The organism is Streptomyces sp. NPDC030799, from assembly GCF_055572255.1.
This window is the reverse complement of sequence record NZ_JBVIDS010000005.1, coordinates 303,720-359,429: the sequence shown is the minus strand read 5'-3', so window position 1 is coordinate 359,429 and position 55,710 is coordinate 303,720. Positions and strand designations below refer to the sequence as shown.

Below are 55,710 nucleotides of genomic sequence, written 5' to 3'. Positions count from 1 at the left end.
AGGCGCGGATCCGGGTGCCCGCCCACTACGCGGCTCCGACACGCGACCCGGCCCCGCCCCCGACACCGGGTGGCCGTGCGACGGCATCCTCGCCGCGGCTCGACACAGCTGCCGTCGGCGCCGTGTCGGACGCTCTTCGCGGAGCCGGTCGGGTCCTGGTCATCGCCGGTGAGGATGTCGCCGCCGCCGACGCGCGTGCGGAGCTGGCCGAACTGGCCCAGCGCCTCGGGGCATGGGTGGCGGTCACGCCGGACGCCAAGGACGTCTTCGACAACCGTGATCCCCGATTCGCAGGCGTGGCCGGGGTGATGGGCCACGCCAACGTCGAAGACTGCCTGCGGCGGGCCGACCTGTGCGTGCTGGTCGGCACCCGGCTGCCGCTCCTTGCACGCGGCGGCCTCGACCGGGCCCTGGCCGCCACCGACGTCGTCTGCCTCGGCCCCGAACCGCCGTTCGTGGCAGCCACCGCACTGGGTGGGAACCTGCGGGACGCGCTGCGCGCGGTGACCGCCCCACTGCCGTCGCACCCCCGTCCCTGCCCGCCGCACTCCGGCCCCCTGCCCACACCCATGCCGGCTCCGCGCGTCCAAAGCCCGGCGCGGACCGTCCCCCATGGCCAGGCGGTCGCCGCGGTGGAGGCGGCACTCCCCCAGGACGCCCACGTCTTCGTGGACGCCGGCAACACGGGGGCCAGCGCGGTCCATCTCCTCCCGGCACCGCGCCACGGCCGCTTCGTGGTGGCGGTCGGCATGGGCGGCATGGGGTACACCTTCGGCGCCGGCATCGGCGCCGCGCTCGCCACCGGCCGACGTACCTACGTCCTCGCCGGCGACGGGGCCTTCTTCATGCACGGGATGGAAGTGCACACCGCCGTGGAATACGCGGCACCCGTGACGTTCGTGATCTTCAACAACAACGCCCACGCCATGTGCGCACTGCGGGAGGAGTTCCTCCAGGGCGGCGTCCGCAGCGACGACCTGTTCGCCCGGACCGACATCGCCGCCGGAGTGGCCGCCGCCTTCCCCTCCCTGGCGGCAACGGGAGCCACCGACGCGGCGCATCTGCGCACGGCACTGCTGCGCAGCAACGCGGGCGGCGGCCCGGCGTTCGTCTCGGTGGACTGCGACCCGTGGGAAATCCCGCCGTTCCTTCCCTTCCAGTCCTTCACCGAAATCACCGATGGCACCGAACACAAGGAGAGTTCAGATGAGCGAGCCGTCGTCCACGTTGGCTGACATTCCCGGTCTGATGCGGATCGAGAACGCCGGCAAGGAGGAACTGACCGCCCACTGCATGGAGCTCACCCACGCGGTCTACCCCCACCACCAGGTCTACGGGCAGTACTGCACCATCCACGAGTACGTCGACTGCCCCCCGGAGCAGGCCTACGACTATCTGCGCCAGGGGCACCACCTGGAGGAGTGGACCTGCAGCCTGCGGGACTTCGCACCCACCGGCACACCGGGGCTCTGGGTCGGCCACGACCGGCTGGAGGACGACACCAGGATCTACTGCAGGGTGCTCGCGAACCCCGAGGCCATGACCGTGGACTACCACTGCTCCTGGGACCAGGGCGATAAGCTGTGGATGATCTATCTGATGCGGGTCGTCCCGGCCCGACTGGTACTCGACAAGCCGGGTTCGGTGATCACCTGGACCAACTGCCGGCACCCGTACTACGACGACAATCCGCACCCCGACCTGGCGCCCCGCCCGGACCGGCCCTGGGTGGGCGACTACTGGGACCTCTTCTACGCGGGACACACCGTGGAGATGCAGAACCTCAAGGCCATCCTGGAACACCGCCACCGGGGCGGCCTGCCGGTCAGTTCCGCTCCGGCGAGGGCGGTGGCCCGGTGACCACGGTCAGCCTCACCGACGTCGCGAGCTACCTGCCCGGCGATCCGGTCCCCGCCGAGTTCTACACGGACTTCCCCGGCGCCGAGGACAAACTCCGCAACCACCCCATGTTCAAGGTCCCGCCGTTACGGCACCACGTGGCCAGGGACGAGACCAACGCGGACATGGTCGAGCGCGCGGTACAGCCCCTGATGGAACGGCACGGCGCGGCGGAGATCCGAGGTGTCGACGTGTTGTTGGTGCACAGCCAGTTGCCGGACCTGCCGTTCGTGGGCGCCGGAACCGAGGTGGCGCGTCGGCTGGGTCTGAATCCGGAGTGGCTCGTCGACGTGGCCAACGCGGGCTGCGCGTCCTTCGTGTACATGCTCAAGATGGCCCGGCAGATCCTCACCTCCACCGACGCGAGGACCGCGCTGATATGCAACGCGCAGAGCGCCGCGGGGCAGTGGTTCACTCAGTCAGAGGTGCGCAAACTCGCCCAGGCGGCGATTCCGGGCGACGGGTGCGGTGTGGGGTACGTGACGACGTCGGCACAGTCGCCGGTGCTCGATGTGGAGACCCGGCACATCGGCGAGTACGCCGGTGACATGACCGTGGCGGTCGACGACGGGCGCAAGTACTGGGAGCCGGGCGAGTCCCAGTTGCGGATCGGGTTCACCGACGCAAGCGTCGCCAAGGTCCTGGCACGCGGGAACCGCCTCGTCCCCGAGGTGGTCACGGACCTGTGCCGACGGCTCGGCATGACGACCTCCGAGATCGACGTCCTCATCACCAACCAGCCCAACCGCACCTTCCTGCGGAACTGGCGGGAGGCGCTGCAACTGCCCGCGGAACGGCACCTGAACACCTTCGACGACTACGGGAATCTCTTCGGAGCGGCGATTCCGATCACCTTGGACCGCGCGATCAGCTCGGGGCAGGTGGCGGACGGCGATCTGATGGTGCTCGGGGGATTCGCCCACGCCGGCGACTTCGCCGGTGCCGTCGCCGTTCGCTGGCAGAGCGGACGGGACTGAGCATGGACATCCCTGTGCTGCACCGGCTTGCCCTGAACGAGAGCCCCTATCCCCCGCTGCCCTCGGTGCGCGAGGCGATGCAACGGGCCGTCGCGCAGGCCCACCGCTACCCGCAGTTCCACCCCGACGACCTCACCGAGCGGATCGCCGAGTGGTGCCAGGTGACCTCCGACCGCGTCGCGGTGGGCAGCGGATCGGTCGGCGTGGCCCTGCAATTGTTCCGGGCAGTGGTCCGCCCCGGGGACACGGTGGCCTACGCCTGGCGCACGTTCGACGCCTACCCCCTCCTGGCCGCCATGGTGGGCGCTCGGCCCGTCCCCGTACCCCTGTCGCCGGACGGCCACCAGGATCTGGGCGCCCTGCTCGCGGCGCTCGACCACCGCACCCGCGTGGTGGTGCTGTGCAATCCACACAACCCCACCGGCAGCCTCGTCACCGCCGACGCCCTGTCGCCGTTCCTGCGTCACGTCCCCCCGCACGTCATCGTGCTCCTCGACGAGGCGTACGTGGAGTTCGCCCGCGACACCGGCCTGCCGGACACGCCCGCACTCCTGGACGCACACCCCAACCTGTTGGTCCTGCGCACCTTCTCCAAGGCCTACGGCCTCGCCGCCCTGCGGGTCGGCTACGGACTCGGCGCCCCCGACCTGGTGGAACGGATCCGTCGGCAACAGTTGCCCTTCGGGATCAACGCGGTGGCAACAGCGGCGGTGAAGGCCACGCTGCGGGCCGAAGGCGAGCTGCGCCTGCGCGTGGACACCGTCGTCGCCGAACGCGAACGCCTCCGGCGTGAACTCGTGTCCCTCGGCTGGCGTGTGCGCCCGGGTCACACCAATTCCGTCTGGCTCGCCGCACCCGATCCCATCGACGCGGGCGCCACGGCACTCACCGACGCCGGTGTCGAGGCGCGTCACTACCCCGGCGAAGGACTCCGGCTCACCGTCGGTGACCGGAAGGCCAACGACACGGTGCTGACCGCGCTCGCGCGGCTGCGCCCGCGGAGGTGAGTTCCCCGCCCTACGCCACTTCGCTCTCGACGGCAAGGACCAGACGAGCCAGGCCACACCGGCGCCGGCACACTGCCACATGGGCCATGCCAGCCACGCCGGCCGCAAGAGCACAGCAGCTTGGTCCGCCGCATTTCAACCGGCGGACCAAGCGCCCTGGGGACGACCGCTTGCGAAAGTTCGTCACCCGGGCCGACGTCGCCTGCTGCGCCTAGGTGGCAGAGGTGCGGCGGCCGCCTCGGCGGTCGGAACTGCGGCCGCCCGCTCCGACGGCACCGCTCTTGGGGCCGCCGGAACCCGCTCGGCGGGCAGAACCGCGAGTTCTCAGTGGTGGGCGTCCGCTCGCCGGTGGTGCGCGCGGCGACCCCTTGGCCGTCACCGCGCGCACCGCCCGCGAGCAGGCTTAGGCCTTGATGGACGCGAACGGCGACGGCGGCGTGACCTTCGACGAGTACAACGCCTGGGCCGGCGCCGCCGCCTTCGACAAAGCACCAGGGGTGATTACAGCGCATCAGTCCGCGCCCACATCACCGGGGAATCCTCCCCGGCAATGCCGACGAAGACGACAGGTTTCCGAACCCCCTGCGGACTCGTGCGGGGTCGCTTCCCCGTACCGTGAGAAGTACGGCCGATGGCCTACCAATCCATGTGTAGCTGCGTCGAAGGTTCACTGAAGCGCGCTCATCTGGCCTCGTCGGCGCTGTCGGAGATCACAATGGCGTCATGGACCCGACCCGTCAGATCATCGTCGCACTGGACTACGACAACCTTCCAGCCGCTCAAGCCGTCGTCGATCAACTCGGTGACGAGTGCCGCTTCTACAAGGTCGGCCTGGAGCTTCTCACCGCGGTCGGGCCCCAGTTCGTGGAACACCTCGTTTCCCAGGGCAATGAGGTGTTCCTGGACCTCAAACTCTTCGAGATCCCGAACTCCGTCGCCGGTGCAGTCCGCGCGGCAGCCGCACTCGGCGTCTCCATGGTGACTGTGCACAGTATGGGCGGTACCGGGATCCTGGCCGCCGCAGTCGATGCGGCCCGGGACTATCCCGACCTTCGCGTTCTTGCCCTCACCGTCGTCACCAGCATGACCGACGCCGACCTCGCCGACATCGGCGTTGCCGACCCCGCCGAGGGCCAAGTGCTGCGGTTGGCCGGCCTGGCCAAGCGGGCCGGATGCCACGGCGTGATCGCCTCACCGCGGGAAGTCTCAGCCCTGCGCAGGGCGTTGGGGAGCAATGCCCTGATCGTCACCCCTGGAGTTGCCATGCCCGGCGAGTCTGCTGCCGAGCATGCTCGTCCCGGCACACCGCGGGCCGCCGTCGCGGACGGAGCCTCACATGTGGTCGTGGGCCGCACGGTCACGCGCGCGCCGGATCCGCTGGTCGCATTTCGCCGTGTCTGCGCCAACCTGTCGTCTTCGTAGCAGAGCTCACAGGTCAGTAGTCAGGCCGCCGCGGCGAGTGGGCGTCCGCCCCAGCAGAGGACCTTCTCGCTGCGGATCCGTGCCCGTTCGCGGCGTTGGGCGGCCAGCACGTCGGGGTGGCGGCTGTTCTCGCTGACGCCGGCGCAGATAGGAGTGCGGGGCCCGGGTCTGTGCGGTGCGATTGCCGTGGTTGGAGGTGGCGACGGTGCACTGCCGCAGCGTCCGAAGTCGCCGCGATCGGGTTGGCCCCAGACACGTAGGTGGAGGGATGGTGTCGCCCTTGTGGGCGGAGAGGTTGTCCAGGATGACGTAGATCGGAGCGCCGTCCGGACGGGCCGCGCGGATCGGCTTCGGTGCGGTCAGGGTGTTCGCGGCGCCCTTCTTGCGGCGGTTGACGCCTCGCAGCTTGTCGTCGCCGATCGGGAGTAGCAGCCGTGGAAGTAGCGCACTCCGTGGGTGGGTGCGGTGGTACGTCGTGAGATGGCGCTCGGGGTGACCGGCGGGAGCCCAGCCGTGACGCCGCGACGCATGAGCAGGCACCGGACCGCCTCGCGCCCGATCCGGCTCACCCGGCCGCGAACTTTCCGCAGGTGGGCGCGAGTTTGCGGATGGACCAGCGGGTGAAGGGCTGGCCGAGTTGGGCCGGGCGGGTGGTGGCCGTCTGGGCGGCGAGATCCTCGTCGTCAGGACTGAGCAGGCGGGGACGGCCTCCCGCCCATCGAGGGTCCAGACAGACGAGACCGATCTCGTTGAACCGGTGGATCACGTCCCGGGCGGTGTCCTCATCGGCCTGTACCAGCTTCGCGATCACCGGCACCCGGTTCCCACCGGCCGAGGCCGGCAGCATCATCGCGCGCCGGGGCGCCAAAGGGGTCGGCGGCGTCAGTCCCGCTCTGCCGCGAGAACCGACGCCGCGATCCGGCGCGCCCGCAGCGCCGGCTCCACCGTGCCCTCGCGCACCGCTGTCACGATCGCGCCGTCGATCAGCAGTACCAGCTGGTCGGCCAGCGCGGCGTGCTCGGCGTACCCGGCGTCGGCCAGGAGTTGGTCCAAGTAGTCGACCACCTTGCGCTTGTGCGCCGCGGCCACTTGGTGCGCGGCGCTGTCGCGGTCGGCGGCCTCGACCATCGTGTTGATGAAGGCACAGCCCCGGAAGTCCTGGCGGGCGAACCGCTCCGCCAACGCGTCGAAGACCGCAAGCGGCCGCTGCTCGGGCGGCAGCTCACGGGCCTCCACCGATTCCCGCAGCCACTGGCGCCAGCGCATGTCCCGGCCCTGGATCACGGCCACCACCAGCTCGTCCTTGCTCGCGAAGTGCCGGTAGAAGGAGGCGCGGCCGACGCCGGAGACACTCAGGATGCGGTCGACGCCGACGGCGCGGATGCCCTCGGCGTAGAAGAGGTCCTCGGCGGCATCGAGGAGGCGGGCTCGAGCTTGGGTTGCCATAGATCGATGGTACCGATCGTTTCCGAATCCGCGGAATCCCCTTGACGCCAGATGGTACCGATCGTTACCGTCTCGGCAACGAGAACGAGAACGATCGGTACCGTTTTAACGGTGCGACCGACACAACGGAGACAGACGCCATGCCGCGCATCCCGCAACTCACCCCGGACACCGCCGAAGCCGACCAGCGTGACCTGCTGGAAGCGACCCACAGACAGCTCGGCAGAGTGCCCAACCTCTACGCCTCGCTCGCCCACGGCCCAGCCGCCCTGCGCGGCTATCTCGCGCTGCGCGACTCGCTGACCCAGGGCGTACTCACTGACCGGCTACGCGAGCAGCTCGCCCTGCTGGTGGCCCAGGAGAACGGCTGCCTCTACTGCGTCTCCGCGCACACTGTGCGCGGCGGCCGACTCCTGAAGATGACCGACCAGGAGTTGCGAGCCACCCGCCGGGCCGAGGACGCGGATCCGCATGCCCAGGCGGTGCTGCAGGTCGCCGCCGCGGTGGTGCGCAGCCATGGCCGGGTGGACGACGAGCTGCTGGCTCAGGCCCGAAAGGAGGGCGTCACGAACGCGGAGTTCGCCGAGATCGTGGCGCACGTCGCGCTCAACACGCTTTCGAACTACTTCAACCACTTGGCCGAGCCCGAACTGGACTTCCCGCCGGTCGCCTCGATGGACGTCCCGTCCACGGATGTGGAGGCGGCGCGATGAACGGGCGGCTCACCTGGCACGAGGATGCGACCGTCGAACTCACCCCGGGTTACACCCTCCTCGATGCCGACGGCGCCCCGGCTGCGCGCCTGACAGCCGTTCGGATCGCGCTGGAAGGCGGCTTCGTCCATGTGGCCGTGCCCGGCGTGAACGATGTACAGGTGCTCTCCGCGCCGGGCATCCGTCGCCTCAGCTACCCCCACCCCGGCCATGAGCTGAGCTGACAAGCATCACGCCGAGCGGCCCCGCTCCCGGCCCGCTGCCCCGCTGCGACCTCCTGGGCCACGATGCGACCTGCCTCATTGAGCTCCCTGACCGGGGGGCGCACGGCGGTACTCGTCGCGACACTGGCGACGGACACCGCGAGGGGCTCCGGGCCGGCTGCCAACTCCTCCGAAAGCGAGTCCTGCTGTCGTGACTCAGGCGGTGCAATCGGACAAGGCTCCAGGAATGTGTGCGAAATCGGGCGAGCCCCGCGTCTGTCCGTGTGCTATCCGAGCCGCGCCCTCCGCCACTCCACTTCATCGGCAGCCATAGGGGCCTGGATGCCGTACACATCGCCGACCCGTAGATTGTCCGGTGTGCTGTACTCGCCGTAGGTGCCTATGACGGAGACGGCCACCTGAGAAGCGGGCTGCCAGAAGGTACGGTAATACGGGGCGTTCGCCGGGATTTCCGGGATCTCCAACAGCGCGACGCCACGCCGCACCAGCAGACGCTGCAGCTTCTCGAACCGAAGCCTGGGAGTGAACCGCCCGTAACGGGCACGAAGCGCGTCGTTGACGAGGCTACGGTCCCGCAACGCGAGCCGGTGCACGTGCAGCGTGAAGTGGTGGCCCGACCAGGGATGGTCGGCGCAGGCGCGGTCCCAGTGGAACTCGGCGAGCCCGTAGTCACGGCACATGCTGCGCTCGCCGAAGGTGTTCTCAGCGAAGTCCGACCCAAGGACCTTGGTGACCTGGTCGGGAGAATCCGCGGGGCCAACGCCGAGCACGGTGCCGGTGGTGACGACGTCCACGTAGAACGCCAGGGAATGCGGAGTCAAAGGCTGGTCCTCGATGGGGCGTGTTCCAAGGTGATGTGAGAGACGTCCCCACGCAGAGTGCACACCTTCCGTGTCCACCTGCAGGGACACTCGGGCCCGGCCGACCCGGCGAAGACCTTACTCCACCCCGGCCACTTCACCACCCCCAGACTCCAACGCCCCACGTCGTGCGCTTCTCCTGAGCACGCATCACGTCGAGCAGTCCCGTCCGCCGCCCAAACCGATGGACAAAGCGGAAGGGGCCCGTCACATCGGGAGGGAGAACAGACGTACCGGCCCTGAAGGCCAGCGCACGTCGTCGCGCAGGGGCGTCACCATGGTCCGCAGCGGCATGGTCACCAGGCGGTTTTCGGGTTGTTCGACAAGCACCTCCTTGTCGAGGGGGTGCCATCCGAGGCGCTGGTACAGCGGCACGAGGGCAGGTCGGCAGAACAGGAGCGCGTGCTGGGACCCCATCGTGCGAGCGTGGTCAAGTGCCGCAGTGACCACGCGCCGGGCCAAGCCCTGGCCCCGCATGTCGGGGGCGACGGCCACTCCGCCGACGCCAACCACCTCTGTCTCGACATCACCGATCGCAACAGGCAGCCGTAGGAGGCCGGCGTGTGCCACAAGCCGGTCGCCGTGTCTGATACCGAAGTGCTCCTTTTTGGGCAGCCAGGTCAAACCGGCCGCGGCAACACCGAAGGGATCAACGCCGTGACCGAGGATCTCGTCCTGGTCTGCCTTCGTGTACCAAGGAAGCCGCACTACAGCCGGTCCTACAGAGGATTGGTTGTCGGACATCCCCACATGATGATCTCTCTTTCGAGGACTGGCCAAATGATCGATCTGCCGATCGCCGGGAGAGGGACTGGTGTGAGGTCAGCTGCCTCGAAGATCCGCTTGACGGTGTGCCGTTGCTCGCGCGGCTCCGGCCAGACGGACTCCATGATTGTAGGCGTCGCGGAGCTGTCGGCCGGGAGCCGGCCCGTACTCGGGGGCGCCCCGGAGCGGGTGTCGCGGGTGTTCGTATGTGCGTTCGGCTCCGTTGCCGGACGTGGCCGCCGGGACCAAAGCGCGCCGCCGGGCCCGCGCCCCAGGCCGCTCTGGTTCAGCCGAGCGTGTCCATCAGGGCGGTGACATAGGCATCCAGCCGCTCCTCGACGGCTCGCGTCGTCAGCCCTGTCCTCCCTGCCTCCCGCCATGCCCGCACCACCGACTGCACTTCTTCCGAGCACGCCAGTCCGTCGCGCACCTGCCAGTACAGCCGCTCGCTCGGGGCCGCGTCGAGCACCCCGCCGGCCTCCTCGTACGCCTCAGGGAACCGCAGACCCCAAGCTGGGCCGTGCAGCAGCGCGAGATTGGTCGAGCAGTGCGCCACATCGAGATCGGCCGGGCCCCAGGAGGTCGCTGCCCAGTCGACGACGCCGGTGATCCGGGCACCTGCCAGCCCTGAGGGCGGCATGCCGAACAGCACGTTGCCGGGTTGGAGGTCCCGGTGCAGGAATCGCCCTTCATAGGGCGGCGCGGGCTTGCGGATCACATCGATTGCCGCGGCCCATGCTGCCGCGTCGGCGCCCTTGGGGACCACGACCGTGTCGGCGGTCGTCAACGCCGCATACTCCCGGGGCCGTACAGCGGGTCGCAGCGCGTGGATCTCCACAAGTTGCCGAGCCAGCAGAGGAAGGCGCGTCTCCAATCCCTCATCGTCGAGGACCGGCCGGCCCGCCAAATGTGTCATCAGCAACGACGGATACTCGCAATGCGCGGCGGTCGGATCAACCGCGACCAGTCCAGGAGCCGGCACGCCGCTCCCCGCCAGCAGGGTCAGGGCGCCGGCCTCCCTGCTCAGCCAGTCCTCGGCGCGCTCCCCGTAGAACGGGTCGACGAAAGACCGCAGCACCAGGTCACGGGTTCCTCCGTCCCGCGTGCCGATGGTCAGCCTCCGCATTTCGGCAGTGCTTCCGCCGTACAGCACCTCAGTTCTGACGATACGTTCACCGACCTCCAGGTGCCGGCTCACCCAAGCCAGCGTCAATGGGGGGACGGCCACCGCCTCGTCCTGGTTGGTCACCGTGGCACCTCATCATCCGGGCGGCGGCACGCGCAAAAACTTTCCTTGGAGGCGATGGCGCACTTCGCATCCGGAGCGTCCGCAGAGCTGCCGTTTGATCCTCTTGATGCAGTTCACGGCGCCTTCCGTAGCGCCGGAGCTCCAGCGCAGGACGAGGCCGGCGGTCACCGCATCGACGTCTCGCAGCAGGTGCGGTGCGAAGTTGGTGAGGCTGGGCAGTGGGCCGGCGTCGACGGCGTCGATCCATGCGGGGAGCGTGGGGCCGAGTCGGTGGGTGAAGATCTCACCGAAATCGCGGACGTGTCCGGCAGCGGCCTCCAGTGCGGGACAGCGGGCCAGGACGTCCTTCGGCACGGCGCGCTCGTCCTCGGTCAGCGTCGCAGGGTGGCGGGTGAGCCGGCCGGTTGCCCGCCGTACGGTCGGCGAAGGAGGCGCCTGCGGCGGCACGGCACGCCTGCGTTGAACCGCTGGGCCCACCGGCCGTCAAGGTCCGGTCCGGCCTGTCCCGGGTCGGCATGCAACGCCTGCTGATGAGGGTTGGCGCTTACAGGCACTCGCGGTGGGCGGCGACGCAGATCTCCAGAGCCCAGCCGATACCCTGCCACAGGTCGAACCGGTCGGCGACCGGGACCGCAGCGGGCGCGCCGAGCCACTCGGCGAACGTACAGCACGGCAGTGCTCACCTTCGGCTGAGGCTCAACGGCCGCAAACGCTGTGACCAAGAAACCATCTGCCGATGCGGACCGATGTCCGGTCCTCCGTTCATCCATCAGACCGACCAGGCCGCAGTCCGGTGCTGACTCCCGAACATGGCCCGCCACTCCAGGGTGGCGGTGCCGATGCCCTGCTCGATGACGCACCTCGACGCCGCGCTCGCACAGGGCTGGCAACGTCGATGTGAATGTTGTCGCAGCAGTCGACGCTTCGCCGAGGAGCTCGACGATCTGATCGTTCGCCAACGCTCAAGGCAGACTGCCGATCAGATCAAGTCAGGCTGCCAGATGACATGATCGGGATAGACGTGCGCGGTAGGGGCCAGCTTGTACGAGCCTGCGTTGGCGTCCTCGGCAATCACCCAGCCCACTCCTTGGTAGGCGATGTAGGTTCCCTCCCGGGGAACCGTGCACTGCGCCGATTCCGTGATGACGGTCCTCCCTGCCGCGATGTCGAGGAGATGAGTACTCGGCGCCTTCGGACATTGGTGGAACTTACTGGCCTGTGCGTACTCCAGGCGGATCTTGACCGTCGTTGCCGTGCTCCCACGGTTGGTGATCTTGAGGGCGAAGGAAACACGTTCTGCTTCGACGCGTGCGCATACTCTCCACGTCACCGCGCCCGGCCCCGCGAACGGGACGCTGCACCGGCTGTCCTCCCCCAGGGTTCCCTTCTCCAGACCCGGTGACTCGGAGGGGACTCTCCCCGGTCCCCCCTGTGCGGAAGAATCCGCGCCGGCCGAAGCCGACGCCTGGGCGCCGGCCCCCTCAGACCTGCCGCCGGTCTTCTTGTCGTCATCGGCTCCCACCACTGCCGTAGCGACGACGACCACCGCGACAGCCGCAGCCACTGCTGTCACGCCCACCAGAGCCTTGATCCAGCCAGGTCGGTCACGCCATGGCCGTTGCCTCCGGCCACGACGAGGGGTACCGGGCGATTCGCCACCTGTGACCAGCGGCGGCCGGGCTGAGGCCTTCTCGCCCACCGCAGCAACGGGCGCGGTGGCCGTCGTGTGGGCAAGCGGCGCCTCGGAAACGGCAGGGGTGTCCTGGCGTTGGCTGACCGCCGACTCGGAAGACCGGGGTGCCTCGCCCGCAGAGGGGTTGGCTTCAGTTTCGGCCGAAGGGCTCGGATTGAGCGCTGCCACAGGCGAATTACGGAAGTGTGCTTGTGCGGCAACTCTCCAACCACTTGGGTACCTGCGCTCCAGCTGGGCCTGCAGGAGATCGATCCTTTCGCCGAGTTGCATCACTCGCCGGGCCTGTACCCCCTGTAACCCCAGGGCTCGAACGATGTCCTGGGACAGGCCCTTGCCTGGCAGAGCCGCACCACCACTGGTGACGATCTTCCGGCCGCTCAGCCACTTGGAGACTCGGCTCGGGTCGACACTCCCCCTCTTGCTCAGCTCGGTGAGCCTGCTTGCGAGCTGTTGCTGCTGCACAGCCGACGCACGGCAGACGTGCTTGACCTCCTTGGCCCACTCATCCAACGCATCACCGAACTCGTCGATCAGTTCTTCGTTCGTGCTACCCAACCCGGTAGATCCTTCCCTCTTGCACGTCGACACCAGATTCCGCAGGTCACAGCGGTGAAAGTTGCACTGCAACATGCACCTCCCTGCCGCGCGTGGCCTCGCTCGATTCCCCTGGGCACCCTCGATTCTGACGGTGCGTCCACCGCGCCGCCGAACTCCGCAACCATCCGTAGAACGAGAGAGGAACAAACCTTGATTCGAACGAAAGTCCGTGTGCGCGGCGCGTCGATGGCCGCTCTGGCCACCGTCGTACTGGGGGTCGCGACAGCGACCATCCCGCCTGCCGAGGCCGAGGCCGCCCCGCTCGGCCGGGCCTGCCTCTTCCTGGACAAGGAGGGTGCGCCTTTCGGCGGCAGGACCTACGGGCACGTGGCCTGGGCGATCCGCGACCCGAAAAACACCAGCCACTGGATCTGGGGCGCCACCGAGAACGCCGAAGGAGACAGCTACACCGCGCCGGGTAAGAACAACGGCAGTTGGATCCAGGGCGGAACCTGGGGGGAAATGCGCGGCGAGACCAAGGGGAAGCGCACGATCGAGCTCGCCCGCTACGACGCCTACCGGTGCATCAACACCGCCGGCGGCGACCTCACGGCCGCGCAGCGCACCTTCACGCAGATGAAGTGGAACGGCTATGCCGTGTTCACCAACAACTGTCTCACCAAGGCGATCGCGATCTTCCGCAAGTACAGCCGGGGCCTGGACAGCGACCACTTGCCCGACGGCTACTCCACGGAGCCCAAGTACTACTTCTACGCGTCGCTGAACGGCGCGCGTGGGTGGGAGAGGGCCCGCGCGTACTGAGCACCACATCTACTACCTCAACCGAACAGAAGGGACTGATCGACATGTGCCAGCGATGCAAGGGCAACGGCAAGTGCACCACCTGCGGCGGCTCCGGATCCCGGGGGCTGTTCACATGCTCCAGTTGCAAGGGCAGCGGCGACTGCAAGGCGTGTGACGGCCGAGGCTGAGAACCGCCGGACTGGGGAGGGCAGGAGCACCCGGCCCCTGCCCTCCCCTCCTGCTCGGCCGCCCACCCCGCGGCGCACGGGCGGTGGCGTGATCACCGACAAGTGATCGACGCGATTGTGTTCAAGTACCGAACCGGGACGCCGTGGATGGACCTGCCCGAACGCTTCGGCTCGTGGAAGGGCGTCCACAACCAGCTGCGGAAGTGGGCGGCCGACGATCGGTGCCTAACGCAGGCCAGCACCGGCGGCATGGCGATCCCAAGGAGAACAGACCGGTTGATGCGGCCCTAATCCCCGAAATCTCGACCACTGACAGGTGTGACTCCGACACCGTGGTGTTCGGCTAGAGAGCCTCCGCAAAACCCGTTGGCGGAACCACGGCAGCCACTGCTACGTTTCCCGAGGCCGTGCAAGACAGCGAGGAGGTGGTACCCGTGAACGTATCGACATGGGTGCTCCCCTCCGGGGTCACGGTCGGGCGATAGGTCGTCCGGGAGCGCCGTTCCATGGCACTCCTGAAAGGCACGACCATGCAATTCACTTCTGAACAGCGCCTCGACGACGCTGTCCTCGAGCGCGAATTCACCCTCGGCGAGATCCCCGGCATCCTGTGGACGCCCCAATCCGCATCCGCACCGGCGCCGCTGATCCTGCTCAGCCCCCCTCCTATCGGGCTGCGCAAGACGTACCCCCGACTGGTGGCCCGGGCCCGGCACTCCGCGGCGGACGGCTTCGCCACGGCCGTCATCGAGCTCCCCGGAAGCGGTGACCGGCCCCGTTGGCCCGCCGCCGAGCAGGCCCTCGCCGACCTGCGCCGGGCTATGGAGGCCGGCGAGCCGGTCAGCGACGAGATCATCGACGCCCTCATCCTCCCCCTGGTCGACAAGGCGGTCCCGGAATGGCAGGCCGCCCTGGACGCCCTCCTGTCGCTGCCCGAGATCGGCGGCCCGGTCGGGTACTCGGGGGGAGTGATCTCCATCGGCGTCCGGCTGGCGGTGGTCGAGCCGCGCATCTCGGCCGCTGTTCTGTTCGCCGGGAGTTTCGTCCCTCGCACCATGTTCGAGGAGGCCCGCCAGGTCACCATTCCTCTGCACGTACTGCTGCAATGGGACGACGAAGGGAACGACCGGCAGGCGGCGCTGGACCTGTTCGACGCCTTCGGCTCCAAGGAGAAGACGCTGCACGCCAATATGGGCGGGCACACCGGCGTCCCGCAGTTCGCGGGGGACGCCGCGGCCCAGTTCTTCACCCGACACCTGAAGTGACGCCGGGCCGTCAGGCCGGCAGCAGACGCTAGCCGTGTCGGCCAGCATGCTGCTCATCCAGGGACAGGTCCCGGCCCTCCTCGGCTCTCTACACCACGGGCCCCTGCCAGACTCTTGGCAGGGGCCCGTGCTGCGCGAAGCGATGAATTGCTCGACGTCTGCAGAGCTTCGAGTGCTGCCCGAACTCACGCGCTGGGCGGCACGGGCTGGGTCCCGGGAGGGCACGACCCAGTGAACCGGTCCGGTCAGCAGCCGATAGTGACCCACTTGTGGACGGGGTAGGTGCGGCTCGTGTCCTCCCTGACGCTCGACAGGATGTCGAGTTCGGCGCCGCTGGGCGGGGCGACCAGCCGGAACGTCACCCAGGCGTCACCGACGGAGTCGGTGACGCCCGACGCTCCTGAGGTGTAGCCCTTCTTGCCGGGAATCCAGTAGTCCACCCACACCGGTTGCCGCGCGAACCAGGATGAGTGGGAGAGGTCGTGCGAGATGTGCACGGTCACGTCCACCGCACGGATGGAGTACGGCCAAGTGCCGACGGTGGTGCACTGCTGGAAGGCGGTGGTGTAGGCGTCGTCGAACCACCACTCCTTGTCGACCCCGGTCGTGTTGTCCCGCGTGCAGTGGAGAAGAGTGCGGGTCAGCGTGGTGCTGTAGTAGGTGCCGTCGGCCCAGGCGACCTCGTAGCTGAGGCTCAGCGTCGCGTCGGCGGGCGGGTTGTCCACCGTGTAGGTGAAGGTGACGTTGCCCCTCGTCGGGTCGAACTGGCCGAAGAGCGTGCCGTATCTGCTGGTGCCGGGGATGGTGTAAACGGCGGTGATCTTGGAGTCGGCGGGGCCGTGTGAGACGGCTTCCAGGTTCAGGGTGACCCGGTCCACGGGTACGGCCGTGGTCGTCTTGCCGCTCCCGGTGGTGTCCATTGCGCAGTGCTGGTCCACATAGGCCGCCACCGGCCCGTCCAGACCGGCGTAGGCGGGCGATGCTCCGGCGGCGGTCAGGCCGATGAGCAGGGCCAGACTCGCGAACAGTGCGCTCAGCACTCTTCGTGTTCTCAGGGCGCTCAATGGCCTTGGCGGTCTTGGTGCTCTCCTGGTCATGTGGTGTCTCCCCCAGGGTCGATGATGTTGTTCGATGTCGGAGCCGGGTCAGCAGGCGATGGTGACCCAGCCGTGCGCGGGTACTGTGGCCAGGTCGAACCTGCCGCTCGCCAGGACGTCGAGTTCGGCACCGGCGAGCGGGGCGAGGAGCCGGAAAGTCAGCGCGGCGCGCACCCTCAGCAGGCGATGGTGGCCCAGGAGTGGCCGGGGAAGGTGCGCGAGCCCGCTTGGCCGCTGGCCAGCACGTCGAGTTCGGCGCCCGTGGTCGGAGCGATGATCACGAACGACAGCGTGGCCTTCCCGTCGGAGTCGAAGACGCCGGAGGCTCCCGACGTGTAGGTCTTCTGGCCGACGATCCAGTAGTCGGCCCAGACCGACCGGCCCGCGTACCACGAGGGCCAGTAGGACGAACCGTGCGCGACGTTCACCGTCACGATGTCCTCGCGGACATAGGCGTGCCTGCCGCCGACGCCGATGTCGACGGTCTCGCACCGCTGGGAGACGCCGGTCACGGTCACGTAGTCGTTCCACGTCGAGGCGTCGGCGTAGGTGGTGTTGTCCAGGGTGCACGGAGCCAGCGGAGCGCTCACGAAGTTGCTGTAGTAGACGCCGAAGTCGTGCCACCACACCTGGTAGGTGACGGTCAGTGTCGCGCCCGGTGGCGGGTTGGACACCGAGAAGTTGAACGTGGCGTTCTTCCTCGCGGTGTCGAACGCGCCGGTGGCGGTTCCGGTCTTGGTGCTGCCGCTGATGGTGTAGAAGGCGGTGATGGTGGAGTTGGCGGGCGCGTAACCGACGGACTCGACGTTGAGCGTGATCCGGTCGACGGGTATCGCGATCGTCATGGGACCGCTGCCGCTGTTCTGCACGGCGCAGTGCTGGTCCAGGTTGGGCGCGACCGGTCCGCCCGGGTCGGCGGAGGCGGGTGACGCCCCAATGGCGGTCAGGCCGATCAGGATGACGAGAGCGGTGGTCACCGCTCTCCAGGATCTCCAGGTCTTCCAGGTTCTTCGGGTCTTCCCGGTTCTTCGGGTCTTTCGGGCCATCGCGGATGCCCCCAGGTCGTTGGTGCCGGACGGTCCTCTCCACTTGCGGCGGCAGAGACGCCTGTACGGCAGCTGCGGTTCCTGGCCCTGTGCAAGGCCGCTCAGTTCCAGCGGAAGGACCAAGTGCGCGCGTGCAGACGAGCCGCTTGGCGTAGGAGACCATCGAGACGGCACACGCCGACTTCGCCGCCCCTCAGCAGCGCGACCGCAACGCCAGGCAATTACTCAGCGCTACACGCCGTCTGGCGGCTCTTCAGCCTGAGCTCACGGGGCCCCACCGGTCTGCTTCAGGTCGCTGCATCCGTGGGTTCGGTAGGAAAACGAGGATGCTGTGCAAGCCGAAGAGCTTCGGCGGTGACATCGGCGTCGACCTGTGCCGGTGTTCTCTCGCCGTATTCGAGGACGTCGTACTCGTCGTCCAGTTCTGCGAGCCGCTCGGCCAGTGGCAGCTCGTGCCCGAAGCGCTGGTGGATCCGGAAGGCCAGCTCGCGTGGCGTCAACTCGCCGGCCAGCATCCGGGCGGCAAGTGCTCGTGCGGCGGCTTCTTGTCCGGCAACACTGCCCACTGAGTAATAGGTGAGGCCCAGTTCGGCGAGTGCCGGGGGAAGGAGGTCGGGGACGTCGTAATCCGCCTCATCGCGTGTGCACGCCGCCAAGATCCGCAGGGCAGGACTGTCCAGTCCGGCGACGAGTGCATCACAGGCAGCAGCGACGACGTCGGTTGCGTGGATCTCGCCCATGCTCCAGAGAACGGCACGGTCCTGAAGCTCGTTCGACGGCGGTTGTGGGTGATCAGCTGGTGCTGGTTCGCGCGGTGCTGCCGGATCTCGGCGGTGCGTCCGACGGTGGTGGGAACGCCGGGATCGCTGAGGAGTGCTGCAAGAACGTCGAGGTGGAGCGGTCGCCCGGCTCGGTGGCCCGGGCACAGCCCACCCGCAGGCGCGGTCCGTCGCGGTGTTCATGTTGTCCTGGCTGTCGATCCAGCGGAGCAGGAGTTCCGCGGGCGGTTCGGGAACGGGGGACGGCGGCTCGCCGAGCGGAGAAGGGCCTGTCACACACGCTCATGAGCTGGATCACACGGGCTCAACTACAGGCAACCATGCGGCACTTGCACGCCATCACCACGGGTGATCTGTTCTCGAAGAAGGGTGTGTTCGTGTTCCGCTCCTCCCTTGATCCCCGGTTCGCCGTCCGTACAGGCGCACTCGCCCTCACCCTCGCCGCCGCCAGTGCTACGCAGGCAGGGACCGCCACGGCGGCTTCGGCGGGGTGCCCGCAGTACGCCTCCACCTTCAAGTCGGCCGCGTCGGCCAACGGAGTCTCCTGGCAACTCCTCTCCGCCATGGCGCGGGTGGAATCCGGCTGCAACCCGTCGGCCCGAGCTGCGGACGGCCGCGTTGGACTGTTCCAGCAGCGCCCAACCGCCGGTGTCGACCTGCGCAGCGCGGCGGGGCAGGCGAAGGCAGCCGCCAAGTTCCTGGCCGGAGCCAAGCGACAGGTGGGCTCCCGGCCCGATCTCCTGGCGGCGTCGTGGAACGCAGGTGTGGCGGCGGTGAAGAGGTACGGCGGAATCCCCCCGTACCGGGAGACCCGCGATTACGTGGCCCGCGTGATGACCGACTACCGAGCCCTCACCCACTAGCCTCGTGCTTTCACCCGGCAGACGTCTGGTGAGTGATCAGCAACGCGAAGAGGGGGCTGGCCGGCCGGCAAGCCGGCCAGGAGCCGGGCAGGCTCCGCGGCCTGTTCCCCGAGGAGCCGGCCGGCACGCGCCGGGCGCCGCCCCTCCTGACGGATGCGACGGAGAGGCGGCACCACCCGCCGGGTGACCGGGTCAGGCCGGGGGTGGGCTGCACAGCGGCGGTCGCCGGCCCATCCCTCCACCGTCGCGCAGTTGCACCCATCGACCTCCGGGTGTTGGGCGGTGATCGCGTCGACCGACGCCGTAGTGGACAGGGGGACGTCGATGGCCCCGGCCCGGGAGGTGTCGAAGCGGATCTCGATCGGCTGCGGGGAGCGGATCCATGTCACCCCTGGCCCCCGTTGCAGCGATCGTCATTGGCTCCGCGGCATCCTCCAAGAGCCATCAGAAACGGCCTAGCTGGTGGCCTTCTTCCAGACTGTGAGCAGGCCCGTGTACCCCGGTGGGTCGAAGGATGTCTCACCTGAGTCGACGATGCTGGTGAGCCGGAGCATGGCGAGGTTCCCCTCGGAGGTGACCGTGCACAGCACATCGCCCTTCTTGAGGGCTTTGCCCTGGTCCAGGGCACTGTTGGGAAGCTCCGAAGGCAGCGGCGCACTGTCGACGGCCTGCCGGCAGGCCTCCGGAGTGGTTCCGGGGCTCTTGGCGGTGGCGGTGCGGAAGGTCAGGTACTGGTAGATGTACTGGATCTCCGCAGCGTCGTCGCCGATCTCACCGGACGGATCCACCTTGGGTTTGTCCAGGTCGACGGTGATCGCCTCACCGGTTCCCGGCGGGCCGATCGTCAACGCACGGTCCTTGAAGAGCGGTTCGTACACCTTCGCCGCCGGGGTCTTCGTGGTGGTCGGGGAGGAAGCCTGGCTCTTGGGCCTGCCCTGCTTGCTCGGGCTGGTGATCGGCGCCCCGTGGCCCCCGGCCTTCGCCTTGCCCTGGTCGGTGTCCCCGTAGAACGACCACGCCGCGCCGACCGCGGCAGCGACCACTGCGGCGCCGACCGTGAGATACACACGGCGCCGCTTGCCGACGCCGGCCCCGGACGTGGCGGATGCGTGCTCCGAGAGCGCGGCCGCGGGCGGCGGGGTGCTGGGGCGGGGCGGGGCGGACTGGGTTGGGGCCTGGTGCAGCGGATTGTCGGACCGCGTGGGTACGTACGTGGCGGCCGAGCGGTGCTGCTCGGCAGTCTCCTGGTCCAGGAGGCGGTGTATGGCCCGGCTCCGTTCGTCGACTGCCGCAGCCAGCGGGGCCGGGAGCCAGTCTTCGAAGTCGCGGGAGGACCGGCCGGAGGCCCGCTCGCACAGCTCCGCGAGTTCAGCGGGCGTCGGACGGGCCGCAGGGGCCGCTGTCAGGCAGCGCTCCAGGAGCGGGCGGAGCACCTCTGGGTAGCTTGACAGGTCCGGCGGGCGCTGGGCGGTGTTGGCTATCTGCGTGGCGACGGTGAGCGCTCCGCCGGAACCGTAGGGATGCCGGCCAGTGGCGGCGACGGCGGCGATGAGACCCAGCGAGAACACGTCGCTCGCCGGGGTGACTTCGCCGCCCGTGCCCTGCTCGGGGGACATGAACTGCGGGGTGCCGATGAAGCCGCCACTGCGCGTCAGACGGGTGGATTCGGCGGCCCGGGCGATGCCGAAGTCGATGACCCACGGCCCGTCCGCGCCGAGGAGGATATTGCCCGGTTTGAGGTCGCGGTGCACCACTCCCGCCGCGTGCACCGCGTCCAAGGCACGGGCGACGCAGGCGACGAGTTGGAGTGTGGCGGCCATGGGCAGCGGACCATGGAGGTCGACGGCCTCGTCGAGGGAGACTCCGGGCACGTACGCGGAGGCGAGCCAGGGCTGTTCGCCATCCGTGTCATGGTCCACCACCGGCACCAGGTGGTACCCGCGGACCTGCTGAGCCGCCCGGACCTCCTGCTGGAACCGGCGCCGGAACTCGCTGTCGCTCGCGTACTCCCGCCGGATCATCTTGAGGGCGACGGGCTGGTTGCCCCGGGTGCGGGAAAGGTACACGGACCCCATGCCGCCCTCCCCGATCCGGGCCAGCAGCGGGTAACCGGCCAGTTCCCGCGGTTCCTGTGACGTCAGCGGGCGAAAGACACCTTCGGTTCCCGTCATGGAACGGAATCCACCCCCGTAATGCAGCGGTCGTCGTGCCGCACCTCTCGTGGATGCGGCCCTGTTCAAGATCAGCATCGTAGCTGCGGGCCGCAGCCGCCCGGCGACCACGCCCGCTGATACAGCAGGCTCCGCAGTCACGGCCGGGCCTGTGACAACCCAGTGGGCTCTTGTCCGCTGCCTTGGCGCCCAGCCAACGTACGACTGTCAGGGATATGCCGCATGCCCGGGCAGTTGCGACCCTCGATCAACCACCCGCTGTCCGGTGCGGCGCCTGGTCATCGGCCGCTGGCCAGCCCCTCCAGCGGTTGTAAATCATGAACCGGATAAGCGTCGCGCCCCGTTGGGCGAGTAGTCGACCATGCCCTGACCGAGGCCGGCACCACCCTGCTCATCCCGATCCGCCCCGGGGCGTCTGGGCAGCGGCTTACGGAGACGGTGTGCTGGCGGCACAGGAGTGCTTCCACCGGCGCCAACGCGTGTCGGACGGTCCAGCCGGATGACGACCCGTCGGACAGGCCCTAGTCGCGGGGTTCTGCGAGAAGGTCGTCCACCACATGACATCGAATGGTGGGGAGGTGTTCAGCGATCGCCTCGCTCATCATGGCTTCGCCTTCGGGGTCGACGTCCGGGCACCCCTCGCGAGTGGCGGCGTCCGGCCACCGCGCGTACGCCACCCAGGTGCCGTCATCGGCCTGATGCAGACGCGATCCGTAACTGCCGCAGTGCTGGTGCATCGCCTGTGTCACACGATGCCAGCCGGCTGCGAACTGCTCTTCCTTGCCTTCGCGCACACGCCACCGGTAGATCACTGCAAACATGACACGACCTCCCCCGACACCCCACGCTTCCGGAATCCGGTGGGCGTGCCCTGCACACCCCTCACATTCCAGAGGAGAACTGTACATACGAGCATGGCCGGTGGGGGCCATCTCGGTGCTATCGGGGAGCGGCGCGGTTCAGGATCAACAGTTCGGCGAAGTCGCGGGCCGTCGTCAGGCCGAGAAAACGGGTGACGGTACGGCTTGCGGCATCACCGAAGGCGAACGGGACGTCGATGCCGTGGGCGGTCCTGCATGGGCGTGGCGACACGGATGGTCGGCATCAGGACGAGCGCGTCGGACAGCATCACCGTGAAGCGTAACCATGTGGTTGCCGAGACCGATCCCCTCGGCAACCAGCCTGAGGTCCACTCCATCGGCAGGGACTGAGCCCTGGTCCCGGTACTCCTCGTGAGTGGAACCCGCAGACGAGATCGACATCGCGCCTGCGGTCCGCGTGATCGTGGCGGTGACCGTCTCGGCCTCGGTTCGGGCGCGGGCCCCGCTGGGACGCTCTGGGCGATCGCCCACCGGAACAGGTCCTGAGCTGCCGGTGCGGCCATGAGAAGGACATCGGAGGCAGCCCCGGCAGACTGGCCGAAGACGGTCACGTTGCCACTGTCGCCGCCGAACGCGGGGATGTTGTCCCGGACCCATCGAAGGGCGGCGACCTGGTCGTGCAGCCCACGGTTGTCTACCGCAGGCAACCCACGAACAGCACAAGCACCCGGAACAGCGTTACTGAGCCGGGATCGGCTGGGTAAGGTTCACCGGGTTGCCGTCGGGGTCCTGGATGTGGGCGACGCGCTGTCCCCACGGCATGTCGTTGGGGCCGCTGCGGACCGAGCCGCCCAGCGCCTCCACCCGGCCGAGCGTCTCATCGACGTCGTCGACACCGATGCTCAGCAGGATCCGCGACGCCTCCCGGTCCCCCGGGTTCGCCTTGGCCACCAGCCCGAGGTCGGTGTCGCCGATGCGCAAGCCGAGGTAGAAGACCGGGCCTTCCTCCGGCACCCGGAAGATCTCCTCCGCGCCGAACAATTTCCTATAGAAGCCGAGCAGGACGTCGTGGTGGGCAGTCAAGATCACTGGCTGGATGGTGGACATAGCACTCCTGTCGAGAACGGTCGTGTCGCTGGGTAGACCGTTCGAGGACGGTGAACTCATCGGCGAAGCCGCCTTGCCAGACAGTGCTCCAGTGACCTCGTCGGCGGCCGTGAGGGTGGCATGAGGGCCGCCTCCAACAGGGCGTGTTCCCTAAGTGTCTGCAGTGTCTGCGGTGTTGCCGGTTCGGGGTGCGCCGTCGCATCAGCCAGAAATAGTAGCCATGGATATAGTAGCCATGTACTCTATCGGCATGAGCAAGGGTTCACCGGGCCCCACGCCCGGCTTCCTGGTATGGCGACTCGCCAACAAGTGGCGCGTCGCGGTAGATCGTGCGGTGGCTCCGCTGGGCCTCACCCACGCGCAGTACTCACTGGTCGCGTCGCTGCATGGCATGCAGCGCCTCGGTGAACGGCCCAGTCAGCGCCAACTCGCCGACCACATCGGCCTGGAGGCGCTGTACGTCTCGAAGCTGGCGCGCGCCCTGGAGTCGGCCGGCCTGATCGAGCGCACCCGTGATCCCCGCGACCCGCGCGCCATGCAACTCGCCCTCACCGAGCAGGGCCAGGCCGTCACGCGGCAGGCCATCGCGGTGGTCCAGGAACTGCATCAGCAGTTGCTGGAGCCGCTCGGCGGCGTCGACGCCCCGCGCACGCGCGCGTTCACCGACGAGCTGACGACCCTGCTCGACGCACCTCTCGCTCCATCCATACCGAACGACCAGACAACTCAGGGGGCAACACCATGACCAGCACTGCATCCGCCACCGCACCCGTCGCCAACGCCCGCACCCTCGGCTTGGCCCACTACGCCGCCCGCGGGGTTCTGGAGCACGTCCTGGCCCGGCACGGCGTAACGTTCCAGCAGCAGATCGCCCTGCGCGCCGCCGTCACCGCCGACGCCCCGCAAACGCCGGACGATCTCGTCACCCAGGTGTGGGACTCCCTCAAGGCCGATCCGGCCGACATCCACGCCACTCTCGACGAGCTGCTGGCCCAGCAGCTTCTCGTTGCGGACGGCGCGCACCTTCACGCCACGGACGCAGGGCGCGAGCTGCTCGCGGCCGTCGGCGCGGAGACCGCCCCCATCTCCGACCGCATCTGGGGCGGGATACCCACCGAGGACCTGGCCGCCGCCGGCCGCGTCCTCGCCTTGGTCAGCCGGCGCGCCAACGCGGAGCTTGCGGCGCTGACCGCCTGACCACGCCCGACCGAGCCGATCAGGACCTGTTACGACCGTGCTGGTCATAGCCACTCGTTGATGGCTGCGACCAGCACGGTCGCGTGATACCGGACGGCGAGTTCCTCAGACCTCGCGGCAACCGCGCGGTGGCGTTCCAGCCGACTGATCCCGTACTCGACCGCGTGCGTGCCGCTGCGTGTAGTCGTCCTTGTCGAACGTGGGAGGGCGGCCCCCCCCGGAATCCGGGCCTCCTCCTCTGTCGGCGCGGACCTCCTGAGCCGCCCACTCGTTCAGTGTCCGGGCCGGCCCGCCAAGGGCCCGAAGACCTGGCCCGGCACACCAGCCGCACGCAAGGTAACCGGTGGCCTCGAAAGCTTCGCTTGCGGCTGGCGACACGGTTCTTACCGCCATGCTGACTGCTCTTACCGCCATGCTGACCGCGCGGCTTGTGCGGTCCGCCGCCGAGAGACGGTCTCCGGGCCCGCTCACAGACCTTGGCCCGCTCAGAAGTCGTAGCAGACGTAGACGCCCTCGGGCCCGCGGGCGATTCGGTCCGAGCCCCAGCAGTGGAGCATCGGCCCGACGCGGTACAGGGCGGCGCCACCGGCCAGCAGGGCAAGGATGGCGAGCACGGCGGTCACGATCCGCATGGCCGTCATCCGCCGTACGAGCCACCAAGACCCGGCGACCGCAAGCGCCCCCAGTCCCAGCATGACGGCCGCTACCGGGGCGGTGTTGTTCTGGATCCCGGGAAAGCGGTCCGGGTGCGCGGCCTGGTGTACGGCGGCGAAGGCGAAGAGGAACAGCAGCAGCCCCAGCAGCAACAGCCCGACGGAGCCGACCCCGCGGCCGACGGCCCGGCCCCGGCTCCGTGGGCCTCCGGGCGCTTCGGCGTCGTCCGCGCGCAGGAGCCGCCGGTCGAGGACCGCCCGGAGCCGGTCCACCTCGCCCGGGCCGTCCGCGGCCCGCTTGGGCAGGACGACGAAGCCGACGGCGGACTTGTCGGCGCTGAGAAGCACGAACAACTCCGGCGTCTCGACATAGCGCGAGTAAAGGTGCCAGTCGTGGCTGGCCGAGCTGTGAGCGCTGGTGAGCCGGATCCCGCTGTCGTCGACCGTCCCGCGCATGTCCCCCTGCCGTTCGGCGAGCCGGTGGAGGCGGCGCGCCTGCAACCACGGCACCGCAGTCATGAAGGCGACGAAGACCACCACCCCCACATACAGCGGCCAGGGGGTGTTCCGGTGGCCGGAGTTGGCCGTCGACAGCAGAGCGCCGACGGTGGTGACCGCCACTGTCCAGATCAGCGCCCCGCGCTGAAAGCGTCCCGCGCCGGTGCTCCTTGCGCGTGCCCGCAGCGCGGACGCCAATTCGCCGACGGTCGGCCGGTAGACCAGCTCCACCGGTCTCTCGGCGACCGCGTCCGTTTCCCGGCCCTCGGCCATGTGCCCTCCCCTGTTCGATGACCAACCGGATCATGGAGGCTTTCTCAGCCACTCCGGCGACCTGGCGGTGGTCGGCACCATACGTCATCGAGGTCACGTGATATTCGGAGTGCCGCGGTCGACGGTGTACGGGCACCTCGCCAAGACCGACACGGTCCCCCGCGCGCCCCTAAGAAGACCGCGGTCGCGAAGTCCTGACCACTCCGCTGCGGCTGGTGTTTGAGACAGGGCCCCGGGGCTGTCAAGGGCGCGTACGGCGGCGCTCTCGCGATGTGCTGCGCGCGCCCTGGACTGGGCTCCACAGCCCTGGTGCCGGCTGGGGAAGTTCAAGGCTCTGTGCGGAGTCCGTGATCGGAATATGCCGTGTCCCTCACCGCCTCAGTAGGCTGGCTGGGTGACTGATCACGGCGTTGAGTTCCCCGCTTTCCGTCTGCATGTTGTGCCGGCGGTTCTCGCTCTGGCGTGTCCCTCGTGGCGGCGCGACGTGTGGCTGCAGCCGGCGGAACTTGAGGACCTGGACTAAGACTGGCTCAAGTGATGGTGACCAATGACCTGCAAGCTGCGGCTCTCCTTCAGGAGCATCAGCGTCAGCGCTTCTGATGACGATGGCCGTGCTGCAGGGACATCTACGGCCGGGTGAGAATGCGTGTCCGCAGGAGCTCGAACGAGGCCCTGTCGCACATGGCTCACTTGAGCGTTCTCACCCGGTTCACATGCCCTTCGACTACGTCGGAGCTCCAGGCGGGGTGAGTCCTGCGGTGACGGCGTCGCTCCTCGCCGTCCTCCTTCGTTGCCCAACACGCGGGGCGATGCAGGGAATGTGTGCGGTCTCACGCGAGCCCGAGCCTTGCCATCGAAGATCCTGTTGCCCACTGCGATCGCTACCCAAGATCAGCATCCGAACCGCCGAACAACTGGGCAGAGCCACCTCAGCCCCAGGTCTCGCCGTTGACGAGGTCCGAACCGAAATGTCGGGTGGCGATGGACGCGAGGGGCGGAAGCGGGCCGTCCTCACTCGCGTGTTTGAACGTGTGCACCAGGCACGTACGCACAGGATGTACCGGTCCGCCAGGGCTCCAGCAGTCGTTCGTGGAGAGGGGGCGGTTCTGAGGCTGGGCCAGGGAGAAGGCTACGAGCATCGTGCGCTTGTCCTCGAACCGGAAGTAGTCGGCGATCGCCCGGTTGGTGAAGTCGAGGTGGTGGAAGACGACCGCGATGTCCTCCTTCCCGTACGGCGTCTGCTCCAGGGCCGGCAGCACGTCGAGAATGGCTTCGCCGCGGGCCAGTAGGCGGGCGCGTTCGTGCGAGTCGCCCCACGGCGGCGGATCGTTGTCCCGGAAGCCTTCGGGGCGCTCGTCGGTGCACAACACGGTGCCGAGTTCAGGCGCGTCCCAGCGTGCCTGTCCACTGACACTCCCCCAGTTCAAGCTCGCGTTGACACACAGCTCCCCCGCCAGCAGCGCCCAGGGCGTGCACACCACACGCTCGCGCGCCAGGTCAACCACGAGCTGACCGAACTCTTTCCGTGACAGCAGAGCCGGCTCGGCGGGTGCGATGAAGGCATCGGTCCATATCCCCAGGCCACGTGGTCTACAGGCAAACCACCAGAAAAGGCCAACGAGGCGTCCGCCCGGCGGTGGGAAGATCCACGGCACTGGCACCGGCTTGCGGGCGCGTCCGGGCGGAGCCAGCTGCTGACATCGACCGCGAGGACCCGGCGTCCGTCGGCAGCCTGTGGCACGGGCAGGCCGGCCAGCACCTGGCGCAGCCTCGGGGCGTCGACATTCCCGCGGTTCAGCGCGTCGTGCAGAGCGCCGTGCACACGTCGGTGCTCGGCCACCAGAGTCAGATCCACTGGTGTCCTCAGCGGCCCGTCCGCACGCAGCAACGCGTCGGTGAGCTCGGACAGTTCGTCTCCACGCGCGGTCAGGCAGTCGCACAAGTCGTCCCGGAAGCGTGACGCCACCGCGCCCGGTTCCCCTGTGGTCACGTGTGTCCTTGGTCGGAGCACATGATCAGACGGAGGCCGCCTCAGCGTCTGACGCATGCCCGGGTGAGTGACCTGGTTCGAAGCGCGTTTCGGGAACGCCCCACACACGGCCGACCTGGACGGTAGCGTGATCAACATGGCGGCTGAGGGCGAGAGGGCAGAGGGCGAAGCCCTGGTCGGCGGCATGATGAACGCGGGAACGGTCTTCCGTCACGGTGCCGTGGTGGAACGCCCAGCGCCGCGCACCGCACGCGCTCTTCATGCCCATCTCCTCGCGCTCGCAGAGCACGGGTTCGACGCGGCTCCGAGGCCGGTCGGTCTCACCTCAGACGGACGAGAACAGCTGACCTTCCTCCCCGGCGAAGTCGCTCTACCACCGTTTCCGCGCTGGGTAATGACCGAGACCGCGTTGCAATCGGTGGGAAACCTGCTGCGGCGCCTGCACGACGCGAGCGCGGCCGTCGCGGTTGACTCGGGCGTCGAGTGGCCCCGGTCCCTGGCCGACCCGGCGGGAGGAACGATGCTGTGCCACAACGATGTGTGCCCGGACAACGTCGTCTTCCGCGACGGCCGTGCCGTGGGCCTGATCGATTTCGACTTGGCGGCTCCCGGCCGAGCGGTGTGGGACGTCGCCATGACCGCTCGCTACTGGGTTCCCCTACTCGATCCCGTGTCCGCGGCGGCTCAATATCCCACGGGCCTGGATGCCCTGACGCGACTGCGGATCCTCGCCGACAGCTACGGCCTCTCCTCGCAGGAGCGCGCTGAACTGCCCGACGTCATCGAACAGGCCACCGCGACCTGTCGGGCCTTCGTCGCCGGCCGAGTGGCCGCCGGTGACCCCGTCTACATCCAGGCGCTGTCCGAGCTCGGTGGTTGGCAGCGTTGGGACCGCATCCAAAGGTGGCTGGCGGCTCACCACGAGGTGTTCACGGCTGCCCTGTCGAACTGACGGCTCGGAAGTTGAAGAACAAGCTCAACACCTGTTGCTGATGTGGGACCGGTGACGAGCTGTGGGCGACTCGTTGAGCCGACATGATCGATGATGTGACGGATCCAGCTGATCGATTCCAAGGGGTTTGGTGATCGTAGGCGGTCAGTGCGCGCATGACTGGCCGGCCGCGAATGAACCTGGCTCCCCTCATCAGACCCCTTGGAATCAATCACCTAGGCTGGCACGGTGACTGATGAGCAGGAGCGGGTGCAGCCGTCGGGAGTGTGGGCCACGGCGGTGGGGGTGGCCAGGGTGCGGGCGCTGGAGACCGAGCGGGAGAACGCACTGTTCCGCGACCCACTGGCCCAGGCCTTCGCCACCGCCGGCGGCCTGTGGCCCTCCTCGCCGCCGTTGCCCGATGACGAGGCCGCGCGACGCCGCCGACTGGCCGTGTCGTTCTCCATCGTCATCAGGACGAAGTTCCTCGACGACCTGTTGCAGCAGGCCTCCGCGTCCGGGATCCGGCAGGTCGTGCTGCTCGGCGCCGGCATGGACAGCCGGGCCTTCCGGATGGACTGGCCCGAGGGCACGCGGCTGTTCGAGGTCGACACCGCCGCGCCACTGGATTTCAAGGCTTCGGTGCTGCGTCAGGAGCGGGCCGTAGCACGCTGCGAGCGGATCACCGTCGCGGTGGATCTACGTGAGGACTGGCCAGGCGCGCTGGCCGCCGCAGGGCACGACCCGGCGGTGCCGACCGTGTGGATCGCCGAAGGACTGCTGATCTATCTGCCCGAGGACGCGGTGGAGCTGCTGCTGGCCCGGATCAGCGCGCAGTCGGCGGCAGGCAGTCGGATGGGGCTGACGTTGGGCTCGCGCGGCGTGATCGAGCGCTTCGGCGCGGACGCCGTGCCGGGATCGGCGGCGTCCATGTGGGTCTCGGAGATGCCCGACGACCCGGTGGGCTGGCTGGCCGGGCACGGCTGGGAGGCCGAGAGCCACACCCTGCGCGAGCGCGCTGCCGCCTACGGCCGCCCGGTCAGCACCCCGCCGCAGCGCGAGGAACGGCCCGGCGGACTGATCTCGGCGGTCCGCCGGTAGCGCGCCCCTCCGGTCCCCTGGTGATCTCCCCGCAACCACCTCGCCCTTCTCGGACTCGCCGCAGCCATCTGCTGCTACGAGAGGCTTGTCCGCCTCACCACGTAGGACGCGGCCCAAACCCCTTGGAATCGATCATCTAGAGGCTGACGACGAATCACCGGTTCGAAACTCTGCACTATGAACGTCCGCCAGCAGGCGATTGTTCAACGCCTGCCGAGTCCTGCTAGGCGTCGGGAGCCGACGTCGTGGCGGCGTCATAGGTGGCGCGGGCGGCGGTGATGTCGGCGCGGTGGCGTTCTGCCCAGCCGACGAGTCCGGCGAGGGTCGTGTGGAGTTCGCGGGCCATGGGCGTGAGGCTGTATTCCACCTTGGGCGGCACCGTGGGGTAGACGGTCCGGATGAGCAGGCCGTCGCGTTCCAGCTTGCGCAGATTCAAGGTGAGCATACGTCGGCTGATGCCCGTGATAGTCCGTTCCAGCTCGGTGAACCGGACTGGTCCGTGTGCGGCGGCGACGAGGATTCCGATGCTCCACTTGCCCGCGACATGATCGAGGACCTCCGTGATCGGGCACGCCTCGTTGCTGACCTGGTCGGACACATCAGTGTGACTGCGTGACATCAAAGTGCCTCCTTCCGATACGCGTCATGGTTACAGAAGATGACTGCTGTAACAAATCATGCACTGTTGGAAGGAGTTCTCGTGCAGAGAACCAACTCATCAGCAAGCACGTCGCGTTGGGCGGCATTGGCGGTGCTCTGTGCCGGGCAGTTGATGGTCATTCTCGACGGGACCATCGTGAGCGTGGCGCTGCCGTCCATCCAGCACAGCCTCGGCTTCTCCTCGTCCAGCCTGGCCTGGGTGGTCAACGCCTACCTGGTCCCCTTCGGCGGCCTGCTGCTGCTTGCTGGACGGCTCGGCGACCTCATCGGGCGCAAGCGCGTCTTCATCGCCGGCCTGGCCGTCTTCACGGCTGCCTCGTTGTTGTGCGGTGTGTCCCAGGACCCGGCGATGCTGCTCGCCTCCCGTTTCGTCCAGGGTATCGGCGGCGCGGTGACCTCCGCCGTCACCCTCGGCATGGTCGTGACCCTGTTCCCGCGGTCGAAGGAGCGGGCCAAGGCCATCGGCGTCTACAGCTTCGTCCAGTCCGCCGGCGGTTCGACGGGCCTCCTCGTCGGCGGCGCCCTGACTCAGACCATCAGCTGGCACTGGATCTTCTTCGTCAACGTCCCGATCGGTATCGTGGCCGCGCTGTTGGCTGAGCGCGTACTCGCGCCCGAACACGGTGCCGGCCTCGACAAGGGGACCGATTTCGTGGGCGGGCTCCTGGTCACATCCGCACTGATGCTCAGCGTCTACACGATCGTCGAGACCACCAACTACGGCTGGTCTTCCGCACACACGCTGAGCTTCGGCACCGCGGCCCTCACGCTGCTCATCGCATTCGTCGCCCGCCAGGCGAAGGCGCCCCACCCGCTGCTTCCGCTGCGCGTGTTCCGCTCGCTCAACGTCGCATCAGCACTGGGGATCCAGGCCCTCATGGTGGCCGGGATGTTCAGCTTCCAATTCCTGTGTGTCCTCTACCTGCAGAAGGTGCTCGGCTTCGACGAGATACACACCGGCCTCGGCATCTTCCCGGTCTCGGTCGCGATCGGAGCCCTGTCCCTCGGCCTCTCGCCCAAGCTGATTGCGCGCTTCGGTCCCCGGGCCGTACTCCTTCCGGGACTCTCGCTGATCGCTGCAGGTCTCGCCGCGCTCGGCCGCGTACCGGCGGGCGGGAGCTACGTTGTGGACGTCCTGCCAGCGCTGCTGCCGCTCGGCATCGGCTTCGGCCTCGCGATGCCGTCGCTGGCCACGCTCGCGATGTCAGCGGCCACGCCCCAGGACTCGGGCATCGCCTCCGGCATGTTCAACACCATGCAGCAGATCGGCAGCGCCTTCGGCCTCGCGGTCCTCAGCACGCTCGCCAACGCGCATACCGATGCCCTGCTGGACGACGGGGCAAGCACCGCCTCGGCACTCACGGGTGGTTACCAGCTTGCCTTCCGCATCGGCTCGTGTCTCGTCACCGTCGCTCTCCTTCTCGGCGCCACCCTGCTGCGCTCCCCCACCGGGGCGCAACGTCCAGCGGCCGAGAAGAAGCCGGTCGCCGAGAACGCCACTCGCTGACCAGGCAGCGACACCACCCCAGACCGGGGAGAACACAGTGCTCACAGGAGGAGATGTGCCTGTCGTGCCATCCTTGATCATCGCCCTTGACGCGGCCGTGGAGGTGATGACTCACGCGCTGGGTGCCGCGTTGCCCCCACTTCGACCCGTAGAGCGCGACCACGGCGCCGGCTCCCGCCTTACCGGCGACGTTCGCCTCCGGCGCGGGCAACACGGCGTCGCGGTAGCCGTCGCCGTTGAAATCGCCCGGCACCGCTCCGTGTACGGCTGCCGCGGGCGTGACCGTCAGCAGCGGAGCGACCATGACGGCGGCGATCAGGAGCGCCCCCGATCTCCAACCGGCGGGCCAGTCATGTCGGTTCACCATGAACTGGATCCCCTCCCATACGACGCAGCCGGCGTACGCCGCAGTCAGGGAATCGCATGGGGAACCCGCGAAGCGTCCGCAGCGGCCCCGGCCGGCGTCGCTGTGTGCCCGCCTGCGACCGGATGGGGCCTGCGCTGACGTACGTGTACGCCAGTTCTACCTTCCGCGAACGGGTACGGCGTGGTGAACTGGTCGTCGCTGAGTGTCTCGACGTTTTGGAGGACGTTCATGGATGCTCTCGCACTCGCCGTCGCCCAGGCTCTGACGACCGGCCTCGCCGCCGGAGTCAGTGAATCGACGAGCTCCGTGTTCTCCGAGCTGGTTGCCCGGGTCAGGGCGCGGTTCTCCGGACGATCCGAGGCGCTGACATCCGAAGCATCCACGGCCGAGGCCCTGGACGGGGAGTTCGCCCGCGACCCCGGCTTCCGCGAGGAGATCCGCGTGCTGTGGGGTCGCGCCTCGGGCGACTCGGTCGTGAACAGCTTCTCCGGACAAGCCAAGACCGTCGTACAGGCCCGGGACATCCACGGTGGTTTCACCGTCAACTGAACAGTTGATGACCGCAATGCCCGATCGGACACTGGTGGTGCCATGAGCGACGACGTCCCCGGTTCAAGGGACGACGTGCACAACGAGACGTTCGGTACGGTCCGCACGGTGGTCCAGGCGGGCTCGATCTTCGGGGGAGTTCATGTTCACGAGGGTGAACGCACGCTCCCTGTGCCGCGGCAGTTACCCAACGACATCCCGGACTTCTCCGGTCGCGCGGACGCGCTGGAGGTGCTCGACGGTCTGCGTTCCGGCAGCATGCCAAACCCGGCCACTGTCATCATCTCCGCGATCGCCGGTACGGCGGGGATCGGTAAAACCGCCCTGGCAGTGCACTGGGCCCACCAGGTCAAGGAGGAGTTTCCCGCGGGGCAGCTCTACGTGAACCTGAGGGGCTACGATCCGGCCAGGCCACCGGTCAGCCCTGGTGAGGCGCTCACGGAGTTTCTGCTCGCCCTTGAGGTTCCGGCGAGTCGGATCCCCGCGGACGTCGACGCCCAGGCCGTGCTCTACCGGTCCCTTCTGGCAGGACGGCGGTTCCTGGTCGTACTCGACAACGCCTCCTCGGCACGTCAGGTCGAACCGCTGCTGCCGGGTACCGGGCCCAGCATCGTCGTCATCACCAGCAGACAGCGGCTGACCGCGCTGGACGGAGTCGTCAACCTGCGCCTGGACGTCCTCGACCGTGCCGCTGCCGCCCAGCTGCTCGGCGCGCTGGTCGGTCACGAGAGGGTGGCGGCCGAGCCCGGAGCGGCCGGCCGCATCGTGCAGCTGTGCGGCATGCTGCCCCTGGCGATCAGGATCGCCGGAGCACGCATCGCCGCCTCTCCACACTGGACGCTCTCCCGGTTCGCACGCCGGCTCGAGGCCAAACGCCTCGATGAACTCAGGACGGAGGACCGGGAAGTGCGCGGTGCGTTCGCTCTGACCTACGACCGGCTGCCCGAACACCTGAAGGAGGCGTTCGTAGTCCTGGGGCTGCACGACACGGCCGAGTTTCCGGCGTGGAGCCTGGCTGCGATGCTGCACACCGATGTGGACACCGCCGAGGAGATGATCGACGCCCTGGTGTCCGCCCAGCTCGTCGACTTCAGTCGCACCGACAGCACCGGGACGCCCGCGTTCCGGATGCACGACCTGATCCGCGACTATGCCCGGGAGCTGCTCGCCCGGTGGTCCCGCGAGCGCATGGCCGAGACCAGGCGAAGATTGGCGGCGGGAAGCCTGTCGCTCACCCGGCACGCGTTGAGCGTCGCTCCTGGCGGCGTCAACTTCCTCCTGCTGGGAGCCAGAACGTTCGCCGCCGCTATGCCGGCCGGTGCGGAACTCGAACCCTTCGCGCCCACGGTCGAGGTGATCGAGTCCGATCCGGCGCGCTGGTTCGGGGACAACACACCGGTGCTCACGTCAGCCGTCCGCCGGTCCGCCGAGGCCGGCGACCTGGATCTGACCGCGCAGCTCGCCTTCTATCTCGCCTGGTACTTCCGCGTCGGCGGACGCTTGAGGGAATGGCAGGAGTCGCACCAGCTGGCTCTTGATGCCGTCAGAAGCAGCGGCCATCGGGGCGGCGAAGCGGCGATCACCCGCAGCCTCGGCAATCTCAGCCGCGACGCCCGGCGCTTCACCGAGGCGATCGACCACTTCGAGCGCGCGTCGGCGCTGTACCAGGAGGCCGGCGACGAGCTGGGAACGGGACAGACGCTGAATCACCTGGGCGATGTCGCGATGGAGATGAGCAGATTCGACGCGGCGCTGCGGTACTTCGCGGACTCGCTCGCGATCCTGCGCAGACACGAGGGTGCCGAGCTCATCGAGGCGTACACGCTGAACAGCGTGGGGTGTGTGCACCGTGACCGTGCCGCCTTCACCGAAGCAGCGGAGAACTTCGACCAAGCCCTGTCCATCTTCCGCCGTCGCGGCGACCGGGTCGGTGAGGCGTGGTGTCTGCGCTGCCGAGGAGAAAACCGGCTCAACCAGGGGCTGTTGACGCAGGCAAGAGCCGATTTCGAGCGTGCGGTCCCGCTGTTCGAGGACCTCGGCGACCGCGGTGGTGGCGGATGGAACCATCGCGCGCTCGCGGAACTGCACCGGTGGTGCGGTGACCATGCCGCCGCCGCGGAGCATCTGACCTCGGCGTTCGAGCTCTTTCGCGAGGTAGGCGAACTGCTCGGCGAGGCATGGACCGCCCTGGAGCAAGCCGAGTTGCTGATGGCGATCGGCGACGCCGCGGGCGCGGTGCGGTTCTGGCAGCGTGCCGCGGAGCTCTTCGCCGATCTCGACATTCCCCGTGGTGAGGCCTTCGTGCAGCTCAGCGCGGGCAGGTTGCGATCGGCGGGTGTTCAACCGCCGGGAACCGCGCCGGACGACGCCTTCGCCACGGCACGGGACATGTTCCGGCAGATGGGTGATCACAACAATGAGGGCTGGGCCCTCCTAGGCACCGGTACCGCGCTGGTCCGGGAAGGAAGGCTGGACGAGGCTGTGGACACCATCACGGTCGCGGCGGAAATCTTCTCCCGGCTCGACGCTCGCACCGGCCGGGGTGCCGCGTGGCTCGCCCTTGCGGAGGTGGCGCTGGCCCGGCATGACATCGCGGGCTGCCGGGCCGCCCTGGCGAACGCCGCCTCGGTGCTGCATCCGGAGTGCGTGTTGCAGGAGAGGCTGCGGGAAATCGAGGGTCGGACAAGAGTGTGAGGGCGGCGGCTGTCCCAGCCGGAATGCGACACCAGAACGGAGTCTGATGACGCAGTCAAGCCGCCGTGGCGGTCAGCGGGGCAGGAGTGAAGACCCGGTTCAACCAGCAGTCAGGCAGCCCGCCGGAGGGCCGGATGGCCGCTGCCTTCGAACCACCCAAGGCAAGCACACATCAGCCACATGCGGCCCCCGGGCCGTCCAACACTTCATGGAGCTCTCATGCGGCACCTGATCGGGTTCGGCGGCTCCGTTCACGACTTCGCCACCTGTGTGCTCGGCGAGGACGGCCGGATGGTGGCCATCGAGGACGAAAGACTCAGCCGGGTCCGGTATGCGTTCGGCGACCCCGAGCCGTGCCGTACGTCACTGGAGTACTGCCTGCGTGCCGTCGGCCACGCGCCGGGCGACGGACTGGAGTTCGGCGCGAACGACATGCTCCGCGGGGTGATCGGAGTGCCGGAGCGTGACATCGTCTGGATGAACCACCACCTCGCCCACGCGATGAGCGTGCTCTTCACCAGCCCGTTCCAGGAGGCGGCGATCGTGGTCGCCGACGGTGCAGGCAGCGTGGTGTCCAGCACGGCGGCCCACGATGCCCACACCCACTGCCGGGAGACCACGACGTGGGCCTGGGGACGGGGCAATGACATACGTACGCTCGGCCAGGTCATCGGCAGGAAACGCGGCGGCCCGGACAGCAACGACGTGTCCGCGCTCATGTCGAACTCCCTCGGCGACCTGTACCGGGCGGTGACCGAGGCGGTCGGGTTCGGTTTCCTGCAGGCCGGCAAGACCATGGGCCTGGCCTCGTACGGCGACGACCGCTTCGTCGACCGGCTGATGTCAGCGGTGCAGCTCCTGCCCGGCGGCCAGTTCACGATCGACGTGGCAGGGTCCGGCGGCGTGCTGCAGATCCTCAAGGGCATACGGCGCGGCTCGCTGGAGGAAGACTTCGACACCAACGCCGCCATAGCGGCTGCCGGGCAGATCGTGCTGGAGACGGTGCTCTTCCACGTCCTGGAGGAGGTGTGGGAGCAGACGCACTGTCCGAACCTGTGCCTGGCCGGTGGGGTCGCGCTCAACTGCGTGTTCAACGGCAAGATCGCGGAGCGGACACCCTTCCGGGACGTCCATGTGGTCTTCGCGCCCGGCGACAGCGGGACGGCGATCGGCTCCGCAGTCCACCGGTATCTCAGCGACGGCTCCTGCACCACTCCGTTCCGTCTCCAGACCGGGCCGTATCTCGGTCGCGACTACGGCCGGGATGCCGAGATGACCGGCCACCAAGACCGCTTACCGGACGAGGTGCTGTATCGCAAAGTGGCCTCGCTGCTGCATCAGGGCAAGGTGGTGGCCTGGTTCCAGGGCGGCGCCGAGTTCGGTCCCCGCGCCCTCGGTCACCGCAGTCTGCTGGCCGATCCCACGCGGGCGGCCATGCGGCCGCACCTGAACCGTGTCAAGTCGCGCGAGTGGTTCCGGCCCTTCGCCCCGGTGGTGATCGAAAAGCACAGGACCGACTATTTCGAGGGGGCGCACGCGTCTCCGTACATGCAGTTCTCCTATCCGGTCAAAGCCGGGATGCGCGACCGGATACCAGCCGTGTGCCACGTCGACGGCACGGCGCGCCTGCAGTCGGTCGACGACTGGAGCAGTCCCGAACTCGCCGAGTTGATAAGGGAGTTCGTACGACAGGGCGGGCCTCCCGTGCTGCTCAACACATCACTGAATCTGCGCGGCGAACCGATAGTGGAAACTCCACGTCAGGCACTCGACGCTTTCGCAGGCGCAGACATCGACGCGCTGGTGCTCTGCGGCCGGCTGCTCGTCAAGTGAGCGGTGGCCCACACTCCCCCACTCGGTGGCGGCAGTTCACAGGACGAAGTCCTCGGGGAGCACGAGACGCGGAAACCCTGTGATCGGGGCGGACCGGCGGTCGGCGGACGTGACCCGCCCGAACCGGTCGAGCCGGTCCCAGATCTCGGCAGGTGAGCGATGCAGGGTCCGCCCCAACTCTGCAAGCGGCACGTCGTCGTCGTAGGCCGTCATGAGAGTGGCATCAAGGTCAGCAGTCCATCGGTCGGTAGCGCCTGATGTCAAAGGAGCCTCCTCCCCATGGGGTCGATCACTATCGTATGGGCCGCTTCGGTCCTGCTCAATGTGCTCGGCAAGCTCAACCTCCGCAGCCTTGCGCTCAGTCCGGACGGACGGCGCTACCTCATCAAGGGATCCGGCCGGCCCGTGGCGATGCCCTTCGCCGTCCGCTGGGCGCTTCCGGCCCTTTGCCGTGACTCGCCGCTGCGGTGGCGGGTGTGCACGGACGTGCATCTCGTGGCCGTGCCCGTGCTCATGTACCTGTGGCTGGGTCCGTACGCTTCCGACGAGCGGTTACGGGTGGTGGGTGCGCTGCTTGTCTGCGGGTTGCCGGGCCTGTGGCGCATCCACATCAGGTGGCCGGTGTCCGTGGACGCGACGGCTCTGGCATGGGCTCTCGGCTCGGCTCTGCTCGTGCGGAACGGTCAGTTGGTGCCCGGAGTCCTCGCCGCTGTCTTCGCCGGTCTGGTGAAGGAGACGAGCCCGGTCTTCGCCGCCTGTTTCGCCTGGAGTCCCCTTCCCCTGGCCGGACTTCTGGCGCCCGCGGTGGTCAAGTGCTTCGCGCGCGTGGGTCCGGACCCCATGGGCCAGCCGGACGTCCTGGCCAACCCGTTTCTCGCCAGCCGGCTCTACCATGTCGGGCGCTGGTTCGACCCCAGGCTGATGGCCGCTCCGTGGGGGATCTGCCTGTTGGCCTTCGGTGTGACCGACAGAGACCTGCTCGTCATGCTGGCAGTCACAGCGGCCGTGGCCTACGGCCAGATCGTGATCGCCACCGATACGGTACGGCTCTACCAGTGGGCGGCGCCACCCGTCATCGCAGCCACCATCACGGTAGTGCCGTCCCGTTGGGCGTACGCCGCGCTTGCCGCCCACCTGCTCAATCCCTGGGCAGGCAAGGCCGAGACCTGACTCACACCGGAATCCGGCGGAGGACCGACCGCGGCAGCAGCCGCACCACGGTCATGACGGTGCGCAGCAGCGGCGGAGCCCACACGATGCCGGTGCGGCTGCGCAGAGCGGCAGCGATGGCTCGTGCGACCGCTTCCGGTGTGGTGGCGAAAGGCCGCCGGCGAAGGCCTGCGGTCATCTTTGTGGTGACGAAGCCGGGACGGACCACCATGACATGGACTCCCGAGCCGTGCAGCGCGTCACCAAGACCCTGTGCGAAGGCGTCCAGGCCTGCCTTGGCAGAGCCGTAGATGAAGTTGCTGCGACGTGCCCGCACCGCAGCGATGGACGACAGCACGATCAGAGCCCCGTGCCCCTGAGCCCGGAGCGCCTCGGCGCAGACCAGGCCGGCGGAGACCGCGCCGACATAGTTGACCTGACCGATCCGTGCCGCGACCACCGGATTGGACTCGTCGTCTCGCTGCCTGCCGAGCAGGCCGAAGGCCATCAACACGGCGTCGAACTCCTCGGCGGCGAAAAGCTCACCGAGGACCTTCTGGTGGGTCATGATGTCGAGTGCGTCGAAGTGCACGCACCGTACGTCGGCACCGAGCGCCCGCAGCGGGCCTGCGGCCTGCTCCTGCCTTGTTACGTCCCGGCCCGCGAGCACCACGCGCGTGACCCGCTTGGTGATCAGTAAGCGGGCGGTGGCGAGTGCGATGTCCGAGGTGCCTCCCAGGACAAGGAGGGACTGGGGACTGCCGAATGCGTTTCTCATAGACCAAGTCTCCGCGCCAGGTCGGACCGGAATACGCCGTGCGGATCGAGTCGGGCCCTGACATCGCGGAACTCCGAGATGCGCGGGTACATGAGTGCGGCCGCGGTGGGGGCCATGCGGCTGTCCTTGGCGAGGTAGACGCGGCCACCTGCTTCGAGCACGTGGGCGTCGAGGCGATCGAGCAGCACTTCCAGACCCGGCGCCGATGCCGGGAAGTCCAGGGCGAGGGTCCAGCCCTGCTGGGGAAAAGAGAGGTGGCCGGGCGAGCCTGGTCCCAAACGTTTGAGCACGCACAGCGTCAGCGGTGCCCTGTGACGGCGGACGGCCTGGAGGATCTTGGCCAGGGTGTCTTCCTGGCCGTCGGGGACGATGCACTGATGCTGCACCAGGCAGGCTCGGCCGTACAGCCGGTTCCAGTCGGTGACGGCGTCGAGCGGGTGAAAGAAGGCGGAAAGCGGGGTGAGCCGGCCGCGTCGGCGCCTCGGTGCCCGGCGGAAGCGGATCTCAGCGAGCGCGGCGAGCGGGGCGCGACCGAACAGGTCCATGGTGACTCCCCGGGGCACCGGCACCTGCGGTCGGGTACGCAACCGCAGCGGACAGGCGGTCCGGGCCGGGGGAAGGAGGTCGCGGGTGGCGTGCGTCCCGCGTTCCAGCACGGACCGGCCGAGCCGTCCTTCCGGGGCCAGCCAGGCCACCATGTACGGGTGGGGTGAGGGCTGCGTCATGAGGGACAGGAGTGCGTCGAGGTCGCTGCAGCGATCGGTGTCGGCACGCATCCAGGCCGTCTCGATGGGCAGCAGCCGGATCGTGGCCCTCAGCACGATGCCGGTCAGCCCCATGCCGCCGGTCGTCGCCCAGAAGGCGGACGGATCGTCGTGCGGTGTCACCGTGCGCACCGTTCCGTCGGCCTGGAGGAGGTCCAGTGCTTGGACGTGCTGTGCGAATCCACCGCCGGCCGGGTGGTTTTTGCCATGGACGTCGCAGGCGATGGCGCCTCCGACCGTCACCTGGCGGGTTCCTGGGGTCACCGGAAGGAACCAGCCGAGCGGCACCAGCACATGCATGAGTTGGTGCAGGCTGACTCCCGCTTCGCACATCACTGTGCCCGCCCGGGCATCGATGCGGAGGATGCGCGCGAGCCCGGTCATGTCGACCACGACACCGCCCGCGTTCTGCGCGGCGTCCCCGTAGCTGCGCCCCAGCCCGCGGGCGACCACGCCTCGTCCGGGCCGGCTCGACAGCACCTTCCTGAGACCGTCCAGGTCACCGGGCCGGACAACGGTGGCCGCGCTCGGTGCCGTACGCCCCCAGCCTGTGAGCAGGACCCGGTCAGACATGGAGTGCTCCGAGTGCGATGAGTGCGGCCCAGCTCAACGCGAGCATCACCATGGTCGATGACCCGAGGACCACGTCTTCCGGCTGCTCCGCCTGGCCGCGGTCCACGTGGTAGGCGTATCCGAGGACCGCCGCTGTGAAGGGTATGACGCTGAGCAGCGACCACGGTACGCCGGTCTGGGCGGACGCCGACACCTCGAAGGCCCACAGGTTGTACGACAGGAGCGCGGTCGCAGCCCCGATGATCCAGACGAAACGCAGATACGAAGGGGTGTACGCGGCGCACACCCGGCGGGACCGAGGCGCGTCCCCACCGAGTGCGACCAGCTCGGAGTATCGCTTGCCGGCCACCATGAACAGCGCTCCGAATCCGGACACCAGGAGGAACCACTGGGACAGATGGAGTCCGGTTGCCAGGCCACCCGTCATGGCCCGCAGGAGGAAGCTGGCTGAAACCAGGCACAGATCAACGATCGCGACGTGCTTGAGCCTCACGCAGTAGGCGACGTTGAGTGCAAGGTAGGCCGCTACGGCCGTCAGAGCGGCGCCTGTGGTGAACGCGGCGGCGGTCAGTGCCAGCCCGGCGGCTAGCGCGCACACCGTCCACGCGACGGGCAGCGAGAGGGCGCCTGCCGGGATCGGGCGGCTCCGCTTGGCCGGGTGGGTTTGGTCCGACGGGGCGTCAAGGATGTCGTTCAGGAAGTAAATGGACGAGGCGGCGCAGCAGAACGCGATGAACGACACCGCGGCCATGCGCAGCGACCACGGATCGAACCGGCCTGCGGCGAGCGGCGCCGCGAACACCAGCACGTTCTTCGTCCATTGCCGGACTCTCGCGGTTCGGACCAGCCCCGACAAGGTCGGGCACGACTGCGGTAACGCAGACGTCCGCAGGGGTCTGGGCGGGTGCGTACACTCCCCCGCAGCGACCGCCACGGCTGTGTACGAGGCCGGGCGCGCCATCCGGGTGGGTACCGGGGTGCCGACAACTGCCTGGAGGGACAAGGCCGTATCCACACGTGGCTCACGGCGCCGGCCCTGGCCGCGGACCACCCAGCAGATGCTGGGCGCTCTGATCAGCAGTGACAGAGCCAACCCTGCAGTGATCCAGACATTCGCGGCCCACACCAGCTCCACCCGCCGCACCACTGCCCACCTGATGAAGTGCCGCATGCCGCCATCCCCGTCCAGCGAGCCGGACAGTGCCATCCCTACGATGACATCCAACGGACGTCGTGGGTACTGCTTCTGTCAGCCTGCATACTCGGTCGGCAACGGGGCATGGGTGTCAGCCGCAGCTGCCGACGCGGCTAGGGCCTGGCCGGCGGATCACGTGACCTCTCACGCTCCGGCATGTTGGCGTGTTCATGGGCGGGGAGATCTCACGAACGAGGAATGGACCCGGCTGAAGCCGCATCTGCCCAAGTCCAGTCGGGGTGCCGTGGCGGGATCTGCCTGCGCGGTTCGGCAAGTGGAAGACGGTGTACGAGAGGCACAGATCTAAGCGGCCGTCCTGGCCGATGCGGATGCCCAGGGCCGCATCGACTGGTCCATGGTGAGCGTGGACTCCACCACCTGCCGGGCCCACCAGCACGCCGCCGGAGCACGCAAGAACCCACCACGGGCGCCGGGGAAAGACGCACGCCCCGCAGCTCATCCCCATCGTGGAACGCATCCGCGTCGGCCGGCTCGATGGCGGACGCCCGCGCACCCGTCCGGACCACCTCGGCGGCGACAAGGCCTATTCCTCCCGGCGTAACCGCCGCTACCTGCGCAGACGGCAGATCAAACACACCGCCCCCGAGCTGAAGAACCAGCGGGCCAACCGTCAACGCCGCGGCAGCAAGGAGTGACCGTCGCAGCGATCCGGCTCTGGCTCCGGAGGTAGATCCATTATCCCGGTGCGGCGAGGTGCCTGTCACCGTTCTCCGGAATGATCTTTACATCCGTTTTGCACCACTAGGCTTGCGGGCGGACACAAAGCACGGTTCTGACCTGGGAGTTGAGAGTGGCGCACGACGTTGCCGCGCTGGCGGTGGAACTCACGGACATGGCTGCGGCCGATCACCAGTTGGCAGTCCGCGCGAACAGCGACGACCCCGCCGAGCAGCTGGCGTGGCGGCGGCTGACCGCCCGGCACGGTGACCGGCTCAACGAGATCATGGAGGAATACGGCTGGCCAACGGCGGAACTGGTCGGCGAGGAGGCCGCACGCGCGGCATGGCTGATCGCTCAGCACGCTGACCGGCAGCTCGACGTTCAGCGTCGCGCCCTCCAGCTGATGCAGCACGCAGTGTCGGCAGGCTCGGCCAGCCCGCGCGAGCTGGCCTTCCTGCGCGACCGCACGCTGGTCAATGAGGGCCGCAAGCAGGTCTACGGAACTCAGATCGCCGGCGTGAAGGACGGGTCACCGGTTCCGTGGCCCTGCGAAGAGCCCGAGCGCATGGACGAACTCCGTGCGGAAGTCGGCATCGAGCCCTTCGATGAGTACGTCGCCAAGTTCTCCAAGGCATGACGCCCCCTTCCCAGTCGCGTCCGGTGGATCACTGCCCGGGCTCACCTGCCGCGGGCAATGATCCGCCGGACAGGCCCGGGGCCTGCCCGGCGAGGGGATGCCTTCGCGTCTCGGCGCGGCGGAACTTACGGTTTGTGGGTTACCCAGAGCAGTTCCGCCGGCCAGCGGTGTGCCCAGTCAGGTGGGTCGGTCTCGTTGTAGCCGTTGGGTGTTCCGAGTTCGGGCCGCGGCTCGATGAGGTCGTCGATGATGAGACCCGCGCCGCGCAGGACCTTGACCCAGTCGCCGTAGGTGAGCTGATAGCTGGTCGCGCCGTCGTCTTCGGCGATGGTGTTCAGCCCGAAGTAGTCCTTCTGCAGCGTCGTGGTCACGCGGCTGGCGGCTTCGTCGTAGCAAGCTTCGAACCATGGGCTGGCGACGTTGAACACCAGGCGCCCGCCTCGGCACAAGACGCGTGCGGCCTGCGGGACGGCCAGGTGCGGGGGCGCCCAGCTGAGCCCACCGAAGTCGCAGAACACCAGGTCGAAGCTGTCGGCGGCGAAGGGGAGTTGTTCGGCGGCGCCTTGCACTAGCGGGTAGCGGGCCGCTCCCATCGCGCGGGCCGCTGCGGCAAGTTGGGCTTCGGACAGGTCGAGCCCGACCACGGTGGCGCCCTCGGCGGCGAGCGCCCTGGACCACTGACCGGCGCCGCAGCCGAGTTCGAGGACGCGCTTGCCAGTGACGTCGCCCAGGGCGTGCAGGTGCGCGTCGGGGATGGAGTACATGCCCCACAGCCGGGGCGCGGCGCCAATTTGCGGGTCGTGCTCGTGCTGGTAGGCGCTGCTGATCTGGTTCCAGAGCCGCCGGTTGGCGGGGATGCTGTCCACCTGCCGACTCCAGCACTGCCTGCCGGGGGCGGTCAACACCATTAGGGCACTGGCCGGCCCTCGCCTCGGTCCGGCCCTGGCTCGGCCCGTGATCCGCCGGACGAGCCCTAGATGTCGGCACCGAGGGATGGATTCCGACACCTGCTCATCGGCTACGTGCGGGCTTCCACTGCCGACCGGAATCCCAGCCGTCAGATCGACGCCCTGGAGGCCGGACCATTCACGGACGTTGATTTTCGACGCGAGCCATCCAGCACTGTCCGACTGCGGGGTTCTTGATCACGACGGCACCTGTCGACAGACGTTCGGTGTCCGCGCTCAGGGGTCTCTAGGCAGGTCGTCGTTGCACGGCGTCGGCGATGACCGCTGTCACGAGTTTGTTGACGACTGCCGTGGTCGGCGGGCCGGGGTCACGGTCTGCGAAAAGGAGATGGCCGCCACCGACCAGGGAGAGGGTGAGTGAGTCGATGTCGGCGTCGGCCGCGATGCGGCCCCGTTCACGCTCGTCGGTCAGATAGGCGGAAATCGCCGTCGTGGCCTCGGCGAGGATCGCGATGCCGCCTCCGGGCCTGGCTTGCCGCAGCCGTGCGCGCAGCTCGTCCCGGAAGGTGATGAGCGGGATGATGGCCACCTGAACCGGTCCGAACAGAGTGGTCAGCGCGCCGGTGAGGTTGTCGACCACTGTGCCGGTGCCGGCGGACTCGCGCAGCGCACTCGCCTGTGCTTCGAGCTGCGCGGCCCGGTCGAGGACCAGGTCGGCCAGGAAGGCGTCGAAGTCGGAGAAGTGCCGGTGCAGGACGCCTTTGGCGCATCCCGCCTCGTCGGTGACGGCCCGGCTGGTCAGCCCGTTCGGCCCGTCCCGCAGAAGCACGCGTTCGGCGGCGTCGAACAGTTGCTGCCGCGCGTCGCGAAGGTGCACCCCAGTCGGCACTCACAGCTCCTCTCGCGTATCAACTCGCTGCACCACTTGCTGAGTGGGCATGCGCCCACTAAGGTGGGCGCATGCCCATATTACACGGAGAGCAACCGGAACAGCCCTCGGCGCAGCCGCATGGATCCCGGCGGATGGCCGAGTCATTCGGCGCGGACGCGCAACGCTACGACCGGGCCCGGCCCGGCTACCCCGATGCATTGGTGACGCGGATTGTCACCGGGAGCCCCGGGCCCGATGTGCTCGACATCGGCTGCGGCACCGGCATCGCAGCCCGCCAGTTCCAGGCGGCCGGCTGCGCCGTGCTCGGCATCGAGCCCGATGCGCGGATGGCCGACTTCGCGCGAGCCCGTGGCCTGCGGGTCGAGGTGGCGACCTTCGAAGACTGGCAGCCGGCGGGCCGGACGTTCGACGCGGTCGTCGCCGCCCAGTCGTGGCATTGGGTGGATCCGGTCGCCGGTGCCGTGAAGGCGGCACGCGTGCTGCGTCCAGGGGGACGGCTGGCGATCTTCGGACACGTGTACGAGCCGCCGACCGAGGTGGCCGAACCGTTCGCCGCCGCCTTCCGGCGGGCGGCGCCCGACTCCCCGCTCAATGGCCAACCGGCCCGACGTCCACTGCACCTCTACCAGGCGGCATACGCGAGGTTCGCCGACAAGATCCGGGAGACCGGACAGTTCAAGGATCCCGAACAGTGGCGATTCGACTGGGAGCAGTCCTACACGCGCGACCAATGGCTGGATCTGCTGCCCACCACCGGCGGTCTCACCCAACTGCGTCCCGATCAGCTGGCCGAGGTACTGCAAGCGGTCGGGGGCGCCATCGATTCCCTGGGCGGAAGCTTCACGATGAGCTACACCACCCTGGTCGCAACCGCCGTACGCGCCGACGCCTCCTGAGCTTGCCGCCAAGTAGCTGCTCGCAGCACCGCCGCGCACCGCCCTGCGGCGGCGCCTGCACGCCATGTCCGCGCTGCCACCTGAATTGTCTCCGCTTCCGGCGATTCTGGCGCACCTCGACCGGCAGGTCGCAGATCACGGAGAACGACACGATCGGCATCCACCTGCGGCCCCAGCGAGATGCCGTCGAGAAGGCTCTCGCCCGCGTCAACCGTCCGGTTCAGCCACCTGAAGGACGTCAAGTGAACAAGCGGCGGCCCACTGCCCGCCCTCGTGTGCGACTGATCCACATGCCGTCACCACCGTGCGGGCTTAGCGTTCTGAACATGAGCATGAGGTGCTGCGTCGAATGATCTGGTGTGCCTCGACCTCGCGGGGCACATCACCTACGTGAACACCGCCGCCGGGCTGCTCGGCAAAGCCCCGGAGCAGCTACTGGGCACTCAGCCGTCGCAGCCACTGTCCCGGCTCGACAACACCACGTACATGGACGCGTACCGCACTGCTTTGAGCAGCCGTGAGGAGGTTGCCCGTGAGCAGCGTAGTTGATCCCCTCGGATCGGCCCTGGCGTCGGCTGTGCGCCGCACGGGTGCCAGGTTCGGGGCTGTCTACCTGGTGGACCCGGATGAATCGACGATGTGTGCGGTCGCGCTGTGTGGTGTGCCGGTCGACGCCTTCGCTCCGTGGTGGCGGGCCGCGTTTGCCGCGCCCGGTCCGATGCAGGATTCGATACGCAACGAGCGGCTCGTCTGGGTGAGTTCCCTGGAAGAGCTGGCGAGTCTCTACCCGCGCGCCGCGGCGAACCTCCCTTATCAACTCGCCTTCGCGGTCGCCGCGTTCAGGCAGGTCCGGCACTGCCAGGGTGCACTGCTGCTCGCGTGGCCTCCCGGTCGTACGCCTGCTCTCAGCCGCAGTGAGCGCGGACGCATCGCCTTCAGCGCCCGGCGCATCGCGGGTGTACTGAACGCGGCTGCCGGCGCTCCGGCTATCCCGGAGCGGCCCCGCTTCGTCCCTCCACGCCTCGAGGAGCCAACGCCGCAGTCCGCCTCGGCGACGGCCGGCCTGATCGAACGCCTTCCCCTCGGCACCGTCGCCCTCGACCTCGCGGGGCACATCACCTGCGTGAACACCGCCGCCGCCCGGCTGCTCGGCAAACCCGCGGAGCAGCTACTGGGCACTCAGCCGTCGCAGTCACTGCCCTGGCTCGACAACATCTCGTACATGGACGCGTACCGCACTGCTTTGAGCAGCCGTGAGGAGGCTGCACTGACTGTCCTGCGCCCCCCGGACCGGTGGCTGGACCTCCGCCTCTACGCGGACGACAGCGGCACGAGCATCCTCCTCACGCCCCACCGCTCGCCGAGACCTCTCGGCACGCAGCCCTCCACCGGGGCCGCAACCTCACCGGAGAGCCGGATTCATCTTCTGATGGTTCTGGCGGCCGCATTGACCGAAACCGTCGGCGTTCAGGACGTCGTCGACCTGGTCGCCGACCAGGTCCTGCCTGCCTTCGGCGCCCATGGCATGATCATGGCCGCGACCGATCCGGACCGTGTCCGGATCATTGGTTACCGCGGGTACGAACCCGATGTCATCGAGCAGTTGGACGGCCTGCCCACGGACGCCGATCTGACCCCCGCCGGCCGCGCGATGGCAACCGGTGTGTCCTTGTTCTTCGCCAACCGGGAAGAGCTCGCCCACCTGTACCCCCAGGCGCCGCAACTCTCCGACAAACAAGCATGGGCCTTTCTGCCACTGCTCAGCTCCGGACGCCCGGTCGGCGGTCTCCTGCTCGCCTACAACGACCCCCACCACTTCACTGCCGCCGAGCGTTCCCTCCTGACGCCGCTCGCCGGTCTCATCGCCCAGGCCTTGGACCGCGCCCGCCTCTACGACGCCAAGCACGGCCTCGCTCACGCCCTTCAGCAGACCCTCCTGCCTCATGCCCTGCCCACGGTCACCGGACTGGAGGTGGCCGCCCGTTACCACCCCGCCAGCCACGGTGTGAATCTCGGCGGCGACTTCTATGACCTCATCCGCCTCACCGACACCACCGTGGCAGCCGTCATCGGAGACGTGCAGGGCCATGACATGTCGGCAGCGGCCCTCATGGGCCTGGTGCGCATGGCCGTCCACTCCCACGCCACGGCTGGAGCCACGCCCGACCAGGTTCTCACCCGCACCGACCGCGACCTCGCCGACCTGAATGCCAGCCGCTTCGTCTCATGTCTCTACGCCCACCTCGACCTCGCCCGCCACCAGGTGACCCTCGCCAGTGCAGGACACCCGCCCCCGCTCCTTCAACACCCCGACAACCCGGCACATGCCGTCGCCATCCATCCCGGCCCGCCTCTCGGCGTCGGTCTCGGCACCCACTCCTATCCGCTCACCTCGATGTCACTGGGCCCAGGGGCACTTCTGGCCCTCTACACCGACGGCCTCGTGGAAATCCCCGGCATCGACATCTCCGAGGCCATCACCGACCTCGCAGACGGCCTCGGCGAGTGGGGTGGTCTCCCTCTGCACCAACTCGTGGACAGCCTCGTCCACCGCGCTCGCCAAGCCAATCAACACACTGACGACATCGCCCTCCTCCTGCTCCGGCCCAACCACGTTGCCGAGCTGTGATCAAATCAATGACAACGCTGGTTCGGTGTGCACGGGCATTCCGCCGCACCGCTCCTGCCTGCGCAACGTCGTGTGAGGCACACAGGGGCGTCACGCCGTCCGGTCGAACTGCTGCGGCGCGGACAGCTTCGCCTCGGCCCACTCACCACGGGCCCGGTGCAAGGCGCCGGTGGCACGGCCGGCCGGGGGCTGGGACCGTCGCCCTTGAACGGCAGTCACGCAGAATCTTCCGAAGGGCGTTTCGAGGGCTTTCCCGTCGCCTACCGGGATGCCGATCTGGGCACCGTACAGCAAGTGGCTCGGTACGGCGTTTGCACGGCTGCCCATCGCCGAGCACGTCGGGCCGCATCTCAGCGCGGCCGTGCATGCCAACGGCTGGCGTGCGCGTGAGGCGGCACTCTGCGCCGCGCAGCGCGAGCTGGCCATTGCCACCAACCGGCTCCGCCTCGCCGATGAGGTGAACCCCGAGCCCCGACAGTTCTTTGCGCCTCACCCCCAGCGAGGGCGAGCCCTGATCGCTCGCGCCCCCGGGCGGAGCCGCTCTTCGCGGAGGTCCTTCAGCGCGGTTCTTCTCGGCCGGAGTGATGTCACAGAGTCTGTACGAGTCCGGTGCGATGAGCCTGCCGGAGATCGCGAAGGAGACGGGCTGAGCCGCCGCACCGCCATCGACCGCGCCCGCGACGCGGCCTGACGTCGAAGGCTGCTCACCAGCAGACCGAACGCCCTACTCGTCGAGGAACTGATACGCCCCGCTCACGGCTCCGATCACCACGATCCCGTCGCGGACCTGCCACTCGCTCATGCCATCGACCTCGTGGCTGACGATGAACAGACCAGTGATCAGGTCATTGTCGTCATCGGAGGCCGGAATCCGCGCCACGCTCCGTAGTCGCTCCAGGAACCAGTCGACGGACTGAGCACGCATTTCCGCCCCGAAGAAGGCCCAGTTGACGAAGTTGTACTGCCGTGGGGGAAAGGCCCAGCCACCGCTGTACGTCCGATCAGGATCGTCCGATTCAACGATCTCCCTGACCTGGGCGAGCTGCCGATCATCGCACTCCAGCCAACCCCTGACACTGACGAGGGCACCCATGACGATCGCTCTCCCCCACGCTCCAGGCCGCCATGCGATGGACGCCCGCTCCGATCGGCGGCACGATAGTCATGACCGGATTGATCGAGCAATGCGTTTCGGTCCTCCGCCCAGCGGCGAGGACGAGCGGTCGGTGACGATCGAGGACGCACCGTTAAACCCGCGCACCGGCGCGAGGCGGGTCGTCGGTCAGCGGAAGCGATGTCACCGCTGTGCGATCTCGTCGACTTGGGCCCTGGCCGGTGGGTTGAGCAGCACCTGCCCCGATCAAGACCGAGAGGCTCGTGCGCCGTGAGCCGGAGGCCCGGGACCGTGCGGCGGTCATCGTTGTTGCTCACGGCAGTTGATGCGGCCCTTCGCTCACCAGGTCTTCGCAGCAGCGAGCAGATGCTCACGGACGAGCGTGACGTGAGGATTGGTGGAACTGCCTGGGCGTTGGACGAGGTAGGCGGTGTTGATCGGGGGGTCCTCCGGCTGGTGCAGTAGCCGGAGGGCGCCGGAGGCGAGTTCGGTGCGGCATAGATAGCTGGGCAGAACACTCCAGCCGGCGCCGACCGTGAGGGCAGTCAGGACGCTGCGCAGATCGGGGATGGTGATCGCAGCCTGAACGTGCAGGCGGCGGTCGAAGACGTGGCGCCAGTAGCGGCGGGCGATGGGCAGGTCCTCCGCGTAGGCGATCAGTGGTTGGCTTTCCAGGGCAGTAGGCAGTTCCTGTCCTTTGAGCCGTTCGGCCCAGACGGGCGCAGCGACCAGGACGAACTCCTCGTCGGTGAGGAGTTCGGCGTGCAGCGTCCGGCCCCGGGGCCGGCGGGTGGCGACGACGAGGTCGTGGCGTCCGGCCCGCAGTTCCTCGAGCAGCGGTTCGGTCAGTCCGATGGCCACCCGCAGCCGGACGCCCTGCGCGACCAGCGGAGCCAGCGTCTGAAGGCCGAGGGTGCTCAAGAACTCTGCGGGCCCGGCCAGGTGCACCGGCGGCGTGTTGCTGCTCGGCTCCTCGCCGGTGATGTCGGCCAACTGATCCAGAGGAGCCGACAGTCGCGTGGCAAGTTCGTCCGCGTGGGGCAGCGGGGTGACACCGTGCGCCCGGCGTTCGAACAGTTCACGGCCCAGACGGTTCTCCAGCGCCCGGATCTGCGTGGTCACGGTGGACTGCGACAGGCCCAGCCGTCGTGCAGCGGCAGTGAAGGACCCCAGGCGGTGCACGGCAAGGAAGGTGCGCAACAGGTTCAGGTCCAGCGGACCGGACCCATGAGTGTGTTGATCGCTCACGGCGTCGAGCCTACGAGGTACGCACGGCAGCCACCTGCATCCGTCCTCGTACCGGGCATCGGTTCGTCGATACCTGGTATCGATGCCTTCATTGGCGCGATTACTTCAGCAGCTTTAGCTTCGAAAGCCGGAGCGCTGACGTTCTGAAGTCGGAACGCCGGCGCGTGAACCTCCCGACTTCCGGAGACCACACCATGTCGAAGATCCTTTTCGTGATGACCGGCGCCGACCACTGGACGCTGGCAGACGGCAGCAAGCGCCCGACCGGCTTCTGGGCCGAGGAGGTCGTGGTCCCGTACCAGGCGTTTACGGCCGCTGGACTCGAGATCGTCGTCGCCACACCGGGCGGCGTCGTACCGCCTCTGGACGAGGGCAGCCTGGCGCCGCAGTTCAACGGCGGCGAGGAGGGGGCGAAGAAGATGACGGACGCCCTCGCCTCGATCGGCGAGATTCAGCACCCCATCAGGCTGGAGGACGTCGACCTCGACGACTACGCCGTCGTCTTCTACCCCGGTGGCCACGGCCCGATGGAAGACCTGGCCGTCGATGCGACCTCCGGAAATCTCCTCATCGATGCCCTCGCCTCGGGCAAGCCGCTCGGCGTGGTCTGCCACGCCCCGGCCGCGCTACTGGCCGCCACCAAGGCCGACGGCAGCAATGCCTTCGCCGGCTATCGGCTCACCGGATTCAGCAACGCCGAGGAGACCCAGGCCGGCCTCGCAGCCAAGGCCAAGTGGCTGCTCCAGGACCGCCTGGTCGAGATCGGCGCGGACTACCAGGAGGGCGAGCCGTGGGCCCCGAACGTGGTCGTCGATCGCAACCTGGTCACGGGCCAGAACCCCGCCTCCGCCGGACCCGTCGCAGCCGAAATCCTCAAGAAGCTGACCTGAGGCCCGCGGCCAACCCAGAAAGGTTTGTGAGCCGGGCGGCACCGGGACCCGCCAGACTGGAGTCGAGGTCGGCAAGTAGATCTACGAGAACGGCGGCGTGGTCTCCTCGGTCTGCCATGATGCCTGCGGACTGCTGCCGGAAGTCCTGCGGTGGATCGATGGGGAGGATCCCGTCCCGCAACGGGTGAAGTGGTCATCGACGTCGGCCGCCTTGACCAGACGCCCCGGCCAGGGGTCCGTATCGGACACCTGGCCGGTCGTGTGCGCTCAGCGGGTGCTACAGCTGTGGCTGTGGCACCCGCTGCCAGCTGAACGGGCCGTAGGTTGTGTCGGTGGCGGGGTAGTTGGCATTCGGGTCGACAGTCAGTTTCAGCCATTCCAGCGGAGTGGTGCTGCCGTGCACGACGATCCGATGGAAGTTCGAGACGTTGTAGTACGGGTGCTCGTTCCACGCGTTGTCGCTCGGGTCGTGGGCGCACACGCCGGCCCCCGTGGCCGGGTCCGTCTCGCCGGTGCATGTCGCCGTCGGAGACAGCGGGTTGTCCGAGCGGTACAGGTGCGAGTCACCGTTGAGCATCAGCACGGGCCGGCCGAACTCGGTCGTCCTCGCGGCGACTTCGCTGATGATCGGCTCGTAGTTCGTCAGGTGGTCCTTGGTCTTGCCGTCGAGGTCCCACATGTCGGCCTGTGCCGTGATCACCACGCCCTTGGCGTGCTGGGCCCCCGCGACGGCGAAGGCAGCATCGAGCCAGCGGACGTCGGCGGCGGTCCGGTTGGTCCGCTCGTCGGTCTGCGTCTGAGTCGCGGTCGGCACCTTGTACCAGGGGTCGGTGTCGTTGTTCGAGCCGCCAGGCACGTTGATGGTCACGAAGACGATGTCGTTCTGTGCCCACATCACGTTCTCGACGTACTGCGCGTCGCCCGGGTGAGTCGGGTCGTGGGCGGTGGCCTGGGAGATCACGTTCAGTGTCCCGCTGCCGAGGGTGTGGCCGGGCTGGGCGAAGAAGTCGTGCCGGACTTCGGCGAGGTTGTCGAGCGGGTTACCGCAGTGGTAGCTGACGCAGTCCGCCGTGTTGGTCGACAAGCCGCTCGTGCCGATGTAGTTGATCGCACCGGAGGCTGAGTCGTAGAAGCCGCCGCCTTGACCGGGTGAGGTGAGACTTGACGCCTTGTGGCAGTCGGCCCACTCGTTGTCGCCCGGCGTGTAGACGAGCGGCTTGGTGAGGGTCTGCCACATGGACGCGATCGAGGCGTCGTAGTCCTCGGTGCAGAACTCCTTGCCCGAGTGTATGTCGCCCACGTGGATGACGTCGCTGATCGTCGGGTCACTGTTGATGGTGCCGATGAACCCAGGGGTCTTCTGGAACTGCGATGTGTCGGCGGCCTGGCCCGCTGGCGCGTACGCCGACCTGCCGTACGGCGAGTCGCCGAACACGGCGAGCGTCAGTGGGCCGTCGGCTGCAGATGCCGTGGCGGCCGACCCCACGGAAGAGGCAAGGCCGACGGCGACGAGCGTGATGAGCCCGCGTCTCAGCATGCGTCTGAACATGCGTCCCTCTTTCAGGTCCGGTGCGGGGGGGGCGCTCCAGTGAACTGGATGATCAGGGAGCGTGACATGGCGTCAATGGCGGCGCGGAGATGACGAACTGGCGAAATCTCGGCCGCGCCCACATCACGGCACCCCGTGAACCACCCATACGGAAGCTGCGCTGCGCCGTCCCGGACTCACCGGCAGCGAGTGGCGCCTCGCGCATCGCCTTGGTCTACTGCCAGGACCTCCGCGGCGGGGTGACCGGCAGCGTGCGTCGGGACGGTCAGGACAGGCCCCATGGGCGGAGCTTGTCCGGGTTGCGCACCGCCCAGATGTGCGTGATCCGGTCGTCGGCGACCTTGAACGCGAACACCGTCTCGATCCGGCCCCCGGACTCGACGACCAGGCCCGGCAGCCCGTTGACCGTGCGCTCGAGGATTGTCCGGGGCGGCGCGAGGCGGGCGATCGTCAGGTAGAGGTGGGCGATCCGCTCGGCGCCCTCGATCGGCAGCAGGTGGGCGATGACGCGGCCGCCGCCGTCGGAGATCGCGGTGGCGCCCGGGTCGAGCAGGCCGATCAGGGCCTCGATGTCCTGCGCCTCCCAGGCCGCCTTGAATCGTCGGACGACGCTCGCCTGCCGGGCCGCGTTCGGGCTCGCCTCGGCTCGCGCGAGGGCGATGCGGCGGCGGGCCGAGGACGCCAGCTGTCGGCATGCCGCGGGGCTGCGGCCGACGATCTCGGCCACCTCGGCGAACGGATAGCGGAAGACGTCGTGCAGCACGAAGGCAACGCGCTCGGCCGGGGTCATCGACTCGAACACGACCAGGAAGGCCATGGTCACCGACTCGTCGAGGGTGATCCGGTCGGCCGGGTCCACGCCGGCTCCGCCCGCCGCCCCGGCGATCCACTCGGCCGGGTCGGGCAGCGGCTCCGGGATCCATTCGCCGACGTAGGACTCCCGCCGGGCGCGCGCGGAGCCGAGCAGGTTCAGGCAGATGCGGCCGGCCACCTTCGTCAGCCAGGCGCCCGGGGACTCGATGGCCTCCTGCTCGGCCCGGGACATCGCGTACCAGCGGGTGTAGGTCTCCTGGACGACGTCCTCCGCGTCGGCCAGGGAGCCGAGCAGCCGGTAGGCGAGATTGAGCAGCTGTCGCCGCTCGCTCATGATCGTTTTCAGGCCCGGGTCCTGCTGCTCGTCTGTCTGCCGCTGTGCCTGTTCCGACGGGGTGGTCATACGCTCTCCGGCTCCCTCGTTCACGTGCCTTCTCCAGTACGACAAATCAGAGCGGCGGAATGTGAGGTCAGCGGCTCGCCTCACATTCGGCGGGGCTGCGTTGTCGGACTGGTGAAGACGAGTACACCATCCAGAGGACAGGAAGCTCAGCATGAACGACTTTCAGGAGATCGCCGATCGCGTCGAGATCGAGGCGCTGCGCGGCGAGTTCACCGACGCGGCGATGATGCGCGACCGTGCCCGCCTCGCCGCGCTGTTCACCTCCGACGGCGTTCTGCGCATGCCCAACGTCCCGGTCGAGTTCATCGGCCGGGAGGAGATCCGGACCGGAGGCGAACGCCTGCAGAGCCAGTGGGACTTCTTCGTGCAGAACAGCCACCCAGGCATGATCCGGATCGACGGCGACACCGCCACCGGTCGCACCTACATACAGGAGATCGCACGTCTGCTCGACGGCCGCTCGGGCCTGAACTTCGCCATCTACCACGACACCTACCGGCGTACGCCGGAGGGATGGAAGTTCGCCGAGCGGGTCTACGAGGTCAGGTACATCGACACCACCCCGCTGGGGGGTTCGGCGCCCAGCCCCGACGCTCAGGCGCACGAGTCCGGCAGGGCCGGGGACGCTGGTCGGGCACCGGGTACCGGTGAGACGGACGCGTCGGTCACGGGGGTGGCCGACGACTTCGCCGCACCGGCGTCCGCCGAACGGCTGGACCGGGCGATCTCGGCGCTGCGGGCGAACGGTTTCACCGCCGAACTGCTCGACGACGCCGCGGCGGCCCGCGCCCGCATCAAGGATCTGATCCCGCAGGGCGCGGGCGTGTTCACCGGGGCCAGCGAGACGCTTCGGCTCTCCGGCATCGTGGAGGACATCGAGGCGGGCGACCGCTACCAGGCCATCCGGCCGCGCGTGGGGAAGATGGACCGCGCCACCGAGTTCGACCAGATCCGCCGGCTGGTGGCCGCCCCTGACGTCTTCGTCGCCAGCGTTACGGCCGTCACGGAGACCGGCTCGCTCGTCATCGCCTCGGGCAGCGGCAGCCAGCTGCCCGCCTCCGCGGGCGGCGCCGCGAGGGCGATCTGGGTCGTCGGTGCGCAGAAGGTGGTGCCCGACCTGAGCACCGCGCTGCGCCGGGTCGAGGAGCACGCCCTCCCGTTGGAGACCGCGCGGGCCCAGGCGGTCTACGGGCAGCCGAGCGCGGTCAACCGTCTGCTCGTCCTCAACGCGGAGCCGCAGCCCGGGCGCGGCACCGTCCTGCTGCTGCGCGAGGCCATCGGATTCTGACATCCCGCGCAGTGAGGACGTGAGAACGCCGCTGGGGGGGGGGGGGGGGGGGGGGGGGGGGGGGGGAGGCCCCCCCCCCCCCCCCCCCCCCGCCCCCCCCATTTTCTTTCACGACGC

53 protein-coding genes and 4 pseudogenes (1 of these 57 cut by a window edge) are annotated in these 55,710 nt (G+C 68.5%); 27 read left to right on the top strand and 30 right to left on the bottom strand.

The window, feature by feature from the left end:
• From ACZ41I_RS15180 to pyrF, 5 genes are all read left to right on the top strand, one after another.
• On the top strand, positions 1-1,235 hold the 3' portion of the coding sequence (locus ACZ41I_RS15180; RefSeq protein WP_468514295.1) for a thiamine pyrophosphate-binding protein. 550 nt of this gene lie to the left of the window's left edge; only the last 1,235 of its 1,785 coding nucleotides appear in the window; its start codon lies beyond the left edge, outside the window; it ends in the stop codon at positions 1,233-1,235.
• Positions 1,207-1,860, top strand: coding sequence for an SRPBCC family protein (locus ACZ41I_RS15175; RefSeq protein ID WP_468514294.1), 654 nt, complete (start codon positions 1,207-1,209; stop codon positions 1,858-1,860). The genes ACZ41I_RS15180 and ACZ41I_RS15175 overlap by 29 nt, the downstream gene beginning before the upstream one ends.
• Positions 1,857-2,876: a 3-oxoacyl-ACP synthase III family protein gene (locus ACZ41I_RS15170; RefSeq protein WP_363219740.1), complete on the top strand. Its 1,020-nt coding sequence runs from the start codon at positions 1,857-1,859 to the stop codon at positions 2,874-2,876. Before ACZ41I_RS15175 ends, ACZ41I_RS15170 begins: the two co-directional genes overlap by 4 nt.
• A 2-nt stretch (positions 2,877-2,878) precedes the next feature.
• Complete coding sequence (locus tag ACZ41I_RS15165) at positions 2,879-3,883, top strand: histidinol-phosphate transaminase (protein WP_468514293.1); 1,005 nt, start codon at positions 2,879-2,881, stop codon at positions 3,881-3,883.
• A 723-nt stretch (positions 3,884-4,606) separates the two neighbouring features.
• A complete protein-coding gene (pyrF, locus tag ACZ41I_RS15160; RefSeq protein ID WP_468514292.1) occupies positions 4,607-5,305 on the top strand; it encodes an orotidine-5'-phosphate decarboxylase in 699 nt (232 codons plus the stop codon).
• 565 nt (positions 5,306-5,870) lie between these two features.
• On the opposite strand, the gene ACZ41I_RS15155 is transcribed toward pyrF, so the two are convergent.
• Complete coding sequence (locus ACZ41I_RS15155; RefSeq protein WP_468323230.1) at positions 5,871-6,116, bottom strand: helix-turn-helix domain-containing protein; 246 nt, start codon at positions 6,114-6,116, stop codon at positions 5,871-5,873.
• Positions 6,117-6,187: 71 nt separating this feature from the next.
• On the bottom strand, positions 6,188-6,751 hold the full coding sequence (locus ACZ41I_RS15150) for a TetR/AcrR family transcriptional regulator (protein ID WP_363219743.1): 564 nt from the start codon (positions 6,749-6,751) through the stop codon (positions 6,188-6,190).
• A gap of 140 nt (positions 6,752-6,891) precedes the next feature.
• Between ACZ41I_RS15150 and ACZ41I_RS15145 the strand changes: the two genes are divergently transcribed.
• Together ACZ41I_RS15145 and ACZ41I_RS15140 are read left to right on the top strand one after the other, a co-directional pair.
• The gene (locus tag ACZ41I_RS15145) at positions 6,892-7,464 is read left to right on the top strand and encodes a carboxymuconolactone decarboxylase family protein (RefSeq protein ID WP_468323233.1); all 573 of its coding nucleotides are present in this window, start codon (positions 6,892-6,894) and stop codon (positions 7,462-7,464) included.
• A complete protein-coding gene (locus tag ACZ41I_RS15140; protein ID WP_468323235.1) occupies positions 7,461-7,688 on the top strand; it encodes a hypothetical protein in 228 nt (75 codons plus the stop codon). Before ACZ41I_RS15145 ends, ACZ41I_RS15140 begins: the two co-directional genes overlap by 4 nt.
• A 266-nt stretch (positions 7,689-7,954) precedes the next feature.
• Here ACZ41I_RS15140 and ACZ41I_RS15135 read toward each other — a convergent pair whose 3' ends face one another.
• The 5 genes from ACZ41I_RS15135 to ACZ41I_RS15115 form a co-directional block, all read right to left on the bottom strand.
• Positions 7,955-8,509 (bottom strand): hypothetical protein, encoded by a 555-nt coding sequence (locus ACZ41I_RS15135; RefSeq protein WP_468514291.1) that lies wholly within the window; start codon positions 8,507-8,509, stop codon positions 7,955-7,957.
• A gap of 246 nt (positions 8,510-8,755) precedes the next feature.
• Positions 8,756-9,292, bottom strand: coding sequence for a GNAT family N-acetyltransferase (locus ACZ41I_RS15130; protein ID WP_468514290.1), 537 nt, complete (start codon positions 9,290-9,292; stop codon positions 8,756-8,758).
• A 307-nt stretch (positions 9,293-9,599) separates the two neighbouring features.
• Complete coding sequence (locus ACZ41I_RS15125) at positions 9,600-10,562, bottom strand: phosphotransferase family protein (RefSeq protein ID WP_468514289.1); 963 nt, start codon at positions 10,560-10,562, stop codon at positions 9,600-9,602.
• A 12-nt stretch (positions 10,563-10,574) separates the two neighbouring features.
• A complete protein-coding gene (locus ACZ41I_RS15120; protein ID WP_468514288.1) occupies positions 10,575-10,916 on the bottom strand; it encodes a hypothetical protein in 342 nt (113 codons plus the stop codon).
• 625 nt (positions 10,917-11,541) lie between these two features.
• The gene (locus ACZ41I_RS15115) at positions 11,542-12,810 is read right to left on the bottom strand and encodes a hypothetical protein (protein ID WP_468514287.1); all 1,269 of its coding nucleotides are present in this window, start codon (positions 12,808-12,810) and stop codon (positions 11,542-11,544) included.
• 192 nt (positions 12,811-13,002) lie between these two features.
• Here ACZ41I_RS15115 and ACZ41I_RS15110 point away from each other — a divergent pair, with 192 nt between their 5' ends.
• From ACZ41I_RS15110 to ACZ41I_RS15100, 3 genes and pseudogenes are all read left to right on the top strand, one after another.
• Positions 13,003-13,614: a Tat pathway signal protein gene (locus tag ACZ41I_RS15110; protein ID WP_399768005.1), complete on the top strand. Its 612-nt coding sequence runs from the start codon at positions 13,003-13,005 to the stop codon at positions 13,612-13,614.
• Between the two features lie 218 nt (positions 13,615-13,832).
• Positions 13,833-14,075 (top strand): annotated as a pseudogene (locus ACZ41I_RS15105) (transposase); the annotation flags it as partial.
• 239 nt (positions 14,076-14,314) lie between these two features.
• Positions 14,315-15,049: a dienelactone hydrolase family protein gene (locus tag ACZ41I_RS15100; RefSeq protein WP_468514286.1), complete on the top strand. Its 735-nt coding sequence runs from the start codon at positions 14,315-14,317 to the stop codon at positions 15,047-15,049.
• Positions 15,050-15,294: 245 nt separating this feature from the next.
• On the opposite strand, the gene ACZ41I_RS15095 is transcribed toward ACZ41I_RS15100, so the two are convergent.
• The 4 genes from ACZ41I_RS15095 to ACZ41I_RS15080 all read right to left on the bottom strand — a co-directional run bounded on the left by ACZ41I_RS15095 (position 15,295) and on the right by ACZ41I_RS15080 (position 17,932).
• Positions 15,295-16,089: a hypothetical protein gene (locus ACZ41I_RS15095; RefSeq protein WP_468514285.1), complete on the bottom strand. Its 795-nt coding sequence runs from the start codon at positions 16,087-16,089 to the stop codon at positions 15,295-15,297.
• A gap of 105 nt (positions 16,090-16,194) precedes the next feature.
• Complete coding sequence (locus tag ACZ41I_RS15090; protein WP_399767996.1) at positions 16,195-16,320, bottom strand: hypothetical protein; 126 nt, start codon at positions 16,318-16,320, stop codon at positions 16,195-16,197.
• A 2-nt stretch (positions 16,321-16,322) separates the two neighbouring features.
• Positions 16,323-17,123 carry a hypothetical protein gene (locus ACZ41I_RS15085; RefSeq protein ID WP_468514284.1) on the bottom strand — a complete coding sequence of 267 codons (801 nt, stop codon included), beginning with the start codon at positions 17,121-17,123 and terminating at the stop codon, positions 16,323-16,325.
• Between the two features lie 356 nt (positions 17,124-17,479).
• Positions 17,480-17,932, bottom strand: a complete 453-nt coding sequence (locus tag ACZ41I_RS15080) for a hypothetical protein (RefSeq protein WP_468514283.1) — start codon at positions 17,930-17,932, stop codon at positions 17,480-17,482.
• Positions 17,933-18,300: 368 nt separating this feature from the next.
• Here ACZ41I_RS15080 and ACZ41I_RS15075 point away from each other — a divergent pair, with 368 nt between their 5' ends.
• Positions 18,301-18,834, top strand: coding sequence for a transglycosylase SLT domain-containing protein (locus tag ACZ41I_RS15075; RefSeq protein ID WP_468323264.1), 534 nt, complete (start codon positions 18,301-18,303; stop codon positions 18,832-18,834).
• Between the two features lie 455 nt (positions 18,835-19,289).
• On the opposite strand, the gene ACZ41I_RS15070 is transcribed toward ACZ41I_RS15075, so the two are convergent.
• The 4 genes and pseudogenes from ACZ41I_RS15070 to ACZ41I_RS15055 all read right to left on the bottom strand — a co-directional run bounded on the left by ACZ41I_RS15070 (position 19,290) and on the right by ACZ41I_RS15055 (position 22,933).
• Entirely contained in the window at positions 19,290-21,005 is a 1,716-nt protein-coding gene (locus ACZ41I_RS15070; RefSeq protein WP_468323267.1) for a serine/threonine-protein kinase, read from the bottom strand.
• A gap of 521 nt (positions 21,006-21,526) precedes the next feature.
• A complete protein-coding gene (locus tag ACZ41I_RS15065) occupies positions 21,527-21,826 on the bottom strand; it encodes an antibiotic biosynthesis monooxygenase family protein (protein WP_468514282.1) in 300 nt (99 codons plus the stop codon).
• 506 nt (positions 21,827-22,332) lie between these two features.
• Positions 22,333-22,536: pseudogene (locus tag ACZ41I_RS15060) on the bottom strand (carboxylesterase family protein); the annotation flags it as partial.
• Positions 22,537-22,564: 28 nt separating this feature from the next.
• Positions 22,565-22,933, bottom strand: a complete 369-nt coding sequence (locus ACZ41I_RS15055; protein ID WP_399767978.1) for a VOC family protein — start codon at positions 22,931-22,933, stop codon at positions 22,565-22,567.
• Between the two features lie 250 nt (positions 22,934-23,183).
• Between ACZ41I_RS15055 and ACZ41I_RS15050 the strand changes: the two genes are divergently transcribed.
• Positions 23,184-23,678 (top strand): MarR family winged helix-turn-helix transcriptional regulator, encoded by a 495-nt coding sequence (locus tag ACZ41I_RS15050; protein ID WP_468514281.1) that lies wholly within the window; start codon positions 23,184-23,186, stop codon positions 23,676-23,678.
• Entirely contained in the window at positions 23,675-24,130 is a 456-nt protein-coding gene (locus tag ACZ41I_RS15045; RefSeq protein ID WP_468514280.1) for a MarR family transcriptional regulator, read from the top strand. Before ACZ41I_RS15050 ends, ACZ41I_RS15045 begins: the two co-directional genes overlap by 4 nt.
• A 485-nt stretch (positions 24,131-24,615) precedes the next feature.
• Here the strand turns inward: ACZ41I_RS15045 and ACZ41I_RS15040 are convergent, their stop codons facing one another.
• From ACZ41I_RS15040 to ACZ41I_RS15030, 3 genes and pseudogenes are all read right to left on the bottom strand, one after another.
• Positions 24,616-25,554 (bottom strand): YcxB family protein, encoded by a 939-nt coding sequence (locus tag ACZ41I_RS15040; RefSeq protein WP_399767970.1) that lies wholly within the window; start codon positions 25,552-25,554, stop codon positions 24,616-24,618.
• Positions 25,555-26,483: 929 nt separating this feature from the next.
• Complete coding sequence (locus ACZ41I_RS15035; protein WP_468514423.1) at positions 26,484-27,059, bottom strand: hypothetical protein; 576 nt, start codon at positions 27,057-27,059, stop codon at positions 26,484-26,486.
• Between the two features lie 74 nt (positions 27,060-27,133).
• Positions 27,134-27,544: pseudogene (locus tag ACZ41I_RS15030) on the bottom strand (transposase); the annotation flags it as partial.
• Positions 27,545-27,680: 136 nt separating this feature from the next.
• Between ACZ41I_RS15030 and ACZ41I_RS15025 the strand changes: the two are divergent.
• On the top strand, positions 27,681-28,496 hold the full coding sequence (locus tag ACZ41I_RS15025) for a phosphotransferase (RefSeq protein ID WP_468514413.1): 816 nt from the start codon (positions 27,681-27,683) through the stop codon (positions 28,494-28,496).
• A gap of 264 nt (positions 28,497-28,760) precedes the next feature.
• The gene (locus tag ACZ41I_RS15020) at positions 28,761-29,576 is read left to right on the top strand and encodes a class I SAM-dependent methyltransferase (protein ID WP_399768419.1); all 816 of its coding nucleotides are present in this window, start codon (positions 28,761-28,763) and stop codon (positions 29,574-29,576) included.
• Between the two features lie 223 nt (positions 29,577-29,799).
• Here ACZ41I_RS15020 and ACZ41I_RS15015 read toward each other — a convergent pair whose 3' ends face one another.
• Positions 29,800-30,195 (bottom strand): winged helix-turn-helix transcriptional regulator, encoded by a 396-nt coding sequence (locus ACZ41I_RS15015; RefSeq protein WP_468514279.1) that lies wholly within the window; start codon positions 30,193-30,195, stop codon positions 29,800-29,802.
• A 39-nt stretch (positions 30,196-30,234) separates the two neighbouring features.
• Between ACZ41I_RS15015 and ACZ41I_RS15010 the strand changes: the two genes are divergently transcribed.
• Complete coding sequence (locus tag ACZ41I_RS15010) at positions 30,235-31,743, top strand: MFS transporter (RefSeq protein ID WP_468514278.1); 1,509 nt, start codon at positions 30,235-30,237, stop codon at positions 31,741-31,743.
• On the opposite strand, the gene ACZ41I_RS15005 is transcribed toward ACZ41I_RS15010, so the two are convergent.
• Positions 31,640-32,047, bottom strand: a complete 408-nt coding sequence (locus ACZ41I_RS15005; RefSeq protein WP_468514412.1) for an integrin alpha — start codon at positions 32,045-32,047, stop codon at positions 31,640-31,642. The genes ACZ41I_RS15010 and ACZ41I_RS15005 overlap by 104 nt on opposite strands.
• A gap of 291 nt (positions 32,048-32,338) precedes the next feature.
• Between ACZ41I_RS15005 and ACZ41I_RS15000 the strand changes: the two genes are divergently transcribed.
• From ACZ41I_RS15000 to ACZ41I_RS14990, 3 genes are all read left to right on the top strand, one after another.
• Positions 32,339-32,659 carry a hypothetical protein gene (locus ACZ41I_RS15000; RefSeq protein WP_468514277.1) on the top strand — a complete coding sequence of 107 codons (321 nt, stop codon included), beginning with the start codon at positions 32,339-32,341 and terminating at the stop codon, positions 32,657-32,659.
• Between the two features lie 42 nt (positions 32,660-32,701).
• Positions 32,702-35,353, top strand: coding sequence for a tetratricopeptide repeat protein (locus tag ACZ41I_RS14995; RefSeq protein ID WP_468514276.1), 2,652 nt, complete (start codon positions 32,702-32,704; stop codon positions 35,351-35,353).
• Between the two features lie 219 nt (positions 35,354-35,572).
• Complete coding sequence (locus tag ACZ41I_RS14990; protein WP_468514275.1) at positions 35,573-37,186, top strand: carbamoyltransferase family protein; 1,614 nt, start codon at positions 35,573-35,575, stop codon at positions 37,184-37,186.
• Positions 37,187-37,222: 36 nt separating this feature from the next.
• On the opposite strand, the gene ACZ41I_RS14985 is transcribed toward ACZ41I_RS14990, so the two are convergent.
• Positions 37,223-37,399: a hypothetical protein gene (locus ACZ41I_RS14985; protein WP_399767955.1), complete on the bottom strand. Its 177-nt coding sequence runs from the start codon at positions 37,397-37,399 to the stop codon at positions 37,223-37,225.
• A 66-nt stretch (positions 37,400-37,465) separates the two neighbouring features.
• Between ACZ41I_RS14985 and ACZ41I_RS14980 the strand changes: the two genes are divergently transcribed.
• Complete coding sequence (locus ACZ41I_RS14980; RefSeq protein ID WP_399767951.1) at positions 37,466-38,356, top strand: hypothetical protein; 891 nt, start codon at positions 37,466-37,468, stop codon at positions 38,354-38,356.
• Position 38,357: 1 nt separating this feature from the next.
• Here ACZ41I_RS14980 and ACZ41I_RS14975 read toward each other — a convergent pair whose 3' ends face one another.
• Genes ACZ41I_RS14975 through ACZ41I_RS14965 form a run of 3 tightly spaced genes read right to left on the bottom strand, consistent with a single transcriptional unit; the run spans position 38,358 to position 41,657 of the window.
• A complete protein-coding gene (locus ACZ41I_RS14975) occupies positions 38,358-39,113 on the bottom strand; it encodes a decaprenylphospho-beta-D-erythro-pentofuranosid-2-ulose 2-reductase (RefSeq protein WP_468514274.1) in 756 nt (251 codons plus the stop codon).
• On the bottom strand, positions 39,110-40,450 hold the full coding sequence (locus ACZ41I_RS14970; RefSeq protein ID WP_468514273.1) for an FAD-binding oxidoreductase: 1,341 nt from the start codon (positions 40,448-40,450) through the stop codon (positions 39,110-39,112). The genes ACZ41I_RS14975 and ACZ41I_RS14970 overlap by 4 nt, the downstream gene beginning before the upstream one ends.
• Positions 40,443-41,657: a decaprenyl-phosphate phosphoribosyltransferase gene (locus ACZ41I_RS14965; protein ID WP_468514272.1), complete on the bottom strand. Its 1,215-nt coding sequence runs from the start codon at positions 41,655-41,657 to the stop codon at positions 40,443-40,445. The genes ACZ41I_RS14970 and ACZ41I_RS14965 overlap by 8 nt, the downstream gene beginning before the upstream one ends.
• 124 nt (positions 41,658-41,781) lie before the next feature.
• Here ACZ41I_RS14965 and ACZ41I_RS14960 point away from each other — a divergent pair.
• Both ACZ41I_RS14960 and ACZ41I_RS14955 read left to right on the top strand, forming a co-directional pair.
• Positions 41,782-42,292, top strand: a pseudogene (locus ACZ41I_RS14960) (transposase family protein); the annotation flags it as partial.
• A 164-nt stretch (positions 42,293-42,456) separates the two neighbouring features.
• Positions 42,457-42,963, top strand: coding sequence for a DUF6624 domain-containing protein (locus tag ACZ41I_RS14955; protein ID WP_399767943.1), 507 nt, complete (start codon positions 42,457-42,459; stop codon positions 42,961-42,963).
• Positions 42,964-43,088: 125 nt separating this feature from the next.
• Here ACZ41I_RS14955 and ACZ41I_RS14950 read toward each other — a convergent pair whose 3' ends face one another.
• Positions 43,089-43,829: a class I SAM-dependent methyltransferase gene (locus ACZ41I_RS14950; RefSeq protein WP_399767940.1), complete on the bottom strand. Its 741-nt coding sequence runs from the start codon at positions 43,827-43,829 to the stop codon at positions 43,089-43,091.
• Positions 43,830-44,157: 328 nt separating this feature from the next.
• On the bottom strand, positions 44,158-44,760 hold the full coding sequence (locus tag ACZ41I_RS14945; RefSeq protein ID WP_468514271.1) for a TetR/AcrR family transcriptional regulator: 603 nt from the start codon (positions 44,758-44,760) through the stop codon (positions 44,158-44,160).
• Positions 44,761-44,831: 71 nt separating this feature from the next.
• Here ACZ41I_RS14945 and ACZ41I_RS14940 point away from each other — a divergent pair, with 71 nt between their 5' ends.
• The 3 genes from ACZ41I_RS14940 to ACZ41I_RS14930 all read left to right on the top strand — a co-directional run bounded on the left by ACZ41I_RS14940 (position 44,832) and on the right by ACZ41I_RS14930 (position 48,288).
• A complete protein-coding gene (locus ACZ41I_RS14940; RefSeq protein WP_399767938.1) occupies positions 44,832-45,659 on the top strand; it encodes a class I SAM-dependent methyltransferase in 828 nt (275 codons plus the stop codon).
• A 357-nt stretch (positions 45,660-46,016) separates the two neighbouring features.
• Complete coding sequence (locus ACZ41I_RS14935) at positions 46,017-46,208, top strand: PAS domain-containing protein (RefSeq protein ID WP_399767936.1); 192 nt, start codon at positions 46,017-46,019, stop codon at positions 46,206-46,208.
• Positions 46,192-48,288 (top strand): PP2C family protein-serine/threonine phosphatase, encoded by a 2,097-nt coding sequence (locus ACZ41I_RS14930; protein WP_468514270.1) that lies wholly within the window; start codon positions 46,192-46,194, stop codon positions 48,286-48,288. Before ACZ41I_RS14935 ends, ACZ41I_RS14930 begins: the two co-directional genes overlap by 17 nt.
• A gap of 724 nt (positions 48,289-49,012) precedes the next feature.
• Here the strand turns inward: ACZ41I_RS14930 and ACZ41I_RS14925 are convergent.
• Both ACZ41I_RS14925 and ACZ41I_RS14920 read right to left on the bottom strand, forming a co-directional pair.
• Positions 49,013-49,381: a hypothetical protein gene (locus ACZ41I_RS14925; protein WP_468514269.1), complete on the bottom strand. Its 369-nt coding sequence runs from the start codon at positions 49,379-49,381 to the stop codon at positions 49,013-49,015.
• Between the two features lie 360 nt (positions 49,382-49,741).
• Entirely contained in the window at positions 49,742-50,650 is a 909-nt protein-coding gene (locus tag ACZ41I_RS14920) for a LysR family transcriptional regulator (protein WP_399767927.1), read from the bottom strand.
• A 194-nt stretch (positions 50,651-50,844) separates the two neighbouring features.
• Between ACZ41I_RS14920 and ACZ41I_RS14915 the strand changes: the two genes are divergently transcribed.
• The gene (locus ACZ41I_RS14915) at positions 50,845-51,540 is read left to right on the top strand and encodes a type 1 glutamine amidotransferase domain-containing protein (RefSeq protein ID WP_468323315.1); all 696 of its coding nucleotides are present in this window, start codon (positions 50,845-50,847) and stop codon (positions 51,538-51,540) included.
• Between the two features lie 277 nt (positions 51,541-51,817).
• On the opposite strand, the gene ACZ41I_RS14910 is transcribed toward ACZ41I_RS14915, so the two are convergent.
• Both ACZ41I_RS14910 and sigJ read right to left on the bottom strand, forming a co-directional pair.
• On the bottom strand, positions 51,818-53,089 hold the full coding sequence (locus ACZ41I_RS14910) for a hypothetical protein (protein WP_468514268.1): 1,272 nt from the start codon (positions 53,087-53,089) through the stop codon (positions 51,818-51,820).
• A gap of 265 nt (positions 53,090-53,354) precedes the next feature.
• Entirely contained in the window at positions 53,355-54,305 is a 951-nt protein-coding gene (gene sigJ / locus ACZ41I_RS14905) for an RNA polymerase sigma factor SigJ (RefSeq protein ID WP_399767919.1), read from the bottom strand.
• A 151-nt stretch (positions 54,306-54,456) separates the two neighbouring features.
• Between sigJ and ACZ41I_RS14900 the strand changes: the two genes are divergently transcribed.
• Positions 54,457-55,593 (top strand): LUD domain-containing protein, encoded by a 1,137-nt coding sequence (locus ACZ41I_RS14900; protein ID WP_468514267.1) that lies wholly within the window; start codon positions 54,457-54,459, stop codon positions 55,591-55,593.
• Positions 55,594-55,710 lie beyond the last annotated feature (117 nt).

What these genes read in the sequence shown, in the direction of transcription:
- ACZ41I_RS15050 (WP_468514281.1), top strand. Translation starts at nt 23,184, where the DNA reads ATGAGCAAGGGTTCACCGGGCCCCACGCCCGGCTTCCTGGTATGGCGA.
- ACZ41I_RS14990 (WP_468514275.1), top strand. Translation starts at nt 35,573, where the DNA reads ATGCGGCACCTGATCGGGTTCGGCGGCTCCGTTCACGACTTCGCCACC.
- ACZ41I_RS15025 (WP_468514413.1), top strand. Translation starts at nt 27,681, where the DNA reads ATGGCGGCTGAGGGCGAGAGGGCAGAGGGCGAAGCCCTGGTCGGCGGC.
- ACZ41I_RS14900 (WP_468514267.1), top strand. Translation starts at nt 54,457, where the DNA reads ATGAACGACTTTCAGGAGATCGCCGATCGCGTCGAGATCGAGGCGCTG.
- ACZ41I_RS14940 (WP_399767938.1), top strand. Translation starts at nt 44,832, where the DNA reads ATGCCCATATTACACGGAGAGCAACCGGAACAGCCCTCGGCGCAGCCG.
- ACZ41I_RS14995 (WP_468514276.1), top strand. Translation starts at nt 32,702, where the DNA reads ATGAGCGACGACGTCCCCGGTTCAAGGGACGACGTGCACAACGAGACG.
- ACZ41I_RS14910 (WP_468514268.1), bottom strand. Translation starts at nt 53,089, where the DNA reads ATGTTCAGACGCATGCTGAGACGCGGGCTCATCACGCTCGTCGCCGTC.
- ACZ41I_RS14970 (WP_468514273.1), bottom strand. Translation starts at nt 40,450, where the DNA reads ATGTCTGACCGGGTCCTGCTCACAGGCTGGGGGCGTACGGCACCGAGC.
- ACZ41I_RS14965 (WP_468514272.1), bottom strand. Translation starts at nt 41,657, where the DNA reads ATGGCACTGTCCGGCTCGCTGGACGGGGATGGCGGCATGCGGCACTTC.
- ACZ41I_RS15005 (WP_468514412.1), bottom strand. Translation starts at nt 32,047, where the DNA reads ATGGTCGCTCCGCTGCTGACGGTCACGCCCGCGGCAGCCGTACACGGA.
- ACZ41I_RS15100 (WP_468514286.1), top strand. Translation starts at nt 14,315, where the DNA reads ATGCAATTCACTTCTGAACAGCGCCTCGACGACGCTGTCCTCGAGCGC.
- ACZ41I_RS15140 (WP_468323235.1), top strand. Translation starts at nt 7,461, where the DNA reads ATGAACGGGCGGCTCACCTGGCACGAGGATGCGACCGTCGAACTCACC.
- sigJ (WP_399767919.1), bottom strand. Translation starts at nt 54,305, where the DNA reads ATGACCACCCCGTCGGAACAGGCACAGCGGCAGACAGACGAGCAGCAG.
- ACZ41I_RS14985 (WP_399767955.1), bottom strand. Translation starts at nt 37,399, where the DNA reads ATGACGGCCTACGACGACGACGTGCCGCTTGCAGAGTTGGGGCGGACC.
- ACZ41I_RS14925 (WP_468514269.1), bottom strand. Translation starts at nt 49,381, where the DNA reads ATGGGTGCCCTCGTCAGTGTCAGGGGTTGGCTGGAGTGCGATGATCGG.
- ACZ41I_RS15000 (WP_468514277.1), top strand. Translation starts at nt 32,339, where the DNA reads ATGGATGCTCTCGCACTCGCCGTCGCCCAGGCTCTGACGACCGGCCTC.
- ACZ41I_RS15070 (WP_468323267.1), bottom strand. Translation starts at nt 21,005, where the DNA reads ATGACGGGAACCGAAGGTGTCTTTCGCCCGCTGACGTCACAGGAACCG.
- ACZ41I_RS15055 (WP_399767978.1), bottom strand. Translation starts at nt 22,933, where the DNA reads ATGTCCACCATCCAGCCAGTGATCTTGACTGCCCACCACGACGTCCTG.
- ACZ41I_RS15065 (WP_468514282.1), bottom strand. Translation starts at nt 21,826, where the DNA reads ATGTTTGCAGTGATCTACCGGTGGCGTGTGCGCGAAGGCAAGGAAGAG.
- ACZ41I_RS15080 (WP_468514283.1), bottom strand. Translation starts at nt 17,932, where the DNA reads ATGGGCGAGATCCACGCAACCGACGTCGTCGCTGCTGCCTGTGATGCA.
- ACZ41I_RS15040 (WP_399767970.1), bottom strand. Translation starts at nt 25,554, where the DNA reads ATGGCCGAGGGCCGGGAAACGGACGCGGTCGCCGAGAGACCGGTGGAG.
- ACZ41I_RS15145 (WP_468323233.1), top strand. Translation starts at nt 6,892, where the DNA reads ATGCCGCGCATCCCGCAACTCACCCCGGACACCGCCGAAGCCGACCAG.
- ACZ41I_RS15150 (WP_363219743.1), bottom strand. Translation starts at nt 6,751, where the DNA reads ATGGCAACCCAAGCTCGAGCCCGCCTCCTCGATGCCGCCGAGGACCTC.
- ACZ41I_RS14915 (WP_468323315.1), top strand. Translation starts at nt 50,845, where the DNA reads ATGTCGAAGATCCTTTTCGTGATGACCGGCGCCGACCACTGGACGCTG.
- ACZ41I_RS15130 (WP_468514290.1), bottom strand. Translation starts at nt 9,292, where the DNA reads ATGTCCGACAACCAATCCTCTGTAGGACCGGCTGTAGTGCGGCTTCCT.
- ACZ41I_RS15015 (WP_468514279.1), bottom strand. Translation starts at nt 30,195, where the DNA reads ATGTCACGCAGTCACACTGATGTGTCCGACCAGGTCAGCAACGAGGCG.
- ACZ41I_RS15010 (WP_468514278.1), top strand. Translation starts at nt 30,235, where the DNA reads ATGACTGCTGTAACAAATCATGCACTGTTGGAAGGAGTTCTCGTGCAG.
- ACZ41I_RS14980 (WP_399767951.1), top strand. Translation starts at nt 37,466, where the DNA reads ATGGGGTCGATCACTATCGTATGGGCCGCTTCGGTCCTGCTCAATGTG.
- ACZ41I_RS15175 (WP_468514294.1), top strand. Translation starts at nt 1,207, where the DNA reads ATGAGCGAGCCGTCGTCCACGTTGGCTGACATTCCCGGTCTGATGCGG.
- ACZ41I_RS15045 (WP_468514280.1), top strand. Translation starts at nt 23,675, where the DNA reads ATGACCAGCACTGCATCCGCCACCGCACCCGTCGCCAACGCCCGCACC.
- ACZ41I_RS14975 (WP_468514274.1), bottom strand. Translation starts at nt 39,113, where the DNA reads ATGAGAAACGCATTCGGCAGTCCCCAGTCCCTCCTTGTCCTGGGAGGC.
- pyrF (WP_468514292.1), top strand. Translation starts at nt 4,607, where the DNA reads ATGGACCCGACCCGTCAGATCATCGTCGCACTGGACTACGACAACCTT.
- ACZ41I_RS15165 (WP_468514293.1), top strand. Translation starts at nt 2,879, where the DNA reads ATGGACATCCCTGTGCTGCACCGGCTTGCCCTGAACGAGAGCCCCTAT.